This is a genomic window from Nitrospira sp. SG-bin1, from assembly GCA_002083365.1.
In the GTDB taxonomy this organism is placed as follows: domain Bacteria; phylum Nitrospirota; class Nitrospiria; order Nitrospirales; family Nitrospiraceae; genus Nitrospira_D.
In genome coordinates this window covers 1-57,379 of sequence record LVWS01000026.1, presented here as the reverse complement: position 1 = coordinate 57,379, position 57,379 = coordinate 1, and the positions used below count along the sequence as shown (strand labels likewise).

The 57,379-nt window shown below is 56.2% G+C and carries 60 protein-coding genes and 1 pseudogene (1 of these 61 cut by a window edge); 26 read left to right on the top strand and 35 right to left on the bottom strand.

Going from position 1 to position 57,379, the window contains the following annotated elements:
- On the top strand, positions 1-281 hold the 3' portion of the coding sequence (locus A4E19_02190) for a hypothetical protein (GenBank protein OQW34292.1). 25 nt of this gene lie to the left of the window's left edge; only the last 281 of its 306 coding nucleotides appear in the window; its start codon lies off the left edge, out of view; its stop codon occupies positions 279-281.
- Entirely contained in the window at positions 281-697 is a 417-nt protein-coding gene (locus A4E19_02185; GenBank protein OQW34291.1) for a hypothetical protein, read from the top strand. The genes A4E19_02190 and A4E19_02185 overlap by 1 nt, the downstream gene beginning before the upstream one ends.
- A 3-nt stretch (positions 698-700) precedes the next feature.
- Here the strand turns inward: A4E19_02185 and A4E19_02180 are convergent, their stop codons facing one another.
- Entirely contained in the window at positions 701-1,075 is a 375-nt protein-coding gene (locus A4E19_02180) for a hypothetical protein (GenBank protein OQW34290.1), read from the bottom strand.
- A 279-nt stretch (positions 1,076-1,354) separates the two neighbouring features.
- Here A4E19_02180 and A4E19_02175 point away from each other — a divergent pair, with 279 nt between their 5' ends.
- Together A4E19_02175 and A4E19_02170 are read left to right on the top strand one after the other, a co-directional pair.
- Positions 1,355-1,594, top strand: a complete 240-nt coding sequence (locus tag A4E19_02175) for a hypothetical protein (protein ID OQW34289.1) — start codon at positions 1,355-1,357, stop codon at positions 1,592-1,594.
- Positions 1,581-1,964 (top strand): hypothetical protein, encoded by a 384-nt coding sequence (locus A4E19_02170; GenBank protein ID OQW34288.1) that lies wholly within the window; start codon positions 1,581-1,583, stop codon positions 1,962-1,964. The genes A4E19_02175 and A4E19_02170 overlap by 14 nt, the downstream gene beginning before the upstream one ends.
- A 12-nt stretch (positions 1,965-1,976) precedes the next feature.
- Here the strand turns inward: A4E19_02170 and A4E19_02165 are convergent, their stop codons facing one another.
- Positions 1,977-2,978, bottom strand: coding sequence for a transcriptional regulator (locus A4E19_02165; GenBank protein OQW34287.1), 1,002 nt, complete (start codon positions 2,976-2,978; stop codon positions 1,977-1,979).
- Between the two features lie 299 nt (positions 2,979-3,277).
- On the opposite strand from A4E19_02165, the gene A4E19_02160 reads away from it, so the two are divergent.
- Positions 3,278-3,694 (top strand): hypothetical protein, encoded by a 417-nt coding sequence (locus tag A4E19_02160; GenBank protein OQW34286.1) that lies wholly within the window; start codon positions 3,278-3,280, stop codon positions 3,692-3,694.
- Positions 3,695-3,992: 298 nt separating this feature from the next.
- Here A4E19_02160 and A4E19_02155 read toward each other — a convergent pair whose 3' ends face one another.
- On the bottom strand, positions 3,993-4,442 hold the full coding sequence (locus A4E19_02155) for a hypothetical protein (protein ID OQW34285.1): 450 nt from the start codon (positions 4,440-4,442) through the stop codon (positions 3,993-3,995).
- Between the two features lie 156 nt (positions 4,443-4,598).
- Between A4E19_02155 and A4E19_02150 the strand changes: the two genes are divergently transcribed.
- The 3 genes from A4E19_02150 to A4E19_02140 all read left to right on the top strand — a co-directional run bounded on the left by A4E19_02150 (position 4,599) and on the right by A4E19_02140 (position 7,964).
- A complete protein-coding gene (locus tag A4E19_02150; GenBank protein OQW34284.1) occupies positions 4,599-5,999 on the top strand; it encodes an NAD(P)(+) transhydrogenase in 1,401 nt (466 codons plus the stop codon).
- Between the two features lie 262 nt (positions 6,000-6,261).
- Complete coding sequence (locus A4E19_02145; protein OQW34283.1) at positions 6,262-6,744, top strand: hypothetical protein; 483 nt, start codon at positions 6,262-6,264, stop codon at positions 6,742-6,744.
- A 212-nt stretch (positions 6,745-6,956) separates the two neighbouring features.
- The gene (locus tag A4E19_02140; protein OQW34282.1) at positions 6,957-7,964 is read left to right on the top strand and encodes a hypothetical protein; all 1,008 of its coding nucleotides are present in this window, start codon (positions 6,957-6,959) and stop codon (positions 7,962-7,964) included.
- A 44-nt stretch (positions 7,965-8,008) separates the two neighbouring features.
- On the opposite strand, the gene A4E19_02135 is transcribed toward A4E19_02140, so the two are convergent.
- The 3 genes from A4E19_02135 to A4E19_02125 form a co-directional block, all read right to left on the bottom strand.
- Positions 8,009-8,221, bottom strand: a complete 213-nt coding sequence (locus tag A4E19_02135) for a hypothetical protein (protein ID OQW34281.1) — start codon at positions 8,219-8,221, stop codon at positions 8,009-8,011.
- Complete coding sequence (locus tag A4E19_02130) at positions 8,205-8,384, bottom strand: hypothetical protein (GenBank protein OQW34280.1); 180 nt, start codon at positions 8,382-8,384, stop codon at positions 8,205-8,207. The genes A4E19_02135 and A4E19_02130 overlap by 17 nt, the downstream gene beginning before the upstream one ends.
- An 845-nt stretch (positions 8,385-9,229) precedes the next feature.
- Positions 9,230-9,883 carry a hypothetical protein gene (locus tag A4E19_02125; protein OQW34279.1) on the bottom strand — a complete coding sequence of 218 codons (654 nt, stop codon included), beginning with the start codon at positions 9,881-9,883 and terminating at the stop codon, positions 9,230-9,232.
- An 881-nt stretch (positions 9,884-10,764) separates the two neighbouring features.
- On the opposite strand from A4E19_02125, the gene A4E19_02120 reads away from it, so the two are divergent.
- Positions 10,765-11,607, top strand: coding sequence for a hypothetical protein (locus A4E19_02120; GenBank protein OQW34278.1), 843 nt, complete (start codon positions 10,765-10,767; stop codon positions 11,605-11,607).
- Complete coding sequence (locus tag A4E19_02115; GenBank protein ID OQW34277.1) at positions 11,594-12,196, top strand: urea carboxylase-associated protein; 603 nt, start codon at positions 11,594-11,596, stop codon at positions 12,194-12,196. The genes A4E19_02120 and A4E19_02115 overlap by 14 nt, the downstream gene beginning before the upstream one ends.
- Before the next feature lie 665 nt (positions 12,197-12,861).
- Here the strand turns inward: A4E19_02115 and A4E19_02110 are convergent.
- The 3 genes from A4E19_02110 to A4E19_02100 all read right to left on the bottom strand — a co-directional run bounded on the left by A4E19_02110 (position 12,862) and on the right by A4E19_02100 (position 16,270).
- Entirely contained in the window at positions 12,862-13,695 is an 834-nt protein-coding gene (locus A4E19_02110; protein ID OQW34276.1) for a hypothetical protein, read from the bottom strand.
- A gap of 309 nt (positions 13,696-14,004) precedes the next feature.
- On the bottom strand, positions 14,005-14,838 hold the full coding sequence (locus A4E19_02105; protein OQW34275.1) for a hypothetical protein: 834 nt from the start codon (positions 14,836-14,838) through the stop codon (positions 14,005-14,007).
- A gap of 256 nt (positions 14,839-15,094) precedes the next feature.
- Positions 15,095-16,270 carry a hypothetical protein gene (locus tag A4E19_02100; GenBank protein ID OQW34274.1) on the bottom strand — a complete coding sequence of 392 codons (1,176 nt, stop codon included), beginning with the start codon at positions 16,268-16,270 and terminating at the stop codon, positions 15,095-15,097.
- Positions 16,271-16,428: 158 nt separating this feature from the next.
- On the opposite strand from A4E19_02100, the gene A4E19_02095 reads away from it, so the two are divergent.
- From A4E19_02095 to A4E19_02075, 5 genes are all read left to right on the top strand, one after another.
- A complete protein-coding gene (locus A4E19_02095; protein OQW34273.1) occupies positions 16,429-18,090 on the top strand; it encodes a preprotein translocase subunit Tim44 in 1,662 nt (553 codons plus the stop codon).
- Between the two features lie 235 nt (positions 18,091-18,325).
- On the top strand, positions 18,326-19,570 hold the full coding sequence (locus A4E19_02090; protein OQW34272.1) for a glycosyl transferase: 1,245 nt from the start codon (positions 18,326-18,328) through the stop codon (positions 19,568-19,570).
- Positions 19,567-20,892, top strand: coding sequence for a glycosyl transferase family 2 (locus A4E19_02085; GenBank protein OQW34271.1), 1,326 nt, complete (start codon positions 19,567-19,569; stop codon positions 20,890-20,892). Before A4E19_02090 ends, A4E19_02085 begins: the two co-directional genes overlap by 4 nt.
- Positions 20,889-21,596: a hypothetical protein gene (locus A4E19_02080; GenBank protein OQW34270.1), complete on the top strand. Its 708-nt coding sequence runs from the start codon at positions 20,889-20,891 to the stop codon at positions 21,594-21,596. Before A4E19_02085 ends, A4E19_02080 begins: the two co-directional genes overlap by 4 nt.
- Before the next feature lie 4 nt (positions 21,597-21,600).
- Positions 21,601-22,476, top strand: coding sequence for a hypothetical protein (locus A4E19_02075; protein ID OQW34269.1), 876 nt, complete (start codon positions 21,601-21,603; stop codon positions 22,474-22,476).
- A gap of 28 nt (positions 22,477-22,504) precedes the next feature.
- Here the strand turns inward: A4E19_02075 and A4E19_02070 are convergent, their stop codons facing one another.
- The 6 genes from A4E19_02070 to A4E19_02045 are packed head-to-tail and all read right to left on the bottom strand — an operon-like array spanning position 22,505 to position 27,112.
- Positions 22,505-22,948: a hypothetical protein gene (locus A4E19_02070; GenBank protein ID OQW34268.1), complete on the bottom strand. Its 444-nt coding sequence runs from the start codon at positions 22,946-22,948 to the stop codon at positions 22,505-22,507.
- Positions 22,949-22,952: 4 nt separating this feature from the next.
- A complete protein-coding gene (locus tag A4E19_02065; GenBank protein OQW34267.1) occupies positions 22,953-23,222 on the bottom strand; it encodes a hypothetical protein in 270 nt (89 codons plus the stop codon).
- A gap of 32 nt (positions 23,223-23,254) precedes the next feature.
- Positions 23,255-24,394 carry a hypothetical protein gene (locus tag A4E19_02060; GenBank protein ID OQW34266.1) on the bottom strand — a complete coding sequence of 380 codons (1,140 nt, stop codon included), beginning with the start codon at positions 24,392-24,394 and terminating at the stop codon, positions 23,255-23,257.
- Positions 24,391-25,839, bottom strand: a complete 1,449-nt coding sequence (locus tag A4E19_02055) for a hypothetical protein (protein OQW34265.1) — start codon at positions 25,837-25,839, stop codon at positions 24,391-24,393. Before A4E19_02055 ends, A4E19_02060 begins: the two co-directional genes overlap by 4 nt.
- 54 nt (positions 25,840-25,893) lie before the next feature.
- Positions 25,894-26,508: a penicillin-binding protein activator LpoB gene (locus A4E19_02050; GenBank protein OQW34319.1), complete on the bottom strand. Its 615-nt coding sequence runs from the start codon at positions 26,506-26,508 to the stop codon at positions 25,894-25,896.
- Between the two features lie 40 nt (positions 26,509-26,548).
- Positions 26,549-27,112 carry a hypothetical protein gene (locus A4E19_02045; GenBank protein ID OQW34264.1) on the bottom strand — a complete coding sequence of 188 codons (564 nt, stop codon included), beginning with the start codon at positions 27,110-27,112 and terminating at the stop codon, positions 26,549-26,551.
- 74 nt (positions 27,113-27,186) lie between these two features.
- On the opposite strand from A4E19_02045, the gene A4E19_02040 reads away from it, so the two are divergent.
- Positions 27,187-27,423, top strand: a complete 237-nt coding sequence (locus A4E19_02040) for a hypothetical protein (protein OQW34263.1) — start codon at positions 27,187-27,189, stop codon at positions 27,421-27,423.
- Here the strand turns inward: A4E19_02040 and A4E19_02035 are convergent.
- The gene (locus tag A4E19_02035) at positions 27,420-28,751 is read right to left on the bottom strand and encodes a hypothetical protein (GenBank protein OQW34262.1); all 1,332 of its coding nucleotides are present in this window, start codon (positions 28,749-28,751) and stop codon (positions 27,420-27,422) included. The two genes, A4E19_02040 and A4E19_02035, sit on opposite strands and share 4 nt — an antisense overlap.
- Between A4E19_02035 and A4E19_02030 the strand changes: the two genes are divergently transcribed.
- The 5 genes and pseudogenes from A4E19_02030 to A4E19_02010 all read left to right on the top strand — a co-directional run bounded on the left by A4E19_02030 (position 28,729) and on the right by A4E19_02010 (position 31,663).
- Positions 28,729-28,938 (top strand): hypothetical protein, encoded by a 210-nt coding sequence (locus A4E19_02030; GenBank protein OQW34261.1) that lies wholly within the window; start codon positions 28,729-28,731, stop codon positions 28,936-28,938. The two genes, A4E19_02035 and A4E19_02030, sit on opposite strands and share 23 nt — an antisense overlap.
- Before the next feature lie 45 nt (positions 28,939-28,983).
- A complete protein-coding gene (locus tag A4E19_02025) occupies positions 28,984-30,873 on the top strand; it encodes an acetyl-coenzyme A synthetase (protein ID OQW34260.1) in 1,890 nt (629 codons plus the stop codon).
- Complete coding sequence (locus A4E19_02020; protein ID OQW34259.1) at positions 30,870-31,103, top strand: hypothetical protein; 234 nt, start codon at positions 30,870-30,872, stop codon at positions 31,101-31,103. The genes A4E19_02025 and A4E19_02020 overlap by 4 nt, the downstream gene beginning before the upstream one ends.
- A gap of 31 nt (positions 31,104-31,134) precedes the next feature.
- Positions 31,135-31,383, top strand: coding sequence for a hypothetical protein (locus A4E19_02015; protein OQW34258.1), 249 nt, complete (start codon positions 31,135-31,137; stop codon positions 31,381-31,383).
- Positions 31,384-31,663 (top strand): annotated as a pseudogene (locus A4E19_02010) (addiction module antitoxin RelB). It abuts the gene before it with no gap.
- 93 nt (positions 31,664-31,756) lie between these two features.
- On the opposite strand, the gene A4E19_02005 reads toward A4E19_02010, so the two are convergent.
- From A4E19_02005 to A4E19_01995, 3 genes are all read right to left on the bottom strand, one after another.
- Positions 31,757-32,119: a hypothetical protein gene (locus A4E19_02005; GenBank protein ID OQW34257.1), complete on the bottom strand. Its 363-nt coding sequence runs from the start codon at positions 32,117-32,119 to the stop codon at positions 31,757-31,759.
- 2 nt (positions 32,120-32,121) lie between these two features.
- Complete coding sequence (locus tag A4E19_02000) at positions 32,122-32,550, bottom strand: hypothetical protein (GenBank protein OQW34256.1); 429 nt, start codon at positions 32,548-32,550, stop codon at positions 32,122-32,124.
- Positions 32,551-32,820: 270 nt separating this feature from the next.
- Complete coding sequence (locus A4E19_01995) at positions 32,821-33,015, bottom strand: hypothetical protein (GenBank protein OQW34255.1); 195 nt, start codon at positions 33,013-33,015, stop codon at positions 32,821-32,823.
- A 203-nt stretch (positions 33,016-33,218) separates the two neighbouring features.
- Between A4E19_01995 and A4E19_01990 the strand changes: the two genes are divergently transcribed.
- Positions 33,219-33,407 carry a hypothetical protein gene (locus A4E19_01990; GenBank protein ID OQW34254.1) on the top strand — a complete coding sequence of 63 codons (189 nt, stop codon included), beginning with the start codon at positions 33,219-33,221 and terminating at the stop codon, positions 33,405-33,407.
- Here A4E19_01990 and A4E19_01985 read toward each other — a convergent pair.
- The 15 genes from A4E19_01985 to A4E19_01915 form a co-directional block, all read right to left on the bottom strand.
- Positions 33,391-33,885: a hypothetical protein gene (locus tag A4E19_01985; protein OQW34253.1), complete on the bottom strand. Its 495-nt coding sequence runs from the start codon at positions 33,883-33,885 to the stop codon at positions 33,391-33,393. The two genes, A4E19_01990 and A4E19_01985, sit on opposite strands and share 17 nt — an antisense overlap.
- A gap of 297 nt (positions 33,886-34,182) precedes the next feature.
- Entirely contained in the window at positions 34,183-34,401 is a 219-nt protein-coding gene (locus A4E19_01980; protein OQW34252.1) for a hypothetical protein, read from the bottom strand.
- Complete coding sequence (locus A4E19_01975; protein OQW34251.1) at positions 34,391-34,693, bottom strand: XRE family transcriptional regulator; 303 nt, start codon at positions 34,691-34,693, stop codon at positions 34,391-34,393. The genes A4E19_01980 and A4E19_01975 overlap by 11 nt, the downstream gene beginning before the upstream one ends.
- 8 nt (positions 34,694-34,701) lie before the next feature.
- Positions 34,702-34,980: an excinuclease ABC subunit A gene (locus A4E19_01970; protein ID OQW34250.1), complete on the bottom strand. Its 279-nt coding sequence runs from the start codon at positions 34,978-34,980 to the stop codon at positions 34,702-34,704.
- Between the two features lie 122 nt (positions 34,981-35,102).
- Entirely contained in the window at positions 35,103-35,759 is a 657-nt protein-coding gene (locus A4E19_01965) for a riboflavin synthase subunit alpha (protein ID OQW34249.1), read from the bottom strand.
- A 159-nt stretch (positions 35,760-35,918) separates the two neighbouring features.
- Positions 35,919-37,088, bottom strand: coding sequence for a hypothetical protein (locus A4E19_01960; protein ID OQW34248.1), 1,170 nt, complete (start codon positions 37,086-37,088; stop codon positions 35,919-35,921).
- Entirely contained in the window at positions 37,085-37,897 is an 813-nt protein-coding gene (locus tag A4E19_01955; protein ID OQW34247.1) for a hypothetical protein, read from the bottom strand. Before A4E19_01955 ends, A4E19_01960 begins: the two co-directional genes overlap by 4 nt.
- Entirely contained in the window at positions 37,894-39,183 is a 1,290-nt protein-coding gene (locus tag A4E19_01950; GenBank protein OQW34246.1) for a hypothetical protein, read from the bottom strand. Before A4E19_01950 ends, A4E19_01955 begins: the two co-directional genes overlap by 4 nt.
- Positions 39,180-40,268 carry a riboflavin biosynthesis protein RibD gene (locus A4E19_01945; GenBank protein ID OQW34245.1) on the bottom strand — a complete coding sequence of 363 codons (1,089 nt, stop codon included), beginning with the start codon at positions 40,266-40,268 and terminating at the stop codon, positions 39,180-39,182. The genes A4E19_01950 and A4E19_01945 overlap by 4 nt, the downstream gene beginning before the upstream one ends.
- 26 nt (positions 40,269-40,294) lie before the next feature.
- The gene (locus A4E19_01940) at positions 40,295-43,126 is read right to left on the bottom strand and encodes a pyruvate, phosphate dikinase (protein OQW34244.1); all 2,832 of its coding nucleotides are present in this window, start codon (positions 43,124-43,126) and stop codon (positions 40,295-40,297) included.
- Between the two features lie 29 nt (positions 43,127-43,155).
- Entirely contained in the window at positions 43,156-43,647 is a 492-nt protein-coding gene (locus A4E19_01935; GenBank protein ID OQW34243.1) for a hypothetical protein, read from the bottom strand.
- A 58-nt stretch (positions 43,648-43,705) separates the two neighbouring features.
- On the bottom strand, positions 43,706-45,892 hold the full coding sequence (locus tag A4E19_01930; GenBank protein OQW34242.1) for a hypothetical protein: 2,187 nt from the start codon (positions 45,890-45,892) through the stop codon (positions 43,706-43,708).
- Between the two features lie 6 nt (positions 45,893-45,898).
- Positions 45,899-46,834 carry a glycine--tRNA ligase subunit alpha gene (locus A4E19_01925; protein OQW34241.1) on the bottom strand — a complete coding sequence of 312 codons (936 nt, stop codon included), beginning with the start codon at positions 46,832-46,834 and terminating at the stop codon, positions 45,899-45,901.
- A gap of 1,064 nt (positions 46,835-47,898) precedes the next feature.
- A complete protein-coding gene (locus A4E19_01920) occupies positions 47,899-49,518 on the bottom strand; it encodes a hypothetical protein (GenBank protein ID OQW34240.1) in 1,620 nt (539 codons plus the stop codon).
- Between the two features lie 602 nt (positions 49,519-50,120).
- Positions 50,121-52,532, bottom strand: a complete 2,412-nt coding sequence (locus tag A4E19_01915; protein ID OQW34239.1) for a hypothetical protein — start codon at positions 52,530-52,532, stop codon at positions 50,121-50,123.
- Between the two features lie 214 nt (positions 52,533-52,746).
- On the opposite strand from A4E19_01915, the gene A4E19_01910 reads away from it, so the two are divergent.
- From A4E19_01910 to A4E19_01895, 4 genes are all read left to right on the top strand, one after another.
- On the top strand, positions 52,747-53,760 hold the full coding sequence (locus A4E19_01910; GenBank protein ID OQW34238.1) for a type I glyceraldehyde-3-phosphate dehydrogenase: 1,014 nt from the start codon (positions 52,747-52,749) through the stop codon (positions 53,758-53,760).
- Positions 53,761-53,857: 97 nt separating this feature from the next.
- Positions 53,858-55,051 (top strand): phosphoglycerate kinase, encoded by a 1,194-nt coding sequence (gene pgk, locus A4E19_01905; GenBank protein ID OQW34318.1) that lies wholly within the window; start codon positions 53,858-53,860, stop codon positions 55,049-55,051.
- Positions 55,052-55,090: 39 nt separating this feature from the next.
- Entirely contained in the window at positions 55,091-55,873 is a 783-nt protein-coding gene (gene tpiA / locus A4E19_01900; GenBank protein ID OQW34317.1) for a triose-phosphate isomerase, read from the top strand.
- Positions 55,874-55,881: 8 nt separating this feature from the next.
- Positions 55,882-56,235 carry a hypothetical protein gene (locus tag A4E19_01895; GenBank protein OQW34316.1) on the top strand — a complete coding sequence of 118 codons (354 nt, stop codon included), beginning with the start codon at positions 55,882-55,884 and terminating at the stop codon, positions 56,233-56,235.
- A gap of 98 nt (positions 56,236-56,333) precedes the next feature.
- Here the strand turns inward: A4E19_01895 and A4E19_01890 are convergent, their stop codons facing one another.
- Positions 56,334-57,248, bottom strand: coding sequence for a branched chain amino acid aminotransferase (locus A4E19_01890; protein ID OQW34237.1), 915 nt, complete (start codon positions 57,246-57,248; stop codon positions 56,334-56,336).
- Between the last annotated feature and the right edge of the window lie 131 nt (positions 57,249-57,379).

Genomic DNA, 57,379 nt, shown 5'->3' with positions numbered 1-57,379 from the left:
AGTCGGAGGCCCTCATGAAACTCTCGATCAGTGAAGCGCGCAAGCAGTTGCCGGCGTTGGTCCGCAAGGTTCGGCGAGATGCGGGCGCCCGTGTGGAGATTACGGTTCACGACGAGGTCGTCGCGGAGCTTCGCGCTGTGCAACCTGAACCGGAGCGGGGAGCCGCCGCTCAGGCGCTGCTTCGCCTGATGACAGGGCTGCCGAAGCCGCGCGGTCGAAAGCGTCCGATCTCCTCCCACGTGAAAACCCATCTCTATGGAAAGCGTGGCGCAATCCGCTGATGGCCTTCCCCAATTTGGTGTTTTGCGACACGTCATTCTTCTATGCCTGCCTTGATCCGAACGACACCAACCATGCACGTGCCCGCGCGCTGGTTACGGACTCGGCCTCCATCGGCGCGACGTGGTGCACCACCTGGGATATCATCAGCGAAACGGTGACCTTGCTGCGGTACCGGCGCAGCTATCGGGCGACCCTCGCCTTTCTCACGGATGTGAAGCCCGGGCTTCATCTCGTCGCCTACGGCGACCGCGTGAGGGAGGAGGCCGAACAGATGTTTCGCACGTACGCTCGCGATCATCGTTTGTCGTTCTGCGACGCCATTTCCTTCGTCGTCGTGACGACTCTGCTCGATCATGCCCCCTGCCTCACCTTTGATGACGACTTCCGTAGACTCGGGTTGATTGTGTTGCCCTGACAATCATCGACGTTTGTGGCTTCGTGACGGACCCTCCAACGGCGCGAACGGCACACCGGATTTGTATTCGTTCGCCGGATTCAATGGATTGTCCGGATGATAGCGATTCACCGGATTGAAGGGATTGTTCGAGTTGTTATGATTGATCGGGTTCGCCGGATTGCCGGGATCATACTTATTCACCGGATTGAAGGGGCTGTTCAGGTCGTACTTGTTCGCCGGATTGAGCGGATTGTCCGACGCATACTTGTTCATAGGATGGAAGATGTTGTAGTCCCGCTCGTAGCGCGGGTCGAAGCCCGGATCGGCATCACTCACCGCGACCCGCATGCACAGCATCGTCCCAATCGGCAGACTGTATCTCATGGACACCTCCATATGAGGTACATTCATCGGCTGCGGCCATGATACGCAACGACTGTGACATCGGAGGTCCCGTCCTGGAACATTTCCTTGTCGCGCGTGTTCCTCGGCTCGGATAGAGGGTTTCGACCGTCGTAGCGGTTCCTGTTCCGAGCCGGTCGTGACATCCAAGGTCTCTGCTAATGCCTCTGTGCCGCCCCATCGGGTCCGACCAAGGCCGAAATTTCCAGACGGAACGATTGACATCTGCCTACTCGATGCATACGATACCGGCATATCAGGGAGTGGTGATGCATGCGTACGACTTTGGATCTCAATGAGAAACTCATTCGGGAACTCATGGACGTGACCTCAGCCAAAACCAAGACGGATGCGATCCATCAGGCGGCCTCGGAATTGATTCGGCGAAAAAAACTGGATAGGCTCAAGTCCTTGAGCGGCAAGATCCATCTCGACCTGGATTGGAAAAAACTGGAACAGAACGAGATCCGCCGTCAAGTCTCCCTGAAACGCCGCCGACATGGTCATCGCTGATACGTCCGTCTGGATTCCATTCTTTAACCGGCCTGATTCGCCTGAAAAAGCCGCGCTCGACCTACTCATTGACGCCGACGAGGTCGTCCTTGTCGGAGTGGTACTGGCTGAATTACTCCAGGGTTGCCGCACATCATCCGAACGGGATACCCTTTCTGATGCCTTGCTGGCCTTGCCATACCGTGAAGTGACTCAGTCCACTTGGTCACGGGCTGGTGACGTTTCGGCACAGCTGCTTCGCAGAGGCGTGACCTTGCCGCTGTCGGATCTGATCATCGCGGCCTTGGCAATCGAGCATAACTGCCATGTGTACAGTTTGGACACCCACTTCAGAAAGATTCCGGGTGTGCGTCTTCATCCGCCCGCATGACGCTCATCGTTCTCATAGCGTTGAGCCGGAGTTCCTTCGGAGGATGGAGCCGGCCTCTTCCACAACAGCCGCTCGCAGAGTGTTGGGGCGAATGACCCGTATGCCGCTCCCAAAACTAAGGATCCAGCCGACGAGCTCGCGGCTGTCGGCGACGGTCACGGCCATGCGCAATCTGCCGCCCGGCAGCCGTGCGAGCTGTTGACTCGGGTGCCAGACACGATCTTTCGCCCAGGCCGCCGTCGGTTTATCGAGTTCCAACTCAACTTCGACACGGGGCCCGCGCATGACGGTGAGCGAGTCCTCGACAAAGGCATCGAAGTCGAAGTGCAGCGGAATCTGATACGGCGAGTCGGTGGGTGTGACGGATTTGATGCGCTCGACAGCGAACATGCACGGCTCTTTTCGCAAATGACAATAGCCGATGAGATACAGTCCGCCGGAGGCATACCAGAGGCGGTAGGGATCGACTTCCCGTCTAGTCACGCGTCCTCGCGAGGCGGAATCGTAACGCATCTGGATACGCTTCTTGTCGGCAATGGCACGGGTGACGCGCTCGACGATGTCACGGTGATGTTTGTAGCGTTTGTGCGGGCCGAGTCCGACGGAAAACGTGTCTTCAAGTTGCTGGACCAGCGCCAACCCCTCCGGCGGCAACGCCGCGGACGCCTTGCCCAAAGCCGACTGGAGAGAGGTATGGACCACAGTGCCTTCGAGCGGAGCAATGAGTCGGCGACTCAGGGTGAGGGCCATCAGCTCGGTGGGCGACAGGCGTAACGCGGGCGCTTGCCGCACTCCGTCGAGCAGTTTCCACCGTGTCCGCCCATCGACCCGTTCAGTCAACAGCGGATAACCAGCCGATTCGATAGCGTCCAGATCCCGACGGAGAGTCCGTGGATGGCGGATGGACGAGGGATCAAGGCCTTCAGCGAGTTGTTCCAGGGTGAGACCATGCCGTGACGATTCGAGCTTTTTGAGGACAATGAGCTGTCGAATAGCCTGGTCGTTGCGCGGCATTGAACGGACTCTGCGGATTCACTGCGCCGGCACCTGTCTGGCGGGCAGCTTGTACGCTGCTGCGTGGATCTAAGCAACCCCCTCGTTCGTACAGCTACAATTGCGCCTATTTTAAGGTGAGGCCTGAGAGACTGTTGGTCACGACGTAGCCTCGGTCTTCAAAGAACAACAGACCGAGTGCATCGGTTTACCAAAACTGGTCGGTAGGGGGGTTGTTTTTTCTTGTTCAGGCGTACAAAATATCGCCGCGTTGTCCCTGCTGGCCTAACCGTCAACCACCATTATAGAGAGGCATAACCGTGAGTCTGCGAAATCTTCTACGGCTTGTTCTTGCAGTAGGTCTCTGGGGTATCGGAGGCCAAGCTTGGGCCTATGACGCAAGTCCCAATATCAGTAGCGGCTATGACGCCTGTACCGACGTGATTTTTTCGGCCTTTACACCGGCCCCCTTCTCACAGGATAAGAATAATGTGGAAGTGGCGCCGAAATCGGAATTTTCGTTTCTTGCATCAAAAACCGCTAATCCCCAGCGTATTACCGTGAAGATCAAGGAAGAAAAGGTGCCGGTTACCGTCACCACCATCAATAACGGGTTTCTGGTGAAGGGCAAACTACCCGTCGGCATAAGCGGCAGCTTCATCCGCGTCGACATTTACGCCAAAGGGCCGAACGACTGCGATAAGGCTGATGGGTGGCTGCTCAAGGTCGGCAAATAACCGTGCATGAGTCGACATGGGTAGGAAGTCTCCTACCCATGTCGCGATCCCCAATACTTTGCTCGCTCCCCTCAAGGCTCTTCTTCTTCGACAGACTCGATCGCATCTTGCAGACCTGCGACAAAGGCTTCCGGCTGAGCCAGGGCACTCTCCGTCAATTGGAATTCACTGACGAGCACACCGTCTTTATCGACCAGCAACAAACGATAGCCTTGGTTCACTGCACTCTCCAATCTTCATAGCCTTGCAAAGAAATTGGCGTAGACACGTCGGGCGGAATGGTCGGTATGAGACGAGATCAAAAGGGGAAACGGACGCCCAGCTGGACTTCGTTCGGAATCAGCTGTGGCCCGAACAAATTCTTCAGCCCACCATTGAAGGAGCCGGAAACTACGGATTGCCCTGCATTGAGCGAACGATCAAGGTCCGTCGCATAGCCGCCGCCGAACCCTGCTCCGATATAGGGAACGAGCGTCGTCCCTCCCACTGAAATCGGCTTCGACACGGTCGGCATGGTCCGCAACACCAATCCCTGCTCCACCGGCACAGCCGCGGGGAGCATCGGCCCCGCAATCGCTTCCGTTGCGTGGGGAATCGACATTGTGTCGGACGTGGCGGGACCAAGGGCGGCAGGTTGCTCTTTGGTCGTGCCGGCATGGGAGAGCGACCAGCCCACACTCAAGGCAATCGCGAGACTCAGTCCTATCGACCATCTGGCAGGACAACCCTGAAGCATGATCTTTACCATACAACTCATCCGTTTCCTATTCAAGTACTCCCGGCCGCATCACGAAGTCCGCCTTCACGGACCCGGCTCCAGACTTCCTCTATTTTCTTGGTGAGTGGAACACACCGCGATATCGTAGACACGACGCACCGATGAGATTGTTACGCGAAAAGCTCCATGCGATCCTATGACCTAGTAGTGGTCGGCAGCGGACCAGCCGGCCAGAAAGCGGCAGTCCAAGCGGCAAAGCTGTCCAAGCGGGTGGCCCTCGTCGAGAAAGCCCCTCAACTTGGAGGAACCTCCCTTAATACCGGAACCCTCCCCAGCAAAACACTCAAGGACACGATCGAGTACATTCATGGATTGGGACGGCGAGGATTGCGCCAGTTGGGCGCCGAACTCACCAAGCAACTGACGCTTCCCGACCTGATGGCACGCAAGGATCAGGTCATCGAGACCGAAGTCGCTGTAATCACCAATCAGTTGCAACGTAACCACATCGAAATTCTTCACGGCACAGCCGGCTTCATCGATCCGCATACCTTGCGTGTGGCGCGGGCGGATGGGCAGATCGATCATGTCCGGGCCTCGACCATCATCTTGGCCACCGGATCACGGCCACGACGTCCCGCGGAGATTCCCTTCGACGACCTGATCATTTGTGATTCCGACTCGTTCCTCCGCACCACCAAGAATCCGGCCAGCATCATCGTCATCGGCGGGGGCGTTATCGGCACCGAGTATGCCTCGATGTTGGCCGCCTTCGGGATCCGAGTAATCCTCATCGATCGGCGGACGCAGATGTTGCGGTTCTTGGACCAGGAAATCGCACAAGCCCTTGACGCTCAGATGCAGCACAACGGTGTCACGATGCGGCTCGGACAGGAACATCTGAGCATCACCGTGAACGACGCAGGGCGGCCGGCGGTCCAACTCCAAGACGGGAAATCGGTGACAGCCGACATGATCCTCTACACTATGGGACGGATCGGCAATACGGAGGCATTGAATCTCGCTGCAATTGGTCTGGCCGCCGATCAACAGGGGCAGCTCACGGTCAACGCACACCACCAAACCACCATTCCACACATCTATGCGACGGGCGATGTCATCGGCTTTCCCGCGCTCGCCGCGACGGCGATGGAGCAAGGCCGCCTGGCCGCCTGCCATGCCTTTCACGTCTCCGATGCGCACGACATCAAGGTGATCCCCTACGGCATCTACAGCATTCCCGAAGTCTCGATGGTGGGCAAGACCGAAGAGGAACTCGTTGCCGCCGGCATTCCACACGCCACGGGGAGGGCCTTTTTCCGGGAAATGGCGCGTGGCCACATCAGCGGCGACCTTCACGGTCTCTTAAAGGTGATCTTTCACCGCGAGACGCACGCGCTGCTGGGTGTCCATATCATCGGACCGGGCGCCACCGAGTTGATTCACATCGGCCAATCCGTTCTGACCTATGGCGGAACGGTGGAGTATTTCGTCCACAATGTCTTCAACTACCCCACCATGGCCGAGTGCTATCGTACCGCCGCCCTCGACGGACTGAATCGACTGCCCCTCCATCCACCGCGTTGAGCCGGCACCGGCCCGTCAACACACCGCATTCACGGTCAGGTAACCGACGCTGGAGAAACGCTCGGCGGAGTTCGCACAATAGGATTTGCTCAGACCGTGAAAAGGAATATACTCAACTCATGCCGCCGTCATCATGAACGACGTGGAGTCGTAGTCATGAGTATCATCCCGGCCAGCAATCTTTCGTCTCCCTTCAGTCCCCGGTCCGTATCACCCAGCGACGAGTTCCATCCGGAGATCGTCCGCCCTAGGAGGTAGGCTTATGCCCATTCCACAGACCCTCAAGACCCGTCTCGATCGCGAGCACGTGCATTACGATGTCTTGCCGCACTCAGAGACATTCCGCGCCGCAGCAGTCGCACAAACTCTCCACGTAGCAGAGCAGGACATGGCGAAGGTCGTCATCGTGAAAGTGAAAGAGCAATTCGTCACGATGGTATTGCCGGCGACGGCAAAAGTAGACGTTCAGCGGCTGCGCAAGCTTTTCGGAACCCACCGTGTGCGGCTCGCAACGGAGGAAGAAATGACAGGGCTCTTCCCGGACTGCGAGGTGGGGGCCATGCCGCCCCTCGGCACGCTCTACGGGCTTCCCGTGTATGTGGATCGGTCACTCACCGGTGATGAAGAGATCGTCTTCGAGGGAGGCACCCACTCGGAGGCGATCCGCATGCGCTATTGGGATTTCGCTGCGCTGGTGTTTCCCGTCGTGGCCGAATTCCACCGCCCCCGCGTGGCGACCTGTTGAGTTGGGTCGTTCGTGATTCCGTTCAGGATACAGCGGCTTTGTCGGCGATGAGCGTCGCGATTTATTATCGCTAAGCCGGGAAATCGGCACGACCGATACCGCTCCCACCAGACCGTCCACCCATCCGTCGCCCACGAATGTCAGGTTTTCTTGATTCAAAGCTGTTAGGATGAGCCGGTCAAAGAGTGCCACCCTGTTGCGAAAGGAATCAAATGGTCATGAGATCAAAACTCATCGTGGTCTGTATCATCGCTTCACTCATCGGCCTTCCGACGCTCTCCTTTGCAAAGGCACGAGGGGGAGGAGGCTTTTCGAGCGGGGCTCGCGGCGGGAACTCATCCATGGGGATCGGCAGCCGTGGATCACGGACCTATCAGGACAACGGCGCGAAGCCGATTGAACAATCCACCACCGCCAAGCCGGCGACGACCGCGCCGCCTAGTCACGCGAACAGCCCAATGGCCCAGCCCGCGCCGGCCACGTCGCCGTCCTGGTTGCAGCGCAATCCCCTCCTCGCCGGGATCGCCGGTGGGCTAGCCGGAACCTGGATCGGGCACATGCTCTTCGGCGCGACAGAAAGCAACGCCAAGACGACGGATACCGAAGAGCCGGCTTCGTCATCCAACTCATTCGGACTGATCCTTCTGCTCATGTTGGTCGGGGCCGGTGCGCTCTATTATTTTAGAAGATCCAGGCCGACACCCGAGCCGGTGTTCACCGGACTCTCACGCGGCACGTCCGGGAGGGGAAGCCTTCTCGATATCTCGGTTAACGGCACCACGTCCAAGCCGACTGCCGATGTCTATACCGTGACCAGCGAAGATAAGGCAGCCTTTCAGCAACTGCTGATCGACATTCAATCTGCTTGGAGTGCGCAGGATGTGGCGGCGTTGCGACGCTGCCTGACGCCGGAACTGTTGAGCTATTTCAGCACCGCCTTGGCCGAAGACAGCAGCCGGGGAGTCCAGAATCATGTGGAGGGAGTGGAGCTGCTCAAGGGCGATGTGCGCGAAGCCTGGTCCGAAGACAGCACGGACTATGCGACCGTGGACCTACGCTGGAACGCCCGTGACTATACCGTCTCCACGACAATCCCACGCGGAGCACCGGGTTATCTGGTCGAGGGCAGTGAAGAAACGGAAACAGAATCCCACGAGGTCTGGACGTTCATGCGCGTGCAGGGTGGCCGGTGGCTCCTGTCGGCCATACAGCAGCAATAACTCACCAAGACGGCGGCTGACTCTGTACGTCAGCCGCCGACCCTTCACCAGAGCCAGGGGATGAGCACATAGGCGGCGGCGGAAAGCAATACTCCAATCACCACTCCGAGCAGTCCGGACACGTAGAGTCCAGCGAACGGCGCCGCAAACACAAATAGGATCATGAACATAGTCAGCGACCGATGGTCTTCGTAGAACTTCCGGCGCGCCTCAGCCGAAAAGAGACCGTCTCGAGAAGAGTCAGGGCGATCCGACATGCCCGGAGTATAGACGAATCTTCCCGGTCTTGTCTGTCAGGGATTCGGGAGAACGAACATTTTCTGCAGCCAGTCCGTGAAAGACGGACCCCTGCCCGGTTTTCCCTTCGTCATGCCGCAGCACTTCTTGAACTTTTCCCGCTGCCGCACGGACAGCGGTCATTCCGTCCGATTCTTGTGGGACTTGAGGGGTCTACGTCGAAGTCGCACTTTTCGAGCCGCGCTTGATAGATCGACCGTCCCGGATGCATATTCCCGCATGGCCTCAGGGAGGAACTCCATCACAGACTTGGCAAGCTGGTCGAGCGTGGTCTTTTTATTTCCTTCCAGGTAATAGGCTTCGGCGAGTGTCGGCGGGTAAAAAACGGAAGCGTCATCAGCAACGCGCCGAGATTCTCATCGAGTTCATCAGGTGCTTTGAGCGCTGCTGACTGAGAGGATCTATCGGCTTGCGAGCTTCCGTGAGTCGAGACTCCGCCCGGTCATCGGACCTTCGACGCTCGCGAGGTAGGCCTTGGCCACAGACGCCAGATCAACCTGCAGCGCACCTCTGGTCCGCCCGACAGCCGCTACCTCATGGCCGGACCGACAGAGCTGCGACTACGGCTGACCCAATCGTCCCCATTCCCCCGACTACGATCACTCGCATTGCGCTTCCTCCAAGGATCCAATTTTGAGAATGCGTTTATCCTAGAGAGTCATGCGCTCTGGTTGCAAGATCGAGAATGACTCTCAACCCTGTCTCCCACACGTCCTAAGCAGCACAGCGAGCGTCTGGCTTCACCGACTATCTATTTGTTTTAGAGGTCCATCGAGACGTGAATGACAGGATAGCTGCCCGCCACAACACCTACCCGATGAAACACTTTAGATACCGCGTCTCTGGCGGGATGGGATGGTTGGAGCTCTGACCCTGTTGCTGAATCAATCTAACATCATGCTTGGCATACCGGGAGGCAATGGCGAGTATGGTTCCAGAGATCGGTCTCGAAGACCTGTTGGTAGCAACTACAGGGGACCAGAAACGCCCCCGGTTTGAGCGACTTCAGGTCCAACAGAACCATGGCGCACCCAATGGTAGAGCTGTCGGGGAAGCTTGAGTTTTGAAAGCGGCGACTTCCGCACAAATTGAACCACATAACAGCGGAACAAGGCTTTTTTCGTCAGGCGATATCCCATGCCTTGCGCAACGACGTTGACACAAGGTTTGCACATCCCGCAAGGCTTGCCGTTGATCGGTTCATGGCAAAACCAGGACATTTCCAGGATCTCAAGAAACCCATGTTGCTTCGCAGCCTCTTTCATTGTCACTTTTGTATATTCACGGATAGGGAACTCAAATCGAGCGAATAGCTCCGCACCACCTGCTGCACCTTGCTTCACTCTAAAGGATCCGCATGGAGTCTGCTCAACATTCGCTTTCAGCAATAAACTGACGTCGATACCGTCTTGTTTTTCAAATGTATCTCTCTCAATGCTGAGTTCCAAGGCAGTCAAGTTTTTTGATTTGGCGTAGCGCGCCAACCAGTCATATTGCCTCGCCAAAACCATTTTCTGTTTTAGTTGTTTCCAGAGGTCTGTTATTTCCGCATCCTGAGGAATCTCGCTTCCAGACGTTATCTGGAGGTTCGCGATTCGATCATGGGCTTCCTTGTTACGCATCCTCAGTGCATCTCTTATCCTTGATATCGCTCGTAATTCATGGAGACTTGATCGCCGTCCTGTATCAATGATGTAGTGTGGTTCGACTCTCTTGCCGTCAACCCACGCCGCATATAGGACTCTGAAGGTGGAGTCCCACCCTCCTGTCCATAGGGTTTGGACGCATCCGTCGCTCGGCTCATGTTTCATATCCACAGCACCCATATCGATAAACTACTCCCCCGCTTATCCCGGCAACGATCGTCCCTCCTGGCGGAGACGTCCCATCGTCCAGGGAAGCTTACATATGATTTTCATGCCCTGGTTTAGAAAAAAATGCAAATACTTATACACAAATTGACTTATAGATTCCATGGTTTTTGCAGGCGGGTGTCACCCACTTCGAGTTTCGCTTGCCCCATCTTCCAGCTTGTCTAACCACATATTCTCCTGAGTGAGCTCTTCTGTGATCCACCATCTAGACAATGGAGCCTTTAACCAGATGCCGTCGCGCGCTCAGTAGACTTCGTACCGCTCTAGGAGAAATGTTGTTGGTGTTTCCTTCCTGTCTCGCCAGGACGACAGAGCGCATGGGGTGACGACCGTTGACTATTGGATGGCCGATCATGTTGCTTTGCGAAGACGAGTGAAAGCGGCAGAACAAACGGTTGAAATCGAATCCATATAGTTCAAAAGAGGGGTTTCTTATTGGTTGCATACAAATGCATACTTTGGGCTCACTAAAGGTCGCATGGTTTATCCATCCGCGCATCGTCGAGGATCACGCTGTTTAGGCTTCCAATCGTGAGGGGCATTCACACGAGTCACTCGAAGGCCAGGGAATTCCCGTTTTATTGCCAGTGACCGCTACTCTTGACTAGAGATATCCGTGGCATTTCATTATGCAATTACATTTTCGTATCATGCCACTCACTGAGAACAGCGGCATTGCCGGAGATGATATGCGCCCGTGGAACCCCTTATCAGTAGATCCTGTGGCAAACCGGTTTTCGAGCTATGCCGCATTCAAGAACGAAGCGATCACGAGACCGCTCGTGCCTGATGCCCCCGTAGATACCGAACTGGCTGATGCGCATAGCCAACTAAGGCAACAAGTCTTGGAGCAGTTTTACCCCTGCACCGGCGCCATCTCGTCGTTCAGACAAAAAACCTATCGCTTCGGATTGTATCCGGAACTAGCTTGCGACAGTGCCGTACAGGCCGTGTGTTACGACCTGTACGAATTTTGCCATGAATTCCAAACGACCGACGACCATTTTGTTACCTTCATCGCGATGTTCCGCGAACCAACCATCCAGTCGGAACAGCACTTCGAAGGTCTATTGTGGAATCAACTTCAAGCTATGCACTCTCTTGATTCCAATTTCTTTGCTTGGGACAAAAGCGTCGATTCCAACCCTCAGAGTCACCACTTTTCGTTCAGCATCGGAGGGCGTGCGATGTATGTCATCGGCATGCATCCCCAGGCCTCCCGTCTTGCACGAACCCGCCCGTATCCGACCATGGTGTTCAACTTGCACGAGCAGTTTGATCGCCTTCGCGCGCGCGGAAAATTTGAAACCATGAAGCAGACCATCCGGACACGCGACGTGGCATTCCAGGGTTCGATTAACCCAATGCTAGCCAGCTTTGGAGAGAACTCAGAAGCGCGTCAGTATTCCGGCCGGGCTGTTTCGGATGCGTGGGTTTGTCCCTTTCATCCACGAAAAAATGACAAAGCATGAGCAGCTCCACTTAACCCGCATTCCTCCACAGAGCGGCCGTTCATTTAAAATCAAGCGGGGGCAGGTCTTACGAGTGATCGACCCATTGGGAGAACAGGTATCTGACCTGTTTGCATTCGGCGAGCACGATCATGATTGCCGCCTATCCTCAGGTCGTTCGTTGGATTACGCGAGCCGGATTTATCTCACGACGGGTGACATTCTCTACGCAAACAACAGCAAGCCGATGTTCACGATTATAGAAGATACGGTTGGCCTTCATGATTTCCTACTGACTCCCTGTAGCCAAGAGATGTTTGAGATCCTGTACCAGCACAAGGGACACCATCCAAGCTGCTTCGAGAATCTTCTGCACTCTTTGCAGGGGCATGGCATTCCAGGAGCCGACATTTCCACTACGTTCAATATATTCATGAACGTGAAGATCGATTCACAGGGAAGATTGACCGTTGGTGTACCCCTGTCTCAGGCTGGTGCCCACATCGACCTACGAGCCGAGATGGACATGGTATGTGCCCTCACAGCCTGCTCCGCCGAAGGGTCAAACAACGGACATTTCAAACCGATTGACTTTTCGATCATTGGCTGACGAGCCAACAATTATTCACATCCTCTCCTTTCCATTGCTACGCTACATGGTTCCGCTTGCATTCCCGCTAGAACCTCTTAGAGGCATCGAGGCAACAAAGACTCATCTGTTTAAAGATTCGCCGCCTTTACAGGCGATGAATCTCAGAATTCAAGCTGCGCTGTCCCGCATCCTCCTTCCCTTGCCCGAGCAACGTACCACCTGAGGATCTTTTCAGGTCGTGGACACAACGTAGCCCGTTGATCAGATGCCGCGGCGCCCCCATACACCTTTACCCAGACCCGAAGCTTTTCCACCCTCCAACTCGTGTTCTTCTTGATCATCCCCACGGCCAAAACTCACGCCGTATTTTGATGGGATCACCGTGGAGCCCGATCTCGGTGAGTGGTAGACAGGATGGTATTTCCGCACTTCCTGTGCTGAGATGGGCCTCACAGGAGGGGCCATGACACGGAAACGGCACACGGAGAACAGATCATTGCAGTAACTCAAGGATGCTCAGGCGGGGATCGGAATCCCAGAGCTCTGTCGCAACGGGGGAAGGTCACCCTCGACAAGGATCTTGCAGCGATATCTGGTCACCCACACGATGTGGGTTCGAAAATCGCGTGGGCCGATTTGTGCAGTTTCACGCCGCAGTCCACCGGAAGCCACGGGACTTTGGTTCACACCCCTGCCTTTACTGGTGGTGACTTCGTTGAATGCGAGCTATGGCGTACCCAATGGTAGAGTTGTCGGGGCAGGTTGAGTTTGGAAAGCGGCGACTTCCGCACAAATTGAACCACATAACAACAGAACAAGGCTTTTTTCGTCAGTCGATATCCCATGCCTTGGTTAACGACGCTGACGCAAGGATTACACATCCCACAAGGCCGACCGTTGATCGGTTCATGGCAGAACCAGGACTGTTCCAGGATCTCCAGAAACCCTCGTTGCCTCGCAATCTCTCTCATTTTTACTTTAGTGTGGTCCAGGATAGGGAACTCAAATCGCGCGAACAGCTCGCCCCCGGTCGCGGCCTCGCGCTTTAACCGATAGGTCCCGGAGGGAGTCCGGTCAACGTTCTCTCTTAGGAATGAATGTACCCCGTCATCTCTGCCATCCGTCTCAACGCCGAGTTCCAAGGCGGTTAAGTTTCTGGATTTGGCGTAGCGTGCCAACCAGTCATATTGCCTCGCCAATTCCATTGTCTGTCTGAGTCGCTTCCAGGCATCCGTGATGTCCCTATCTTCGGGTATCTCGTTTCTCAGCGTTATTTGCAGGGGAGAAAGCCGTTCGTACGCCTCAGGATAGGATGTCCTAAGCGCACGCCTTATGTCAGATATCGCTCGGAGCTCTTGCAGGCTTGATGGGCGACCGGTATCGACGATGTAGTGCGGCTCGACTCTCTTGCCGTCAACCACTGTTGCGTACAGGATTCTGAAGGTCGAGTCCCATCCTCCCGTCCACAGGATTTTGGCGTACCCGTTACTGGCGTGTTCCATATCTTGAGCGGTCATCTAAAACGAACAACTCCCAGAAGTCCCGGCAGACTCATCACGCGATATCTGCCTCGGCATGGCATGTCCCCATTACCCGTTTACAGGTTTACTCTCTCGCTTTATAAAACAATCTCGGACCTATCTAGAATAACGCCAGAAGCTGGTCCTAATAATTAGGCGTTCCTATACAGTTACAATACTGAACATTGGAGCATTCTGATACCCTGCCTCCGCATGCTGGCAAAATTGGGATGATCGGCACTTGGTCTCTTGCTCCAAGTCGATGTCTCACTCGGCGCCGGCTCTTTAAACCGTGGCGTACAAACTCTAGGTTGGCCGTAGGGCCTTTACCTTTGAAAGCGACTTCCTCGCGGACCGAAACGGAGTCCGGATGGCGTCTCTGATCGCTTTGCCGTAGCGGCGTGCGTGAAATCGGAACAATGATTCTCTTGGAAACCTATAACTCATGCCCTCTTCAATTGTGTAGATACAAGGTTTGCACATGCCGCAGGGCACCCCGTGTCTGGGCTCGTGACAGAACCAAGATTTCTCCAGGATTTCAAGAAACCCGCACTGTCTCGCGATGTCTCTCATTTCAGTCTTTGAGTATTCAAGGATTGGAAATGCAAATCGGGTGAATATGTTTTCATCGCCGGTTACGTGTTCCTTCAGTCTGTAGCTCCCGAGCGGAGTTTGCTCCACATTTCCTTTTAAGAACGAATAGGCTTTGTCATCGATGTGCACACTGAGCTCTAAGTCGGTCAAGTGTTTAGATTTTGCATAGCGTGCTAACCAGTCATATTGGGACCCCAGATGGGCTCTCTGCTTTAATCGTTTCCAAGAACTGGTTATTTCTTCGTCTTCCGGTATTTCATTGGCCGTCGTAATGTGTAAGCTGGAGATTCTTTCAAAAGCTTTCTTGTCGGATATCCTGAGCAAGTCCTTTATTTCGGATATCGCTTGCAGTTCTCGTAGGCTGGATGGTCTGTCCGTATGGATGACGTAGTGCGGCTCTATCCTCTTGCCCTCCACTAAAGTCACGTACAAGACTCTGAACGTGGAGTCCCACCCTCCTGTCCAAAGTATCTTGACACATTGCTCACTCGAAGAATCGAGTGAGCTTTCATCTACGCTTGCCTGCTGTCTCCTCTCAATAATCACTGCCGCTTCGCCAAATCTCGTTCTTCGTCATATGGGCCCACTTCGTCCTGCGCCGACTCAGTCCTGCTGGGAATTCACCATGTTGTTCGTACTTCATTAACGAGACACCCGACTACTAGGGAAACCACTAGAAAGACTTCCTCGAATTACCAGGAGCGCTTCAGAATCATGTGCAGCGTGCTGATTAGGACGTTCGTCTAAGCAAGCATCGAAATGAGCCGGTGCTCGAAATCCGGATAAACTTACTTGAAGCCTTCTACAACACCTGCACGATGAAACATTTCAGATAGCGCGTCTCCGGCATGCTGGCGAGGATGGGATGGTCGGCGCTCTGGCCCCGTTGTTCGATCAGTCGGATGTCTCGCTTCGCATCGCGCGCCGCGAGCCGGATGCTGTTCCAAAGATCCGTCTCTGAGACCGGATGCGAGCAACTACATGTCACCAAAAACCCTTCCGGCTTCAGCAGTTTCAACCCCAACAGATTAATGTCTTTGTATCCAGTCAACGCACCAGGCAAGACTTGTTTGGTCCGTGCAAAGGCCGGTGGATCGAGGATCACGAGATCATAACGTCGCCCGCTCTTCACGAGGTGCCGCATTTCCTCGAACGCATCGGCTTGGCGATACGTGCAGCGGTTTTCCACCTTATTCATCGCCGCATGTCGGCGAGCCGTCTCTAATGTATCGTGACTGACGTCGAGACTTTCCACGGACCGCGCCCCGGCCAGAGCCGCATGAATACCGAAAGCGCCGGTATGGCAGAACACTTCCAACACCTCGGCTCCTGCTGCAAACTTGGCCGCAGCCAGCCGATTCTCTCTTTGATCACAAAACCAGCCGGTTTTTTGCCCTCTCTCGACATCCACGACAAATCTCGCAGGTCCTTCTTGAATCTCAACCTGCGTTGAGCCGCTGCCACGGAGAAACCCTCGCTCGAGCGGCAAACCCTCCAGTTGCCGGCTCTTGGCATCGTTTCGGAGATAGATGCCGACAACGTTTAACTCCTTCATCAGGAGATCAGCCAACAGCTCTTTCCGGCGATCCATGCCAACCGAGAGGGTCTGCATGACGAGCAACTGATCATAGAGATCGACGATCAACCCGGGCAGCCGATCCCCTTCTCCATAAATCATGCGATAGGCATTCGATTGGGTGGCCACTCGTCGGCGCAAGCGGATCGCTTCCTGAATTCTCCCCTGCCAGAAGGTCTCATCGATCAGCTCGTCTCGGAATGTCAGCAGACGAACTCTGATTTTCGAGGCAGGACTGTAGAGACCACGACCATAGAAACGACCATCTGCGGTGAGGACGTCGACTACGTCGCCGGCAACCGGTTCGCCGGCCGCCGATCCCAGATGGCCGGCATAGAGCCAGAGATGGTGCCCCTCAGGGGCGCGGAGTAAATTGAGGCGAACCTGTGCGTTTGGAATCATGGTTGCCCATCCTGACAGGTTTTGACGGACAGTGCGAGCGAAAGGTCGCGCATCCGGCATAGAGGCAACCCTCGCTCATCGTGCGGTCATTGCTTGACGAACCGCCCTCAGTATGTTTTCCTGAAGTCAGCACATTCCATCACGATCGAACGCCCTACATGAGTGACAACGCAACGATCGGGTCATCCGTCTTGAGCCGCCTGCATCGGCTGGGTGTCCGTCATATTTTTGGTATTCCGGGAGACTACGTCCTCTCTCTCTATCAGCTGATCGAAACCTCGCCGATCAGGCATATCGGGACGACCAGGGAAGATTGCGCCGGGTTTGCGGCAGACGCCTATGCGCGTATCAACGGCATCGGAGCCGTATGCGTGACGTATTGTGTCGGCGGGCTCAACACCGTCAATGCCATTGCCTGCGCCTATGCCGAGCGGTCGCCGGTGGTTCTCTTGACTGGCTCGCCAGGTCTCTCGGAACGCACTCGCACGCCCTATTTGCATCACATGGTTCGAGACTTCGGGACGCAACGAGAAGTCTTCGAACGAATGACCGTTGCCGCAGTCACGCTGGATGATCCGTTGACCGCCGAGCGTGAGATGGATCGTGCCTTTGCCGCCCTGCTGCGCTACCGCCGCCCCATCTATATCGAAATCCCCAGAGACATGGTCCACTGTCCGCTGACAGGCGGCATGCGGCCGTTTTGCATCGAAGACCAGCCGAGTGACCCGGCCGCGTTGGAAGAGGCACTCAGTGAAGTGCGGATCATGCTCGCGTCGGCCAAACGACCGGCCATGCTGGTTGGAGCGGAAGTCGGGCGGTTCGGGCTGCAAGACGATCTGGCTCGCTTGGTCGAGCGGCTCAACATTCCTATCGCATCGACATTGCTCGGGAAATCGATCATTCGAGAGGACCATCCGCTCTATGTCGGCGTCTATGGGGGGCTGATCGGACGCGAGCAAGTACAGCAGTTCATCAACGATTCCGACTGCCTGTTGATCCTGGGGTCCATTCTGTCGGACGTGGAAGATCTGGATGCCACATCACCGTTACTGTCCGAAGGTCGCACCATCCATGCCACAGCCGACCGGGTTGCCATCAAACACCATCGGTATGAGTCGATCAAGTTCCAGGATTTCGTCCAAGGCCTGGTGCGGTCCCCGCTCCCCTCCTTTTCGCATTCCCAGCGCGCACTCCCAAGCCGAGCAGTGACGGTGCCATCGACGCCGGACTTGAATGCACCGGTGACCCTCGAAGGGCTGTTCCGCCATCTCGATACGGTGCTGACCGAGAAGACAGTCGTGATTGCGGACGTGGGTGAATCCCTCTTCGCCGCAGCGGACCTGCATGTGCGTCATCGATTCGAGTTCCTCTCGCCCGCCTATTACACATCCATGGGATTCGCCGTCCCAGCGGCGTTAGGCGCCTCATTCGCCGATCCCAGCCTGCGGCCGATCGTCCTGGTGGGAGACGGCGCCTTCCAAATGACGGGAACCGAATTGGCGAGCTGCGTCCGTTACGGTCAGTCCCCGATTGTGATTCTTCTCAATAACCGAGGCTATTCGACGGAACGAGAAATCTTGGAGGGCCCCTTCAACGATGTCCATGAATGGCAATATGACAAAGTGTGCGATCTGATAGGAGGGGGACGGGGTTCGCGGGTCAGCACACAACGGGAGTTCGAACAGAACCTGGCCATCGCCTTCGCCGATCAAAGCCAGCTTCACCTCCTCAATGTCCTGTTGAGCCCAAGCGATCGATCTCCGGGAATGGTCCGATTGGCAAGGCGCTTGGGCAAGAAGCTTTCCACGGACAAACCATAGGGGAATCCCTCCACCCCTGCCTGTTTTTCCCTACATCTCCCTAGCAGACTCTCTCTGACTACCGGATAAATCGGCAGGAAGCGATGAGACTCTAGGGTTTCCGCCAATGGTCAGCGATGGTATACTCCCTGCACTCTCCCTCTTTGGCATGGCCGGGAAATAATCCGACTCTTCTCATCTATCTGACTTTACGCGGGACCGGCTTTCAGCAATAATCAGCGATCCAGAGGTCACTGTGTCGGATTTTTATCAAAATGGGGTCGTGACCGTTCTACACCGTCTCGGCCAATCCAATACCGAGCAGCTCGAGCAGGAACTCGAACGGTACGCGAAGACGACTCCCATCGCACTGGTTCTCCCATCGCTCTATGCGGAACTGGAGCGGCCTGCGCTCAAACGCATCGTCGGAATCTTGAGTGACGTTCGCTACATCAACGAAATCGTCGTCTCACTGGATCAAGCGTCAGCATTGGAATTCAGGTTGGCCAAACAGTTCTTTTCCCAGCTCCCTCAAAGAGTTCGCGTCATCTGGAACGACGGCGCTCGGATCCAAGCCATCTTGAATGTGTTGGTCTCGCATGAAATCGACATCGGACATCAAGGCAAGGGACGTGGATGTTGGACGGCCTATGGCTATGTCTTAGCCCGCGGCCAGAGTCAGGTGATCGCCCTGCACGATTGCGACATTGTGAGTTACGACCGCCAATACCTGGCTCGCCTCTGTTACCCCGTCGCGAATCCGAACCTCGCGTACGAATTCTGTAAAGGATACTACAGCCGCGTGACGGACCGGATGCATGGGCGTGTGACGCGTCTCTTCATTACGCCGCTGATTCGCAGCCTGCAGCTGCTGGTCGGACCGCATTCCCTTCTCTCGTTTCTGGACAGTTTTCGATACCCTCTTGCCGGTGAATTCGCGATGGTGCGGGATCTGGCTTGGATCAACCGCATTCCCGGGGATTGGGGGTTGGAAGTCGGCATGCTGGCCGAGGTGTACCGTAACTGCGCGCTCCGGCGGATCTGTCAAGCGGATATCGCCGATGCCTATGAGCACAAGCATCAAACCTTGTCGACACACAATCCGGATGCAGGATTGTTGAAAATGTGTGTGGACATCACAAAATCGCTGTTCCGCAACCTAGCGAGCGAGGGGCTGGTCCTCTCGGAAAGCACGCTCAAGACGTTGCGGGCCACATACCTGCAGGCCGCCCAAGAAGCCATCAGTCGGTATGAAAATGATGCGGCGATCAACAGTTTGCGCTTCGACCGCCATGAAGAGCGGCGGGCCGTCGAAGTGTTTCTGCGTGGCATGACATTGGCCACCGACAGTTTTCTCGAGGACCCGTTGGGCGTCCCCATGATTTCGAATTGGAGCCGCGTCACCCATGCCGTACCCGACATCTTTCATCGGCTGATGGATGCCGTCGAGCAAGACCATGCTTGGGACCCCGCGGCGGAAACGAGGCAACCTGTCTCATGAACACCGGCCTGATCCCGCTCACACCTGAAACCGAAGAGCTGCTCGGAGCGGTCCGCAGCGCCGACATTCTGGTGGGCATCCCCAGCTTCAATAATGCCGGGACCATCGGGCATGTCGTCCGTGCCGTCGGTGCCGGCCTGGCAAAGTACTTTCACGGTCAGCGAGCCGTCCTGGTGAATGCCGACGGGGGGTCCTCCGACAACACCCCGGCCATCGTCGCCCATACGATGGTCGATCTCGAACCGCTGTTTATCAGCGATCGGCAGAGCACATTGCACCGCATTATCACACCTTACCATGGCATTCCGGGCAAGGGCAGTGCATTTCGCACGATTTTCGAGATCGCTCGTCGGCTCAAGGTCAAAGCCTGTGCCGTCGTCGATTCGGACGTCCGCAGTATCACGCCCGAGTGGATGGAATTGCTTCTTCATCCGATCATCAAGGAAGGCTACGATTATGTGGCTCCGTTCTATCGGCGCCATAAGTACGACGGAACCATCACCAACAGTATCGCCTATCCCCTCACCCGAGCCCTCTATGGTCAGGAGGTCCGTCAGCCGATCGGCGGCGATTTCGGATTCACCGGAGACCTGGCCCAGCACTATCTCGAAAAGCACGTCTGGGAGTCGGATGTCGCGCGCTTCGGAATCGACATTTGGATGACGACCGAAGCCATTACGAGCGGAGCCAGGGTCTGTCAGAGTTTTCTCGGGGCCAAGATTCACGATCCCAAGGACCCTGCCGCCGACCTGTCCTCCATGCTGAGACAGGTTGTGGGCGCCTTGTTCGCCTTGATGGAAGCCCATGCCCCCACTTGGCTCTCCATCACTGACTCGCGGAAAGTGCCGCTCTTCGGCTTTCAGTATGAAGTGGGCGTGGAGCCGGTAAATGTGAACGTCGAACGGATGGTGGACCTGTTTCATCTCGGACTGACGGACCTCCACGATATTTGGGCGCGCATTCTCTCTGAAGACGCACTGGATCAGCTGTCCCGCCTTCGGGACAGCCCCATCCGCGATTTCCGCATTCCCGATTCGTTGTGGGCCCAAATCATTTATGACGCCGCCCTGGCTCATCATCGGAGCGTGCTCCCGCAAGAACATCTCCTGAAAGCGCTGACCCCTCTCTACTTGGGGAAGACTGCGTCATTCGTGCTGGACAGTCAGGGATTGACGACCGCGGAAGCGGAACATCTCATCGAAACGCTGTGCCGAACTTTCGAGAAACAGAAGGACTATCTTGTGACTCGTTGGCCTCAGTCTCATGATGCGCGGGACGTCATCACCGCCACCCCCGCGAGGCCTGAAAGGAGCCAGCCATGACTTCAACCTGGGAACACACGTTACTTGGACCCGTCGCTGCTCTCGGTGAACGCGTCTTCGCCATTCTTCCTAATATCCTGGCCATGATGATTCTTTTGTTGGTCGGCCTGGGCGTCGCCTGGGGCATGGGACATTTGATGGAACGCCTGCTTCGCGTCATCGGTCTGGATCGGCTCTGTGATCGGATCGGGATCGCGTCGGCCCTGCTGAGGGGTGGCATCAAATCCGACCCCTCCTATATCATCGGCAGGATTACCTACTGGTTGATCGTCATCTTTGCCACCACGGCATCGCTGGGCGCGCTCGACGTCGCCCCGATCAATGAAGCGGCTCACTCACTGTTGTCCTACATCCCGCACTTGGTCACAGCGGCCGTGATCGGGATCATCGGCTATCTCATCTCGAATTTTGTATCTCAGGCGGTCCTCATCGCGGCCGTGAACGCCGGGTTGCCGCCGGCCCGCTGGATCGCAGCCGGGACACGTTGGGGCATTCAGCTCCTCACGGTTGCCATGGCGCTCGAGCAGTTGGGAATCGCCCAGCACATCGTCGTCGTCGGATTCGGCATTACCTGGGGAGGACTTGTTCTTGCCGCCGCGCTGGCGCTGGGGCTGGGCGGTAAGGATCTGGCTAAGGATTTTCTGGAGCGACGTCTGGCCGGACATTCCCGGTCGCACATCAACGAGGACTTACGACATCTCTAAAACCATGTCACGCTATATCTTATTTTCAGACCTTGATGGCTGTCTCCTGGACAACGACACCTATTCCTTTGACGAGGCGAGGCCGGCATTGAGCGCGCTCCGCTCGGAGAACGTTCCGATCATTCTCGTCTCCGGAAAGACCCGCGCGGAAATCGAACCGCTGCGAGAGCGTCTCGATCACCACAATCCCTTCATCGTCGAGAACGGCGCGGCGGTGTTCGTGCCTTTCGATACGTTCGACTTTCCCCTCGAACGGTCGCGGCGCCGTTCCGGCTATCAAGTCATCGAACTCGGGACCCCTTACGCGCTGCTGCGTGATGTACTCCGGCAGATCGAAGAAGCGGTGGGCACACCGCTTCGAGGCTTCGGCGATCTGTCGGTCGACGAAGTCATGGCCACCACAGGACTCTCCCGGGAAGATGCGCTGCGGGCTATGCTGCGGGAATTCGATGAGCCGTTCTTGGTGAACGGCCCCCCTAAGTTGATCGAAGAAGTCTGCCGCCAGGTCGTGACACGTGGCTTGAATTGGACTCGAGGCGGACGTTTCTTTCACTTGACGGGAAACAACGACAAGGGTCGGGCCGCCGACATTCTGCTCCGCTGCTACAAACGGCAACGGCGACTGGCCGACCCATCGGACGAGGTCGAAACCATCGGCATCGGCGACAGTCTGAACGATCTCCCGCTCCTCTTGACGGTTGATCATCCGGTGCTGGTACAGAAACCGGACGGCTCCTACGATCCTGATATCAATCTGCCCAACTTGATTCGCGCACCAGGCATCGGTCCTGCCGGTTGGAATCGAGCGGTTCTGGACTTGCTGAAACAGGCGTCGGAGGAAACCTCCAGCGGTCGCTCACTCAATATCCGCGCCACATGACCGTATTCGTGAGAATGGTTCGGCGATGCTAGTCTTCCGCCAGATTGACAATGTGCAATCCCGCGGTCTTTGACGCCGCCAAAAGCTGGGTATCCGCGCTGACGACGGTCAATCGTAACGGCTTCAACTCCAACGCCAGCGCAAGATGCATCACCTGCGGTGAACGAAGGAACGGATACTCCAGAACCAACTCTTTCGTCGCCAAGTAGGTCTCCGTCGTGGGTGCGATAAACTGATAGAGCCCCTGCTTGGATTCGATTTCGAACTTATAGAGCACCGAATAACAATCGTCCCGCGTAATCTGCCCTTCATGGGCGCGTGCGCAGAGAATCGAATAGAAGTCCGTCACCGTCCAGGTCGGGACAATCGCGACCTTCCCACGTTTCACCATCAGCTTATTGACGATTCTCGTGCCCCGCTCCATGCTGTAGCGCTTGATGAGTGCGGTGGAGTCAAAGTAGTAGTATGGCATCCCGTTACACCCTCCCCTTCAAAATGAGTTCCGCGAGCGGACCCTCGAGCTTCGAGAGCCGGTCTTGCAGTTCATCGAGCGGTACCTCTTCGTAGCCTTCTTTTCTCAAAGTATCGGCTAGATTACCTTTATTGAAAGACACCGTGTCTTCCTTCAGTCGCTCGTTCAATCGCCGCTTGGCCAGACGGCTTGAGATCTTTTGTCCGGTCTTGGTCAACCCACGCCCCCTGCTGCGCGGGGCACGACTGACGGATAGTTCATCTGATTTTTTCACGATCGCTGCCTCCCCTCATGAAAGAATATCGTTCACCGCCTCATCCCTGACGCTTCTCGCGGGCAACTTGCCGGCATCGTCGCCGCCTCTGGCAACGCGCTCTCGCCGAAGATATGCGCGGCAATCGCCTTCGCGACATCCGACGACAACTCTTGCCGCATCACACGAAGCGTCTTCGCCGTCGCTTCACGCTCCGTCAAGTGCCCTTCTTTACCGCCACGGGCGACGGCCCCGACGACCCGGCGCGTCCCCGGCTCCACGATCTCGAAATCGCTGCACCATCGAACGTATTTGAAATTCGGGTCATGGACCTCGACAGGAAAGAGACGGACCGTGCCTCGAATGATCACTTCCGTCGGATCCGCCTCTTCATGTCCCATCTGGATGGTCACGCGAAGTCCCTCCCGAATAAGTCCTTCCGCCAGTGCGCGCCCTGCCGGCTCCGCCTGGTCACCGGACACTTGTACCGCAAGCACCAGATTCGAGGCAAGAAATTGCTCTAACTCACCTGACAGTTCGTTTACCTGATAAGAGGATGGGATTCCGAGCCCCGTGTGGCGGATCACGCGGAGATCCGTATTGTACACCTCGCGCAGAACGAGATTTCTCCCGGCCCGTCGAAGGGTGCGGATCTTGGCCAGTTTGTCGGCCACATGCCGTGACTCGGTGACATCTGCTTCGATGGCGCGATCCAACGCCGAAAGCTTCTCCATCAACGAAGCTTCAGCCTGGGAACGACTCATCACGGCTAACGCGTAGTGCACCCGACTGTCCGGGTCGTACCAGGCATCCGCGATTCTGACATTCTCAAGCACCTTGTCGGTCGAGACCTTCGTCACATTGTCGATCGTGAGCCGTCGCTCGGCGTTCGAGACACCGCGGTTCTCGACAACCAAGTACGACTCCCAGTCCTTCGCCTGCGCCGCCACTTCAGCCTTAAAAATACGCGCCACGGCCGCATAGGCCTGATCCTCTGCGTTGTTTCGACTGTCCGCTTGTCCCACTCCGGTTAAGTATTGAGCCAATGGATATTCCAAGCTCCGACCATCGACCCACCCCGGCTTTTCTTTTCCAGTGAACCATGCACAGCCCGCCGATACCGACACGATCAGCCAGAGGCAGACGAAGAACGCCGACGCTTGTTTGATGGGCGAACCACGGGCGTGCATCATTGCATCACACGTTGGATGATGAACATCGTCTGGCCTGCCTCCAGTGCGACCATCTGCCCATCTTTGGCCGACGTTACCCCTTGTCCTGAAGGTTGAATGGCCACGCGATACTCACCGCGTGGAACCCATGCCCGCGCCACATGAATCTCGTCGGGTAAGGTTTGCCAACTCCGTTTGTCGGCTTCCTCAGATGCCACAGCCAACCCATGAGTCACAAGCCCGACCAACAGTCCGACCCACGGCGCGGCATCTCTCCCCGCAGCCTGTTGCGCTCCTATCATGGCTCCTTCAGCCATCGCGAACTTCGTCGCAGATCGAGCCAACGCTTTCACCGTGATCGCCGGCAAACGCTCCGAAAGACTTTTTTCCGCCAGTGCCGTGACATTGTGTGCTAATTCAGATCGTACCGTGACCGCACGGCCGGTCGAATCGGTCAGCGTCATGTTTTCAGATGGCACTTGTGTTTTTTGCGGAACCAACCGCGGGAGTGCAACGCGGACCACCCGCCCATTGAGTCCGTACAGAACACTGTCCGCGACACGATCTCGCGGATAGGGCGACTGGAAAATTCCTCTATTCAGTAGGACCAACTGTACGGCATCAAGACTAATCGGTAAGTCCAAGAAGAGATCCTCTTTTCGTGGGGCGCGCCCATTATAACTGATCATCACGACTTGGGCGAATTGCTCTTGGTCTGAGAACGGCTGCAAAGCGACATCGGGAAATGCCTGCCGATATCCCTCGAACTCCGCCGCTAAATGGAGGGCCTCGGCCGTGCGCAGGAGATCCGCGCGCAACGATGGCGGAGGGGGCGTCCTCGACCATCCGCGCATGCTTTCATACGCTTCATACGCGTTGCGATAGGCGATGAACGCATTATTGAGATCACCGGAGGCCTCGTACAGCACTCCGCTCACATATCGGGCGAACCCGTCGGTCCGGTACTTCTGGGTATCCTTCACCCGGTCGCCGAGCACATTCAACCGATGATCGATCCGTCGCACCTCGACCAGAGCGTCCAGAAGTTGTCCTTGAGCCGCATAGTTCAAAGCCTTGATCACGTTGATCATGACATGCTCGTAGGCATCGCCTTCGTACGGCAGGACGTTGTCGTTGGTGAGGAATGCGGCGGTTTCCGCGCGAATGGTCCTCGTATAGAGCCGCTCGACCTCCTCTTCCGCCCGCTCCAATGCCGCATTGCTCAGCTGATAGTGACCCGCCAGCTGCAGCACCAATCCTCGATCCATTTCGTACAGCAAGCGGCCCTTCGCGCCATATTCTTTCTTGGTCTGCTCGATGATCGCCGCCGCGCGTTCCGGATCACCGGCGACGAGGCTTTGTTCGACAAGGAGGTAGCGATTGACGGCAGGGCCGCATCCGGTCAAAAACAGGAGAACGGCAAGAAACGGGAGTAACGAGATCGGGGTGACAACGCCCCACCGCACAGGATCCCCGTGGGCAAAGCGTGGGAAGATTGCGTTCAACAGTGTCCGTGGAACTTAAAAGACGGTGCGTTTCTTTTCAACCACCTTCTTGATCTTCTTCTGCCCGTACCACACCTTCGCATTGTTCTCCAGATCGATCATCTGAAGATCCACTTGATAGAAGACCGCTTTGGTTCCGTCGGCTTCATCAAGAATGGTGGCGATCGTCCCCTTCATCATGAAATCGGCGCCTGTCTCTTTTCCGGGAGCTTTCTGAGTGTCCTCGCGCGCGTAAATGGCCTGCTCTTTCCGTTCGGTCCGAATCTCATCCCGCTCACCTTTGCCGGCCACGAACGTGACTTTCTGGGAATGGGTGAGTTCTCGTTCCAAATCCGTGATGAAGGTTTGCACGCTGATATGTTCATGACTGCTATTCAAGACCGTCCCCACCACGACGACAGGTTGACGTTGGTTCGCTTTTTCAAAATTCCCGAGCCATGGATATTGCAGCGCATCCTTGACCATCGCTTCGGCGACCATCCGGGAATCCGTGTCGTTCCACCGACCGCTCAAGTCGGTGACGAGCCCGGTATCGACCCGAGTCACCTTGGTTTCGTGTCCGCACCCGGACAACGCCAGAACTACGCTCGCCGTGACGACAAGCGAAGGACGAAATGTCTTGGTCACCATGAACCTCCGGGAAGAAAAAAGCGTCTCATGCTCCATGGATTTAGCGAACGCCTCGCTTTTCTTCTTCCTGCTCCAACCGTTCGAACAGGCGGTCGGCGTTCCTCCGGACGAAGTCCCGTACTTGTGAATTTAGCTCTTTGGCCTGCTCCAAGTTGTTTTTCATATCTTCCAGACTCAACTTGGTCAGGACGTAATAAGTGTTGGTCTTGGGATCCATGTACTGATCGATTTTCCGGACTCCGCTAAGTGTGGTCGTCGTAATGGTCTTGATGGCGCGCTCCACATTCTGCTCTTCCGTATTCCTGGTAAAATCTCCGGCCGTCGTCGAGGCCGCATAGTCTCTCATCAGGTACCCGGTGTAGGTTTCGAATGTTTTGGCGATCTCCGCCCTCCCGCGATTCTCGGCCGTATCCCAGGCAAGCGGCGCATTACGGACCCCCGCGACCGCCCCTACCCCATAAAAAGCTTTGCTGTCTTTTTCGTTATAGGCTCCAGACCCCTTCTCGACCCATTTCGGAGGACCGCCACAAGCCGCCAATCCAATGATGAGGATCGCAAGACCAGGACCGACCAGCTTTGATTGAATCGCGTGTGACCGGATCATACAATCCTCCTTGAGATATAAGTACTCATTCCTAGGATTAACGTCCCGGGAAAAAACGTTGGAGTCATGCTAACATGGGTCCTGATATCAGTCAACGCAACGCCGTGCTTCGAGCGGTTACATCATGGAAGGGGGGATCTGTGGCAGACATTCAGATTGACGACGGGGTCATTAGAATTCTTAACCTTGAGATCCAGGATCCCAAAGCGGCGGCGGTGCTTTCGGCTTACCCCCAAGCACGCTGGGCGGAAATCACCCGTCGAGCGGTCAAGATCGGTCTCGGATACCTGAAAGGCGGTGAAAAGGATTAAGGCACCATCGTGCCGGTTTCATGAACGGCAGCACGGGCACGAGCATGCGTACCTCCCAGTTCCAAGTACCGGCGAAACGCTTCCATCGACTTGGGATGATCATTCAGATGATCGGCATACAGTGTTCCCAACGCGAAGTAGACGTCCTGATAGTCATTGTTCACGCGCAATGCTTGCCGGAAAGCCGATTCCGCCTCTGCAAATTTGCCGTGCTTTTCGTAGATCAAACCCAGCGTGTAAAACGAATCCGGGTTCCCCGGCGCATATTTCACCGCAAGGAGGCCGATCGCCAAGGCTTCGTCTAGGTTCGGCACCACTTCCAGTCGAACATAGCTTTTCAGAACGTAGGCGTCTCCGTAGGTGGGATCGTAACCGATCGCACGGTCCAGTCGCTCCAACGCCTCTTCTGCGGACCTGCCTTCCCGTAACAACGCAAAGGCCCGTTCGTACTGAGCCTTGGCCTCCCGTTGCCGTTCAGCAAGAGTCTGAGGTGCGACACCAAGCGTAAACGCCGACCTGGGTCCTTCGACCAACACTGCGTCTCCATCGCCGTCGATGCGTAGACTGGACGGATGTTGGATTCCGTTGGAGGCCGTCTCAATCTGTCGCGACAGATAGGTTCCCAACTCGGAAGCCATGAGCCAGCCGTTTCCATCCAGATCGGCGGAGCCTGAAAGTCCATCCAGCAAGGCTTCGACAAAACGACTCCCCTTCTCGGAGCGAACGGCAGTCTCTCCTTTCCCTGCCGCACTAATCACGTGGACTGCACGCCGCTCCGTATCGGATTCCGGGGCCAGCCGTCCTTCCAACGAAAGCCCGGGAGGCTCGGTGGTCTCCCATCCGAACATCGACGCATCGAAAATCAAGACGATGTGCTTGGAAGCCGAGCGCCTCGTGAATTCTTTCAAGTGGTCGACCGTGATTGACTTCGTCACGTTATTGACCTGTGCATCAAACGGCACCAGATACCCACGGTCTTGTCCTTCGGCATCCTGGCTAAAGCCGGCATGGCCCGCGTAGAAAATCACGAGCCGGTCCATGCGCCCAACTTTTCTCGGCAACATGTCGTTGAGAAGCTGGTGGAGACGCCGTGAACTGGCATCTTTGTCGTAGAGCTCGACCACTTCCTCGAACCCCAAGCGCCGAAACGCCTCGGCAACCTGCTTGGCATCGCTGATCGCCCCTGGAATGGGAGGAGCTAAAACGTAGTGCTCGATGCCGATGATGATAGCCCAAGACTTGTAATACAGACCTTCCGGCTTCCCCAACTGGGCCTCTGCAGTCGAGAAACTGATCAATGGGGCAATGCCGAGGAGATACGCACCCACTAAGAGTGGGCTAAAGAAAATCACCAAGAAGTTCCTCGCAACATATCTGGCGCTGATCATCGAATTAGCCTATCTCTCGCTCAGACGGGGTGTCAAGAAACTGAGTCGAGAGGAATTCGCCAACGCCATCGCCGTAATGGTTTCGGCGCAACTGCATGGTTGCAGGCGCCCGCGACTTTCTCCATAATTGCGCGTCGGCGATAGACTGTGCTGAAGAAGGAGACGCTATCCCATGAGCGAACAGATCGAGACCTTGTTGAAGGAAAGTCGGACGTACCAGCCGACCGCCAAGACAATCGCCGCAGCCTATATCAAAGACTACGAGACCGAATACAAGAAATCCATCGCAGACCCTGAAGCGTTTTGGAACCGTGAAGCCAAGGAGCTGGAGTGGTTCACTCCTTGGGAGAAGGTGCTGGAGTGGAATTATCCCTGGGCGAAATGGTTCGTCGGCGCACGATGCAACATTGCCTACAACTGCCTGGATCGTCACCTCAAGACCTGGCGAAAGAACAAAGTCGCATTGATCTGGGTGGGCGAACAGGATCAAGAACGCATCTTCACCTATGCGGAACTGTACCGGCAGGTGAACCGCTGCGCCAACGCCCTGAAAAAGCTGGGTCTCCGACAAGGCGATCGTGTCACCATCTATTTGCCCAAAATACCTGAACAAGTCATCGCCATGCTGGCGTGCGCCAGAATCGGCGTGATTCACAGTGTCGTCTATTCAGGGTTCAGCGCCCCAGCCCTGGCCAGCCGTATCAACGATGCGGAGGCCAAGCTTGTGATTACGGCGGATGTCGGGTTCGACCGCGGCAAGACCATCCCATTGAAATCGGTCGTGGACGAGGCCCTTAAAACCTGTCCGACGATCGACCATGTGGTGGTCGTACGCCGCCTGATCACCGACTCTCCCCTTGCCGCTCCGAAGGAAATCGACTGGAAGGAGTGGGTCGAGCATGAACGACCGGTTTGCGAAGCAGAACAGCTGGATGCCGAAGCACCGCTGTATATTCTCTATACCTCCGGCACGACCGGCCGGCCGAAGGGTGTGGTCCATGTCCATGGAGGGTACATGGTCGGCACCTATACGACGACGAAGTATGTGTTCGACCTGAAAGATGAGGACGTGTATTTCTGCGTAGCTGATCCAGGCTGGGTCACAGGCCACAGCTATATCGTCTATGGTCCTCTTCTTAATGGGGCCACGATTCTGACCGCGGAAGGGAAACCGGATCATCCAAATCCTGGGCGCTGGTGGGATCTCATCGAACGGTACGGGGTCTCGATTTTCTATACGACCCCGACCGCCATTCGCCTGCTCATGCGCTACGGCGAAGACTGGCCGAAGAAATTCGATCTCTCGACGCTTCGTATTCTTGGAAGTGTCGGAGAACCGATCAACCCTGAAGCGTGGGAATGGTACCACCGCGTGACGGGCGGGGACAAACCGATCATGGACACCTGGTGGCAGACGGAAACGGGGGCAATCCTTATTTCCCCGCTTCCCACCGTGCCGCTGAAACCCGGCTCGGCCACGCGCGCCTTTTTGGGGATTGAAGCCGACGTCGTCGATCGCGAGGGAAACAGTCTCCCTGCCAACGCCGGCGGCTTCGCCGTCATCAAAAAACCGTGGCCCTCCATGATGCGTACGATTTACAAAGATCCGGAGCGGTACAGGGCTTACTGGAATACGATCCCTAATTGTTATACGGCCGGCGATGTCTGTCACAAAGACTCAGACGGCTACATGTGGTTCATGGGACGTGCGGATGACGTGATCAAAGTCGCGGGCAACCGGCTTGGAACCGCCGAAGTCGAAAGCGCCTTAGTCAGCCACCCTGCCGTCGCGGAGGCAGCGGTCATCGGCAAGCCGCATAAGACAGTCGGTGAATCAATCAAGGCCTTCATCATTTTGAAACAAGGAGAGCAGGAAAGCCCGGCCCTCATCAAATCGATCAAGGATCAAGTTCTGAAAGAATTGGGCAAGATCGGCGTCCCGTCTGAAATCGACATCGTGTCGTCACTGCCGAAGACTCGCTCCGGAAAAATCATGCGGCGCGTGTTGAAGGCGAAAGAACTGGGACAAGACCCGGGCGATATTTCCACGATCGAGGAGTGACGACATTGGGAAGGGGCGGGAGAAAGCCAGGGGAGCCGATCTATTTGCGACGGCATATGATCGCGCTTGTCCTGGCGGTTGTCCTCCCCCTGATCCTTTTGCAGCTGTATAAAATTTATGTTGGGCCACTGAGCTTCGATTTTCAGCTTGGCGTCGGGATCATTTTCTCCGTGATCTTAGGTTTGGCTCTTCACGTTGCCTACCGTTCGTCTGCTCGTAATGAGCCGTAAAGAGTCCCATACTCTGTAGAAAGGACTTTTAATGGCATCCACAAATCACCGCGTGAATGTCGTCCTGGAAGAACCGATTTACGAGGAGCTCCGGCATTGGGCGAAGCGGGATGGCGTGTCACTTTCGCTGAAGGTGCGGGATCTCGTCAAAGACGCACTGGAAGCCGAAGAAGATCGAGCACTGGCAGGTCTGGCCAAAGATCGAGAGCAGACGTTCGACAGAAAGAAAGCCTTAACACATGCTCAGACCTGGGCACCGCTCAAACGATTGAGACGATAAGTGTCCTTCGCACTTCGGTACCACCCTGCCGTCGCGGACGAAGATACCCCCCCTTATTCCTCAAAATCTCCACGTCCGGATTGCTGGAACCATTGAGTCGCGCTTGACTCGTGCTCCGCACCAATACGGCACACCTCTTTGCAAGACATTGAGAGGCTACTGGAAGCTCCGTGTCGGGGACTATCGCGTCGTGTATAAGATCGAAGGAGAAGAAGTGTGGGTCCTAGGAATTCAACATCGCAAGACGGTGTATGAGGATATCGTACAGAGAATTCCATAGACCGCGTTAACATCCACGTGCACGATTCAAGATCCGACCCCAACCTAGAAGCGCTCAGCTGCGCCGCTTTGTGGCCTCGACTGGAGCGTGAGGTTAGTCCTCGTCCTTTATTTCGATTGTTCGAACATCGCCGAGCGCTTGAGCAAATTTGCTCCCGACGCCGCCGACACCAACCACGACAATGGGTTTTCCTAGAGCAGATGCCATACCCGCTTCGTAACTAACCCATTGTGATTGAGCGCTATTGGGGGACGTTATGATTACAACTGTGCTTGATGCCGCTATCTCGTTTTTAAGAATCGCGCGAATATTATCTCCAGCTTGAATGCCCTTCTGAGGATCAAAGAACTCCACCTCTGGCGAAGTGACGATTCCATGTTTTCGCAGGTAACCCTCAATCCGTTCTGCAATCTTGCGGTCCTGCTGTGCGTATGAAAGAAAAATCTTTTCGGCCATTGCTACTTCCCCTTGTTTAGGAGGTTGCGTATATCCTCCACGATGCGCTTCCAGTCATGCGCCGAATTGCACTGACTGGACAGAAGCAGTGGAGGAACGCCGCGTTCCTTCGCTTTGAGTTCTTCGTACTCCAAATGGTGTAAAAGCACAAAAGTGGGCACGTCGAATGCGTCGGAATAGGCCAATTCCATCCATTGAGTCGCTCCACCATCAAGAGTAGTTGGTGAAACCAAGAAAATAGTGGCGACCGATTCACGGACCCGTTGCTTTAAGCTGTTTGCAATTTCTTTCTCCGAACGAACCTGATCTCGTTGGAATGTCCAGGCGACCACTCCCTCACGATTGAGCAGGGTCTCGATCGCATATTGCAGCAGGCTCGTCTCAAATGAATCATGCCCAGAATACGAGATAAATACCTGTGGTGCTGTCATTGGCTGAAAACCGTTTCAGTAGGGCTCACGGGGAGTGAGCGTCAAACGACCATCGCTGACACCGCGTTCACCTATTCCAACCGATTGTTGAACCGCTCCTTGCTCACGGGAGTCCCAAGGTTCCCTTCATGAGGCTCATGAGAAGCTGCTTCATGACATCGAGTGTGATGTTCCCGCCCTTCTCGGCCACAATGCCCACGGCCTTCTTCCAGCGCCTCTCATCTCGTGCCGCCTCGGTGAACTCATGGCCTTCCCACGTGAGGCTTGTGATCATGCCTTAGGTGCCTGGTTCCCCATAGTGCTAACATCGCTGCCCCGAGCAAGCTCGGCGCCGATCATCAGATGTGCATGATATCCGATCTGTACGTCCGAGTAGCCATCGATCTTGATGTCAGGCGCCCATCCAGAAGGGGAATCCTCGATTGCCAGCAGCATCTTCCGGATCAGGTCCAAGTCCCGCCTCATCTGACGCTCTCCTCGATGTCGGTCTAACGCACTGCACCCCACCCGTGACGGGGCCCCCAAGCCGTACACCACCGCTCTGCCCCGGTCCGCCGCAGGGTGTGGTTAGCCGGTTCCTTCGTTCCTCAGAGGGTCTGCGCGAAGGCCATGATCCAATTGCGGACGATGCTTCGAGCCTCCTCCAACTCCCCGCTGCTGGCGACTCGATGGCCGCTAATGTTTTTGCCGCGATGCCGCCCTTGTTGCAGGGGTTCAACGTTTGCGAGGACGCCAAGGCGCTGCCATTCGGCACGATTGATGTTCAAGGTAGCACGAACCTTCTGCTCGCCGCCGTAATGTTGGGAAAGGGCATCCCGGATCTCGTAAAGGTGGACGAGCTCATTGTTTGGATCTGATATGGACCGAGAATAGCTCGTGAACAGCCGATGCAGTACAGTCGATCGGGTCAGCTTGGGCGTGATGGATTCCAATAGAGGTGTACGCGGCGATGCGTTCGGCTCTCGTGTCCCGCATAATGTTACCAGACTGGTCTCGAAGAATAATGTCGGGTTGACCAACGGATTCCGCACTCAGCACAGAGCTAACACGGATGGCCACGTTTCTCTGCCCTCTCTCATGCTGGTAGACGCGCGGCCCTTGAAGCGTGTACGTGCGATGCACCTGAAGCTGTCTTACCAGGAAAATTGAGGTAACATGCGCCTCAATCTGTCCCTCAAGGTCTTCGGCAACAGGATTTTGAGGGACGGTCAGAGTCGCAACGACTCGGCCATCCTCAATGACTAGCTCATACTCAGTGTTGGCAGAGCGGTGCACCGCCTCAAAGAGGTCTGCTGGCTGGTACATCCACTCCAACTCGGTGCAGTCTGGCGTCATTGTCTCTCTGCCTGGCTAACTATGTTTAGGCCGGTCCGCATAACACCCGTCCCATGAATGGGTTCACATGCTGATCAACCGGCTGCAGACACCTGTTGGTCCACGGTGAAGCACATGGGTGTAAGTCATCGTCATACTGACGTCCTTGTGCCCGAGTAATTTCTGGATCGTGAGGAACCGGCACCAGCGCAGCATATTCTCGGCCGATCTATTGGCTCCGTCAAGTCTCACCTAGCCAGGCTCCTAAGAATTGATTACATTTAGCGGTAGGGTTGATTTCGAGGGAGCCGAGAGGTTTTAACTCAGCGGTGGGCGAACAGCACTTCCCCAGCTAAGTTGAGCACTGTTCCTGCAGGTATCTTTATCAATGCTGACGGTGGGTTTGGGAAGCTGGCCACGCTCTTGGAGCAGGCTCTCGACGTACTTGCCGATGAGGTCTGATTCGAGATTGACCGTATCATTCACCTGCTTGAGACCAAGTGTCGTCACTTTTGAACATGCGATCTCACGCAACATATTGCTGGATATGCCTCTCGATTTCTGACCCTATCGTACGTTTGGCGACTCGTAGGTCAAACTCCCCCTGGAGTCCGATCCAGAGATCCGACGACGTTCCCAAATACCGGCTGAGCCGGAGCGCGGTATCGGCTGTGATAGCACGCTTTCCATTAACGATGGCGCTGATCCGGCCCGGCGAGACATGAATCTCACGGGCAAGCCGATTAATGCTGATGTTCATTGGCTTCATGAACTCTTCAAACAAAATTTCACCCGGATGTATCGGCTCCAGCAAGCGTTTTCGCGCCATAGTGCACCTCAATGGTAGTCCACAATCTCGACATCACGGGCATCGCCCTGAGCCCACACAAAACAAATCCTCCACTGATCGTTAATACGAATGCTGTACTGTCCCTTTCGAGTTCCACGCAAGGCTTCTAAACGGTTTCCTGGCGGAACGCGCAGATCATCCAGCGACTTCGCCCGATGGAGCAGCAATAGCTTTCGTCTGGCCATCCTCTCAAATGCGCGAAAGCGGGGCACCTCTTCATCGGCAAACAGTGACTCGGTCGCCTTCGACCGGAATGACCGTATCATCAGATGTCAGTCTATTCCGCTACGCGGTATAGGTCAAGCATCCGCTATTGCTCAGATGAGATGTATAAGAAGAGATGCGGCTGAGCACGGTGGCAGCCAGAAACGCGTCCCATTCGCAGCGATCAGATCAATCCTCGCTTCTGAAGATAGTCTTTGTCGATAACAGGTGCCGGTTTCGGCGAAACCTGCCCACGCTCTTGGAGCAGGCGCTCGACGTATTTGCCGATGAGATCGGACTCCAGATTCACGGTATCTTTGACCTGTTTCAGACCTAACGTCGTCACTTTGGCGGTGTGCGGAATGATGGTGACGGAGAACCCATTGTCGCTCACGTCATTGATGGTCAAGCTGATCCCATCGACCGTGATGGAACCTTTTACCACGCAGTATCGCAGGATGTTTTGCGGCGCTTCGATGGTGAGGATGATCGCATTGGCGTCTTGATGTCGGGTACGAATGACACCCACACCATCCACATGACCGGCCACCAGATGCCCGCCGATGCGCTCGTTGAGCTTCATGGCTCGTTCTAGATTGACCGGCATGCCTACGGCGAAACTGCCGAGCGTCGTCACCGAGAGCGTTTCAGGCGAGACTTCCACGGAAAAGTCACGCTCGCTCCTCGAGACGACCGTCAGACAAATTCCATTCACGCTGACGCTGTCACCCACTTTGAGGTCGCCCATCACGGTCGAGGCCAAAATCGTGAGCTTGGCTCCCGCCAGCGTTTTTCTCAGGACGGTAATCCCGCCCATTTCTTCAACGATGCCAGAGAACATCAGTCTTTCCTCACGAGGATTTGTTTCACCACATAGACGAACAGCACAATCAGCACCACAACGCCCAGACCGGCCAGCACGCCGATCACAAGATTCTCGGTCGCGATCTCCCTCATCACGCCGCCCATTATATCGCAGCAGTTATCGGGATGGCAGCGTCTACATTCGCTTCATCGTCACCCAGAATACCCCCGCCGCCAGCAGCTGCACCCCGGCGATGACGCCGAAGGCCATGGGATAACTCAGACTTGCAATCAGCAGACCGGCCAGAAGGGGACCGCTGGCATGCCCGATGTCCATGATCGTTCCTTGCATCCCCATGCCGGCTCCCAGCGTTTTAAATTCCGAGCTGTCTGCCACGAGAGCTGAAGAAGAAGACGACACGACCGCCTCGCCGAACCCGAATCCCGCAGACAGCAGGAGCAAAACGGGAAACATCGACACGTGCGGGATACAGACAAAGGTTCCGGCGCAAATGGAGAGCCCCAGAAGGATCAGCGGCTGGCGACCCATGCGGTCTGATACTCGTCCCATAATCGGCTTCGAAAAGAACGACGTACACGCTTGTACGGTAAACAACAGGCCGACTTCACCGGGGTTCAATCCCGCCGACACTCCGTACAACGGCAAAAACGCCATTAACGCTCCGTTGGCGATCATTTTGGCGGCGTCGGTCACACTGGTGATCAGCACCTTGGTATTCTTGGCGACGACCGAAAACCCTTTCCACATTTCGGACAGCACAGCGGCCGTTCCCTGTTCCTTCCGCTGCGGCACGGAAACGTCGAGATGCAGGCTATAGAACAACACCATCGCCACGCAGCCGAACACACCGGCTGTGACAAACGCCGTCGAGAACCCCGCCGCATGGATGAGATAGCCTCCAAGAAAGGGACCCAAGAGCGAGCCGGATTGCGTGCAGGCCGTATAGGTCCCGAGCGCCGCACCACGCCGTTCCCGATAGAGCTCCGCGACAGTGGCAAGGGCACTTGGTGCAAAGATGGCGGTTGCCAAGCCATGCAGAAATCGCAGCGCCGTCAGCGCGTCCAGACTTGTAATGAAGGGATAGAGAAACGGCGGCAGCCCGAACGCCACCACGCCGATCCGCAGGAGGAACCGCCGGCCATAGATATCGGAGAGGGCGCCGGAAGGCAGTTTGAGCAAGACACCTGTTAAGGTCGAAACGGACACGATCAACCCGATCCGTTCCGGGCCTGCCCCGAGCGATTCGGCGAACAAGGAGAGGGCGGGCATCCGCACCATGTTGTAGCTGATGAAACAAAAGATGCCGACCGTGCAGATCAGGACGAAGCTGCGCGATGTGGTCATGGAGTCATTCTGTCGCGTGAGATTGCCTTGTCGGCATTGTTCTTTCTCAACGCCTCTTTCAAAAACGCTACGTGCTGTTCCGCCACCGACGGCGGCTTCATCGCTTCGAGCAACACCCGTTGGGGGTCTTGGTTCATGGTCATCCCCAATCGATTCACCGTCTCCACTCCTTTTTGTAACCGGCTCGTGACAAGCCTGGAGACAAGCGGATGGAGAAGGGACACCAAGCCCGAAAGGAACCGATTATCCAACTTGGTGTACGCGACCAATGTACTGTCCATCGCTTCGTTCCCATTCGCGTCGCGCACAACACCCATCCTGAGGAAGACGACCGCTTTTCCCGACACGTGAGGAAGCAAGCGGCTCTCATGGGTTCCTTCAAGAAAGTAAATACGGGACTCGGGATCCTCGTACACCAGTTCAACCATGCCCTTCGTGCCCTCCGCATCATCACCCCAGAAACGGCCTGGGCCACGCACTTCCGACTGGTAGAGACCAAGGCGCAGGCGCCGGATCAACACCGCGGTCATCGGAGGGTGATCCAGCAAATGCCGATACAGCGATTCAGAGAGAGCGGTTCGGATGGGCCCTACTTTGCTCTCAGTCGTATGGTTTTGGATGACGGCTTGCAATCGACAGGTCCACCCGGGATCTACCCTGTCGACCGGAAATATGAGCCCGCCATGACCTTGAGACAACGTGCACGCGTCTGACCGGCCATGCCCGGCCGACACAAGAATCCCCATGCCCATGCAAACAACAAGCATGTGTGTCACAGGGCCGGGCCGAAACCGCCATGAGGTAATCATGACGCCGGCTTCGCAAGGTCAATCGTGAGGTGAACGGGGAAGAGTCGCTCGGGATCATGTCGGAGTCTGGCTTGTCTCAGCAAGGTTTCGACGGACGGTATAACGACGCCTTCGAACGAGAGACGGCCGTTCGTCACCACCGTAAGCGGCTTGGAGAAATCGATCAACTGCGCGTTCAGAAATAAACTATACCGTTGGACGTGCTCGGCCTTCACCTCGATGCGATTATGTCCAACCATCGATGCGTCCAGTCTGGCATACACCCGACGTTTGATTCGCTCGTCGCGCTTGTCCACCAGATCGTCCGAAAATGCCGCAATCGGATCGGTCGAATCCAGGCGCACCCAGTTGAACGCTTGAAAATGGCTGCCGTCACGCACAATGGTCAGCCTTGCCGGCAGCGGCTCACGGCGTTGATGACCGAACCAGTCGACAAGGTCCGGCAATTCCTCCTTGGGAAAATAATGTCCGCCTGCAATTGGGTGCTCACGTTGATGCTCACGATACACATGGGGATACCCGAGCAGGTCCAGCTCTCGGACGATCGAGCGGCTCAGGTCCACCGGCATCACCTGATCTTTCGTTCCATGAATGATATAGACGGGTGTGTTTCGGAGATTCGCCAGAAACGGCATCAGCACATTGTCCAGGCCGCTCGCCATGGGGGCAAGGCCGGCAAACAACGGCGCATGGTGCATCCCGATCAGCCACGCTCCGATCCCGCCGTTCGACATGCCCGTAAGAAACACCCGGTCGGGATCGACATGATACCGGCGTTTCGCTTGCCGGATCGTCTCCAACACCAAATCTTCAGCACGCCTGGTAAACCAGGCCCCAGAGGGATAGGTGGGACAGGCCAAGAGATAGTCCTCACCCAACCGTGTCCGCCACCGTTCCAAATATTCTTCGCCGGTAAAACCATATCCATGTAGGCATACGACAAGTGCATAGGCCTTCGAAGTTCGGTATGTCGGCGGGATGAACAGCGACAGCCCATAGGTCTGTCCCCGGCTCACGATCTGTTCATCAGGAAGATGCCCAAGGGGTTGGCTTTGATAGATTCGTTCCGCCTTTATGGTCTGGGAGACGGTTTCGACGGATGCACTCCTGTCGGAGAGGATGCCTTGTAGGAGTCGTTCGGCTTCATCTCCGTCAGAAGCATCGAGGTACTGTAAGATGCGCGAAGCAACGTCGGTGACAGGCGGTGTCGAGTCTTCCGCGAAACTTGGAATCATATTACCGGAAAGACACACCAACAGGCTGATACTCCAGATCAAGGCGGTCACAGATCTCCTTCCACCACCACATCATTGCCGACGAACCTGGTTATCACATGCCGTAACGCGATCGCACCGCCAAGCCGTGCCGGACTTTCTCCTCCGATCACACCCTTGGCATTCTGCCCGCCAAGCAGCAGCGGCGCCACGTAGAGACGAATGTGATCGACCAGTTTGGCCTTCAGCATCGCCGCATTGATCTCACTCCCCCCCTCCAGGAGGAGAGACGTGATACCGCGCCGACCGAGTTCTTGAAGCAATGCGGACAACGAGACACGACGCCGATCTACAGGAAGCGTGAGTAATTCGATAACCTTTTTCTGAAACTGCGATCGCCGCACCGCAGGAGCCGCGGGAGTGGTGGCGATAATCGTTTTAGCCTTGTCCTGTTGTGTCAGAATATGTGCCTTCAAAGGAGTGCGCAGGAGGCTATCGACTACGATGCGAAGAGGCTGCCGTGACGCCAATTTATCCAATCCTGTTCCGGTTCTCGCGGTCAGCGCAGGATCGTCGATCAACACTGTGCCGACTCCGACTAGAACCGCATCCATACTACCGCGGAGCTGATGGACTTCTCTCCTGGACAACTCCCCGGTAATCCACCGAGATTCACCAGAGGCCGTGGCCACCTTGCCATCAAGCGTCATGCCCGCCTTGAGCGTCACATAAGGACGACCTGTTTGTATCCAATGACAATAGGCCTTGTTCAATTCCTCCGCCTTCGAGCGGGCCACTCCGACCGTGACCGAGAGTCCGGCCCGCCGAAGCGCTGCAATTCCTTTTCCCCTTACGGATGGATTCGGATCCTGCATCGCAATCACCACACGGCGGACACGAGCGCGGAGGATCTCCGGGACACAAGGAGGGGTTCGTTTCTTGAGATGGCAGCAGGGCTCAAGGGTCACGTACAATGTGGCGCCTTGAGTCTGCTTCCCTGCCTGCCGGAGCGCGGGAATTTCTGCGTGAGGAGTCCCGGGTCGGAGGTGAAAACCCCGTCCGACGATCTTGTCTTGGCGAACCACGACGGCTCCAACCATCGGATTCGGACTGGTCGTTCCCTGGCCCTTCTCGGCGAGACGAAGCGCCAGGGTCATATAGTGGAGATCTCGTGTGCGGTCCGTCACCGTTTCTTGCGGCTGCCTGAAGGCGTCTTGAGCGCCGGCTTGGCCCGCCTCGAAGACTTTGACACCTCCGCGGACTTCACCGTCTTGGCGCGCGCCATCGCGGTTTTCTTGGATGCTGACGGCTTGGCGTCCGCTTCGGCGATCGCAGCCTGTGCCGCCGCCAGCCGCGCAATGGCCACTCGGAACGGCGAACAACTCACATAGTCCAACCCGAGCCGATGGCAAAACTCGACGGAGCTGGGATCGCCGCCATGTTCACCGCAGATGCCCAACTTGATGCCGGCCCTCGTCTTGCGCCCGCCTTCGATCGCCTGTTTCATCAGTGAACCGACGCCTTCGCGGTCGAGCACGGCGAAGGGATCCGAATCCATGATCTTCTCGGCCCTATAGAAATCGATGAACTTGGCCGCATCGTCGCGCGAGAAGCCAAACGTCGTCTGCGTCAGGTCGTTCGTCCCAAACGAGAAGAATTCCGCCTCCCGCGCGATCCGATCGGCCGTCACTGCCGCGCGCGGCAACTCGATCATCGTGCCGACCAAGTAATTCAATTTCACGCCGTACCGTTTCATCGTCTCCTGTGCGACCTCTCTCACCAAATCTTTCTGGGATTTCATTTCGGAGACCATGCCCACGAGGGGAATCATGATCTCCGGCACGATCTTCTTGCCTTCCTTCGCCAACTCGCAGGCCGCTTCCATGATCCCCCTCGCCTGCATGCGGGTGATTTCCGGCATCGTGATTCCCAGCCGACATCCCCGCAGACCGAGCATGGGGTTGAATTCATGGAGTTCCTCCACTCGGGTCAGCAATCGGCGTTTCTCCTCGAGCTTGGACCCGTCATTCCCCGTCAACTCAAGTTGCGCGATCTCAACCATGAGTTCCTCGCGCTTCGGCAAAAACTCGTGGAGCGGCGGATCGAGCAAACGGATTGTGACCGGGAAACCCTCCATCTCCCGATAGAGCCCGATAAAATCTTGTTTTTGCAACGGCAACAGTTGATCAAGAAATTTTTCACGTTCTTCCTTGGTCCGTGCCAAGATCATCTTTTGCATGATCGAAATACGGTCTTCTGCGAAGAACATGTGTTCGGTCCGGCACAATCCGATGCCTTCCGCTCCGAAGCCTCTCGCGATCCTGGCCTGGTCGGGCACGTCGGCGTTGGCCCGAACGCGCAACCGGCGTTGGTCGTCGGCCCACGAGAGCAACGTGGCGAACAGCTGGTACTTCGGCGACTTTTTGGCATCCAGCTTCCCTTGCACCACTTGAATGATTTCCGACTCCACCACCGGGACGTCGCCGTCGTAGACATTCCCGGTCGACCCGTTGACGGAGATATAATCCCCTTCGTGGAACACCTTCGACCCGATCCGCACCGATTGGACATCGACCACCTGGACCGCTTCACAGCCGGCCACGCACACTTTGCCCATCTGCCGCGCCACCACCGCCGCATGCGACGTCATCCCGCCGCGCGCGGTCAGGAATCCGGTCGCCGCGTTCATGCCGTGAATGTCGTCCGGGCTGGTTTCCTCTCGAACGAGCACGACCCGTTGACCGGCCGCCTTCATCTCGACTGCGCGGTCAGGGGTCAGCGCGATCTTCCCCGCCGCCGCACCGGGACCGGCCGGCAACCCCTTACCCAATGGGATCGAGCTGGATTCTACTTTCGAGTCAAAAATTGGATAGAGGTATTGCGCTAATTGATCGGGGCCGACCCGCTGCACCGCTTCACGCTTGGTAATCAATCCTTCCTTCACCATGTCGACGGCGATACGCACCGCCGAGATCCCGGTCCGCTTTCCGACACGCGTCTGCAGCATGTAGAGCTTGCCCTCCTGGATTGTGAATTCCAGGTCGAGCATGTCTCGGTAATGCTTTTCCAGTTTCTTATAGGTGTGTTCGAGGTCCTTGTAGGCAGCCGGAACATTTTTAGCGAGCGCGCTGACCGGCAGCGGCGTTCTGATGCCGGCCACGACGTCTTCGCCCTGCGCATTCATCAGGCATTCGCCGAAGAATTTATGTTCACCGGTGTTCGGATCGCGGGTGAATGCCACACCGGTCCCGCTGGTATCGCCCATGTTGCCAAACACCATCGCGACCACGTTGACGGCGGTACCCCAATGGTCCGGAATCCCGTTCAACCGCCGATAGGTAATGGCGCGTGCACCATTCCACGACGAGAAGACGGCATTGATCGCCATCCGGAGCTGTTCGATCGGATCATCCGGAAACTCCTTCCCGGTTTCTTCCTTCACCAACGACTTGAATCGCCCAACGAGATCCCGCAAGCCCCGCGCGTCCAATTGCGTCTCGTGGGTCACGCCCATTTCTTCTTTCTTATGGTTCAGAATCGCTTCAAAATGTTCGCGGGGCACCCCCATCACGATATTGCCGAACATCGTGACGAAGCGACGATAGCTGTCTTGGGCGAACCGCTCGTTCTTCGTCTTGGCGGCAAGCCCTTCCACCGTCTTCAGCGTAAGGCCCACATTGAGCACCGTGTCCATCATGCCCGGCATCGAGGCCCGGGCACCGGATCGCACGGACACTAGCAACGGCTTTTCGGGATTGCCGAATCCCATGCCCATCGATCGCTCCACACGCTTCAGGGCGGCCAACGTCGCCTCCCACATCCCTGGTGGATATTTCTTACCGTACTTATAGTATTCGATACAGGCTTCCGTCGTGATCGTGAAACCGGGCGGGACGGAGATACCGAGATTCGTCATCTCGGCCAATCCCGCACCCTTTCCACCGAGCAGCTCCTTCATGTTCGAGGTGCCCTCGGCTTTGCCGTCGCCGAAATAGTAGACGTATTTCTTTGCCACGTGACTTCTCCTTCCAGGAAGTGTGCGTATCAATGAGCGGGCGACGCGCGACGACCGTCCGCCGATTCCAGACGGAGCCGATAGCGGTTCACCAAGAACCATTTCGCTCGTACGCCACCGATGATAATAGCAGCGACAAACAGCATCAGCATCAACAACCGATAGTCAGCCCGAATACCTTGATCGACGTAGTACTGGCCGTCAAGCCCTTTCTTGAGCTTCATGTCGGGCTGGAGATAATGGGGTGTTCCGCTCGGGTCGGAGAGGTTAAGCCATTCGGAACAGAGCCGAACCGGTTCATTGGTTCCCGGCACCGACTGCCACGTGAGACGAAGACACACATCCTGCTTGGCATTGAAAAAATCGGGCGTCTTGACCAAGTCATCCAGATTGATGCCGCTGAGCGCAAGCCCGCCGAGAAGAATGGCATTGCACAGCACCACCAGGATCAGCGAGACCACAAGAGAAAATCGTCGGATCTTGTCCGCCCGACGGGATTCGTCCGTCATCGGCTGATCCATGACCACTCCCGTTGTGTCCGATCCGCTCTAGAGCAGTCCGTTGTCCGCCCGATTCAACCTACCGCCCTTGTACCACAATCCGGGAAAAGTCCGCGAATGACATGAACAGATCATCGACCTTTTTGAGCAGCGACAGCCGATTGCCGCGGATCGCCTTATCTTCTGCGTTGACCATCACGGCTTCAAAAAATGCATCAATACTGGGCCTAAGCCCTACCAAGACATTCAATGCCTCATGATAGTCGCCGGCCGTCAGGTCCAATCCCATCTTCTCTCCGTCTACGTTGAGTACATTGTAAAGCGCCGATTCTGAGGCATCCTGAAATTTCGCCGGATCAACCGGCAGGTGTTCCCACTGTTCTTTTTCTACCAGGCGGTGAGCCCGCTTGAAACCGACGATCAAGGGATCGAACTCCGGTTTGCTCGTCACGGCTTCGAGCGCCTTCATCTTCTGCACCAGATCGACGAGGTCCAGCGGTTTGTCACGAACGGGCTGGAGAACCGCATCAATGACGTCATCTCTCAAGAGGTGTACCACTCGGCTGTAATGCCGAACCCGCTCCAAGATAAAGTCCGTGATCCGACTGACGCCGTGCCGCTCTGAATCCTGAAGTCCTTTGAAACCGTCATCTGAAACGAGACTTCGCGCGTGATGAATGTATCTCGCCACATCCGTACGGAGATTACCTTCGAGAATAATCCGCACAATCGCTGTCGCGTGCCGCCGGAGTGCAAAGGGATCTTCCGAACCGGTGGGCACGATCCCGACATGGAAAAACGCGGCAATGGAGTCCAGTCGATCGGCCAGAGAAAGAAACTGTCCCGACAATGTCTTGGGCAACTCCCCTTCGATCGCCTTGGGAAGATACTGCTCACGAATGGCTTGAGCCACCGCGGGAGATTCTCCATCGTGCAGGGCATACTCGCCACCCATGATGCCTTGCAACTCCGGAAACTCACCCACTATGCCGGTCACGAGATCGGCTTTGCACAACGACGCCGCTCGATCGCAAACCTGACGAAGCTCATCTTGCTCGGAATATAGGTGACCGACCATGAAGCCGGCTAGTTTTTTGACCCGCTCCTGCTTCTGCGCCATCGTGCCGAGCTTGTGATGGAACGTGACCCCGCTCAACTTTTTCGTCCGCTCTTCAAGAGACACCTTTCGATCTTCGTCGAAAAAGAATTTGGCATCTGCTAATCGCGCCGCCAATACCCGCTCGTTGCCTTCGCGAATGAGCGTCATGTTCTTGACGGGATTGTTGGCCACGGCAATGAAATGCGCCGCCAGTTTCCCGGTGCTCTTTTGCCGTAACGAAAAAAATCCTTGGTGCTCCTTCATCGAGGTGATGAGAATCTCCTCCGGCACGTCCAGATAAGCGTCCTTGAATGACCCGATGACCGAGACCGGATGCTCCGTCGAGTACACCGCCTGGTCGAGCAAGGCTTCGTCTTCGTTCAATTGAAAGCCGGTCTTGCGGCAAATGGCGGCGATCTGTTCCTCAATCAGTTTGCGGCGGCGCTGGGGATCGACGATGACGCCTTGACGCTCCAATGCACCAATGTAGGAAGCGGCATCTCGAACGGATACCCATTTCCCTGCACCCAAGACCCGATGGCCCTTCGTCCGATTCGATGCCGTGATCCCGGCCGCTTCGATAGGAAGCACCGAGCCTCCTAAGAGTGCCACGATCCATCGGACCGGACGGGCGAAGCGTACACCGGTTTCATTCCATTTCATCGCCTTGGGAAACGCAAGATCCGACACCAGTTGCGGCAGCGTTTCGGTCAGCACCGCCGCAACCGGACGGCCTTCTTCACGCTTCACCGCGAACAAATACTCGCCTTTCGGGGTCCGGCGTATCTGCAGATCCTGGACGGCGACACCTTGACCCGAGGCGAATCCTGTGGCTGCCCTGGTCGGCTGGCCGGTTTGGTCGAACGCGACGGCCTTCGAGGGTCCCATCGCCTCTTTCGTCATGGAGGTCTGCTTCGTCGCCAGACCATCCACCACGATCGTGAGTCGACGCGGTGTGCCCATGGTGCGGACAGATTGAAAAGTGAGCCGCAGATCGTTCAATGAACGTTCGACTGATTCCTTGAGGGACGCCAGCGCGGGGACAATGAATTGATAGGGCAGTTCCTCCACACCGATCTCCAGCAGCAATTCAGCCACGGAAGGTGCGGATGTCCCTCCGCCTTTCCTGGGCGCGCTCCGATGTCCTGCTTTCTTTTTCGTCGGCATAACAGACTACGTTCGACCCGCTCCGGCTTTTGAGCGGGCTTTGACGGACTTCACGGCTTTACTCTCACGAGTCAACAACGGATGGCCCATCGCCGCCCGCTCTTCGATATAGCGCTCGGCACAGTGCCTGGCCAGCGCCCGTACTCTGGCGATGTAGCCGGTCCGTTCCGCGACACTGATGGCACCACGTGCATCCAGGAGGTTGAACGCATGGGACGACTTGATGCAGTAGTCGTAGGCCGGCAGAGTCAACCGCTTGTCGGTCTGCACCAGCAGCCGCTTGCACTCCGCCTCATACGACTGAAACATCTGCATCAGCATCGGCACGTCGCCCTCTTCGAAGTTGTAGCGCGACCCCTGCACCTCGGTTTCATGATGAATGTCACCGTATTTGATCGAATCCGTCCAGGCCAGATCAAATACGTTGTTCACCTGCTGCAAATACATGGCGATCCGCTCGGTCCCATACGTGATTTCACCCGTGATCGGGCTGAGCTCGATCCCGCCGATTTCTTGAAAGTAGGTGAATTGGGTGATCTCCATCCCATCCAACCGCACTTCCCAGCCGAGCCCCCACGCTCCCAACGTCGGCGATTCCCAATCATCCTGGATGAAGCGGATGTCGTGTTGCTTCGGATCGATTCCCAGCCGGGCCAGACTCTCCAGATACAGCTCCTGGATGTTGTCGGGCGCCGGTTTTAGGACAACCTGATACTGATAATAATGCTGCATGCGGTTGGGATTTTCCCCATAGCGGCCGTCCGTCGGACGACGGCAGGGCTGTGCATAGGCCGCCCGCCACGGTTCCGGTCCGAGTGATCGCAAAAAGGTGGCCGGATGAAACGTCCCCGCACCCATTTCCATGTCATAGGGTTGATGGACGACACAACCGTGATCGGCCCAGAATCGATGGAGGGCAAGGATAAGTTCTTGGAATGTCACTGAACCTACAGCCTGGTCGGGAGAGGTGATTCGATGCTTTCTTTAGTGGTGCAAAGCTAGCAAGAATGCTTTTCCTCTGTCAAGGAATGCTCTCTGGATCAATCACTTGCAAATGAAGCGATCCGGCATGGATGCCTGTCGTGATTTAAACGACATCGGTCGTCACACCGAGATAACGTTCGAGCGAACCTCCATTGTTATATGTGCGACTGATCACGATATTTGTTCAGCCGTTCTCAGCCAAACCAATATGTAACTCGGAACATCGACTCGCCCTTCACACCGGTCATCAAGCTGCTCCACTGAACTGAACGATCAGCGCGAAGCGGTCAACCACGGAACTTTTCCCGCTTAGCATTCCTTCAAACCTCTTGCGAGACCACCCTTCAACACCACGGTCTTCGCCAACAGATCCGTGTAGAGAAGTTTCAGGAAATCGTTCTCATACTGCAGCTCTCTGAGGCGTTTCGCATCGGACGATCTTCGATTTTGCTCTTCAATTGATTTGAACCTGTACATAACGACCTCCTATTCGAGATGACCGTTGAAAAACACCTGCGTATCGCTTTGCATCACATCTACGTCGATTTTCACTTCTACAGACGAGACACTTGATAACCTGCAAGGTCGATTCCACATCAACCCCGACTTCAAGAGGATAGAAACCCCATCACCTTCGTTAGGTATATGGATCATGTGATTCGAAAAAAAATGAGGGACTCGCCAAACTGTTGGATATGAAGGCGTATCTATTCAGATACTGAAGTGATCGGAAACCATACCGTCAGGAAACGATTCACGAGATGCGCACGAGGAGGAACTACGATAATAAGAGGTTAGAGGATAATTATTCTGAGGCCTTTTCAGACCTTCACCGCAACTTCACCACCGTCACGCCATCCCCTCCCTCGGCTCGATCACCCGCACGAAACTCTGCCACAGAGGGCGACTCGTTCAGATACTCGCGCAGGGCGGATTTGAGCCGTCTGATTCCCCAGTCAACGTAGCCATTAAGGACTGACAGTCTGATCACACACCGCAAACCGTTCGCTGCCCCTACCGCACTACCAATTCACCGGCTTCAGATCTGGCCCGACGATGTGCCCGTGCAGCGCCGGGCCCTCGTGATTTACGTCATGCGTAAAATGCCCGCCGTACCAGATCACGACATCGTGATTGTTGATCGCTTCACCATTGACCCAGCGGTCAATATCAGCTTCATACGGCGGCCCTACGGCAACCACACCGTCGTCGATCTCACTGCCGTGATAGCGCAAGACCCAAACATCGCCCCGGCCGAACGGCGAGTCAGGCATGGCTGTGGCCATCCCATCACCGGCATTCGGCACGATCTCATAGCCCTCGCCCGTAAGGGTGTTCTCAACACGCCATTTGCGCTTGCGTGCGAAGTCACGAGGGCGGCGGATTTCGAAGCGTTTGTCGTGCCACTTACTGGCGCCGATGAGCGGCGGATCGTTGAACTCGCGCACGCGATTGTTGCCGGCGGTGCGAATATCAAAGTCGAGCCGCCAGTAGACATGGTGGTGGTGGACGTTGCACACACAGGTACTCTCGACCGCGGCAAACGCGAACCGTGGGCGAATTGTGCCGTTGGCATGCAGCCGCCACTGACTGATGTACCGATACCAGCCGGCCTCCATTTCGCTTACAAACACAACCTCGTTAAACAGGACATAGATACCGACACCAAGGAAGTTACCGGTATCCGATCCGGTGTCGATGATAGTCCGGGCTGGTGCTGGGCAGAAAAGAAAACCCGGCGCCACGTCAGTGCCGGTCGCCTGGATCATGCCTTCTTGGTACTGCCAGTCGCGATAAGGCCCACAGGCATTGCCATCGTACTTGACGTTCAAAATCGGCACGTGCGCGCGGTAAAGAACCCGTTTACCTTTGTAGTCGACATAACGCAGCTCGATTCCGGAGCCGTTGGTTCCACTCGAAGCAGCCGGCCGCACCGCTAGAAAGCGCCATAGCGTCTGCCCTCCTTGCGTTACCGTCACCCAGACCTGCCCGGCGGTACCTTTCGAGGCCGTGGCCTGGTTGGCGTCGTGCGGCACACCGCACAAGCCCCGGTTGCGGGGCCGGACATTCGGCGGTACACGTTCTTCGTAGCGCATGATCTGCCGACGCGCCAGGTCAACCGCCACAATCTCGTGCTGCGCGTCTCCGCCGCGGGGCAGCAACCCGATCGCAATACACCGCTCGATACGGCCATCCGGCAATTCATTCAACGCAAGGGCGGGAATAGGCTGATAAGTCTCGATTTGGCGCGCATCAAGCGCCGCGGCAAACGTCGGATCGCCACGGAGAATTCTCACGGCGGCGGTAAACTCCTCGCCCGACGGGTGCGGCGGCAGCGCCGATTCGGTGATATCCACGCGCCGCGCATCGCGCAAGCCGCCGTCGACGAAGATCGTGCGGTGGTTTGTGCTGTCATACAGCGTAGCCCGAAATCGTTTGGGCGGCTGAGGCTTTTTCCCCTTATCACCATCATCATCAAGCGCTTCAACGTACAGCAATCGCGTCTTGCTTCGACCGATGTACTTGCGTACCTGTTCCAGTGTCAGCACACGTTCCCCGATCGCCTGTAGTTCTTCACGGGTCGGACCGAATGGCGAGACCGTCACCTTGAGATCAGCATTGGGCTTTCCCTTCCTCGGCATTGGTGATCTCCTTTCTCAGTAGCACAGGCACGAGACTCTGGCTGATCAACGGACAGCCAAACTCACCGGTGAGTGAAGCCTCGGTCGCTTAACAAACCCTTGCGCTTCTGGTCAGTCCGTCCTTCAACGACGAGAACTTCTGCAGCAGATCGGCGTACAGAAGCTTGAGCAGGCCGTTCTCTTGCTCCAATTCTCTTAGGCGCTTCATCTTCGGTGCCTTCCGACCCTTCGTTTCACAGAATGTTGTTTTGCGCATGATGACCCTCTTGGTTAGACATAGTTCCTACGTGAACGTTCTTCAAAGGCTGATCGATGACAAGACCCTGAAAATTTAGACTCGTGATAAACAGTTCCTGTACAAACCTGAGGCATGCAACGACAAAGCAAACTTGATACCATGCAAAAACTACATATGACGAGTTACTCAAAATCACCACAAGAGCAGTCAGTTACACCACCAAGGGAACCACATAGGGTATGGAGCGGATTGATGGCTGAATCAGATGCGGTATCGAGTTAGATACTGGGTGGATCAAAAACTATACAGGGGAGCATCGAAATATGTTGAAGCCCCCTGCCACATGAAAAACACACGAAAACACTCACCGCAATTTTGCGACGGTCACGCCATCTCCGCCCTCGGCTTTGTCACCTGGGCGAAAGTTGGCCACATAGGGCGAATCTTTCAGATAGTCGCGCAAGACGGATTTGAGTCGACCGGTCCCATGGCCATGAATAATCCGGAGATACGGAGCTCCGTCGAGAGTTGCCCGATCCAAGGCTGCCACGACTTGATCCAGCGCTTCATCGGCCGCTTGCCCTCGCACATCCACCACCGTCTGTTCATCCAGCCCCAGTCTACTACTCGTTGGAACCGGGCGAGGACGTGACGGGGATGATGTCATTCGTTCTATCGTCGCGTCTTGTTCCTGCTCGATGCCGACGAGGTTCGACACGCTGGCCAAAATTTCACCCTCCCCGACCTTGACGCGGACACGTTTTTTCCCTTGTGGCGTTTCCAACAGACTCCCCACCATGCCCAAGCCGGTGATTTCCACGACGTCGCCGATACCGAGTTGCTCCAGTGGGATCGATCCGCCGGCCGGCACAAGTTCCTGCCTGACTTTCGTCTCCAACTCATGCAACCGCTCTTTCGTCTCCTTGGCCTTGATGAGTTTCTGCTCACGCTTCAAGGAATCGACGGTGGCCTGGACTTCAGCCCGTGCCCGTTGAAATTGTTCGCCGAGTTTTTTCTTGAGCCCCCGTCGAGCTTCCTGCTCTGCTTCCTGGAGTTGAATTCGAAGCGCTTCCGCGTCACGAGCCGCCTGTTCGGCTTCTTGTCTGGCCAGTCGGGCCCTCTCACCATCTTCCGCCAATTGGCGTTGTTGGCGCTGTAAATCTGCCATTAATTCGTCGAGGCGTCGGTCTTCGCGACGCAACCGCTTCCTCGCATCGTCCAAAATATCTTGATCCATGCCGAGCCGACCGGCGATCTCCAGAGCAGACGACCCGCCTGGAATTCCGATGAACAATCGATAGGTCGGCGCCAGACGTTCGACATCGAATTCCACGCTGGCGTTGGCGAACCCGCGCGTCGTCTGCGCCAATTCTTTCAGTCCGCCATAGTGTGTGGTCGCCACGACTTTCATGTTCATCTCGGACAAACGGCGCAGGAGTGCTTCCGCCAATGCCGCCCCTTCTTGAGGATCGGTCGAGGTCACCGGCTCATCAAGCAGCACCAGGAAGCGCGGCGCGGAACGTTCCGTCGACATTGGCACGGCAGGACTCTCGGAAAGAAGTCGGATCATGTGCGTCATGTGAGCGGAAAAACTGGATAGATCGCGGCTCAAATCCTGCGCATCGCCGATATCGGCATAGAGATCGGTAAACAGGGCCATCTCAGACTCCGGCGCACAGGGGAGATGCAACCCCGCCCGCACCATGAGCGCAAACAACCCGACGATCTTAAGGGTGACGGTCTTCCCTCCCGTATTCGGCCCGGAGATGACGAGCACGCGGATCGTTTCGTCCATGTAGATGTCGTTCGCCACGACCTGATCTTTTGCGATGAGCAACAGCGGATGCCGGGCCTGCTTGAGCATCACCCGACCATCTTCATTCAATGCGACGGGGTTGCACTTCAGTCGGCGGCCCATCTCGGCTTTCGCTCTGATCACATCCCATTCAGCCAGTACTTCGATCCCTGGCTCGATCTCGGCAGCTTTTGACGCCACCAACGCGGAGAGTTCCCGGAGGATACGCTGAACCTCACGCTCAATTTCCAGATCCGCCACCTTGATGGAATTGTTGAGCTCAACCAACTCTCGGGGTTCCAGAAAAACGGTCGCTCCGCTGGCCGACACATCGTGCACAATCCCGGGAATTCTCCCGCGCATGTCCGCCTTCACCGGCACCACATACCGTCCCTCCCGTTGGGCAAAGTACGACTCTTGTAACACCTCCTCATAGCGCTTCGAATGAAGGATCTGCTCCAGATGCTGCCGCATGTCCTGCTTCAACCCCTGCGCTTGGTGCGTCAGGCGCCGCAGCTCCGGCGAAGCCGTATCTTTCATGGAACCGTCGGACTGAATCGCGACGTCAATGGCTTTCAGGACCACGTTCAACGTTTTTGTGGCATGAAGCGGTGCCAAGACCCGTTCCAGGGTCTCCATCTCGCCTTTGTGAGAGCCGGCATATCGTTCTACCTCCGCCATCAGAGCCAGCACGGCCACACAGTCTCGTAACTCACCGGCTTCAAGGACCCCACCCTTCTTGGATCGAGTCAGCTGTTCACGAATGTCGGGAAAGGTGAGGACCGGCATCGGATCACTCCCTTCCAGCAACCTCGCCATTTCGGTCGTCTCTTGTTGACGCCGCCAGGCATCCGAAAACTCATTCGCAAGGGAAAGCGTCCGGCATCTTGCGATCCCCACAGTGGACTGCGCCTGCTGGGCCAGGCATTCCAATACACGAGGCCACTCCAGTACCTGCATCGCATGATCTGATAAGGTCATACTCATGTCGAATGGAGAACACACCGGACCGAACCTGAAACTTTAACGGAGATCGTGCAAGATCGGCAACGCTTGGAACTACCAGATCTTTTTACCTTTTTCATCCCATCGACCTCCCCAAACCTTGACAAGAAGGAGAGGGCATCGATACTATCGCTTGTTCCACTGTAACGCCCGTTATACTGAACCCCATCATCACGTAGAGGATTACGCTATGGCCATTCGAATTGGAATCAATGGATTCGGACGCATCGGGCGCAACGTCTTGCGCGCTTCGATGGGCGACAAAGATCTGCAGATCGTCGCCATCAACGATCTCACGGACGCCAAAACGCTTGCTTATCTTCTCAAATACGACTCCGTGCACGGAACCCTGCCGGCCACGGTGGAGGCCAAGGAAAACCAGATTCTCGTCGATGGGACACCCATTCAAGTCCTCGCGATCAAAGATCCGAAGGAGTTGCCCTGGAAGGCACTGAACGTCGACGTGGTAATTGAATCGACCGGGCGATTCACCGATCGGGAAGCGGCCGGCAAACATCTCTCCGCCGGTGCCAAGCACGTGATTATTTCTGCTCCGGCGAAAGATCCCGATGTGACCATCGTCTTGGGTGTAAACGACAATAAGTTCGACCCGAAATCACATCATATTGTGTCCAATGCCTCTTGCACAACCAACTGCCTGGCTCCGGTCGCCAAAGTTCTGCTGGAAACGTTCGGCATCAAGCACGGAATCATGACGACGATCCATTCCTATACCAACGATCAGCAGTTGCTGGACCTGCCTCACAAAGACCTTCGACGTGCCCGCGCCGCCGGCATGTCGATGATTCCCACCAGCACCGGCGCGGCCAAAGCGCTGCACCTCGTGATTCCTGAACTCAAGGGCAAGTTGGATGGGCTCGCCATTCGGGTACCCACGCCGAACGTCTCACTGGTCGACCTGACGGTGGAAACCGAGAAGGATTGTGACGTCGCATCCGTCAATGCCGCCTTCAAGAAAGCCGCGGAGGGCCCCCTGAAGGGCATTCTCAAGTATTCCGAAGACCCTATCGTTTCGATCGACCAAAAAGGAGACGCTCACTCGGCCACCGTCGATGCCCCGTTGACCAACGTCGTGGACAAGCGCCTGGTCAAAGTCACGGCGTGGTACGACAACGAGTGGGGCTATTCCTGCCGCGTCCGCGACCTCGTCAAGGTTCTTGCCGGAAAATCGACGGCGGCCTAAAGGACTATGGCCGGAAAATGAGCGAAGCGGTTTTCACACCTATCCATCTCTCTCATTTCCACGCGTTCGGCGCCTAACTGAAGGAGCATCCGTGAACTTGCACAAACAAACCATCGACGATGTGCAACTTCGTGGCAAACGGGTCATCATCCGGGCCGATTTCAACGTTCCGCTCGATGAGTCACTGCAGATCACGGACGACACCCGCATTCGCTCGACCTTGCCCACGATCAATCGAGTGGTCGATGAGGGCGCTAAGGTCATCCTTTGCTCTCATCTCGGTCGCCCGAAGGGAGCCTTTGATCCAAAATACAGCCTCGCCCCGGTGGCCAAGCGTCTCGGACGACTGCTCGGAAAGGATGTCATTTTCGCACCGGACTGCATAGGTCCGGCCGTCGAAAAATTGGTCGCCAAGATGAAGGACGGGGATGTCCTCCTGCTGGAAAATCTCCGTTTTCATGCCGGCGAGGAAAAAAATGACGATGATTTTGCGAAGGCCCTCGCCTCGTTGGGTGACGTCTTCATCAATGACGCCTTTGGGGCGGCACACCGAGCCCATGCGTCGACGGTTGGAATCACCAAGCACATCAAGGATTCCGCGGCGGGAGCGCTGCTCAAGAAAGAAATCGAATATCTTGAAGGAGCCGTCGCCAATCCGGTCCGGCCGTTTGCCGCGATTCTCGGAGGAGCGAAGGTGTCGGGCAAGATCGGTGTGATTGAAAACCTGGGTAAGAAGGTCGATAAAGTCATCATCGGCGGCGGGATGGCCTTTACGTTCTTGAAGGCCAAAGGCATGGAGATCGGCAATTCTCTGTGCGAGATGGACATGCTGGACTTTGCCAGAGGTATCGAGGACCACGCCCTCTCACGCGGGGTCAAGTTCTACTTGCCCGTCGACTGTGTGGTCGCGGCCAGCCGAGAGGTGGGCGCAGAAACGAAAATCGTCCCGGTACAGGAAATTCCCAAAGGGTGGTATGCCCTCGATATCGGTCCGGCTTCCGTCAAACTTTTCAATGAGGCGGTCCAAAATGCCAAAACCATCCTATGGAACGGACCAATGGGGGTGTTTGAAATCGATGCGTATGCGAGAGGCACACTCGCCATGGCCCATGCCATCGCCGATGCCTACGCCCTGACGATCGTCGGCGGCGGCGAGACCGCCTTGGCCGTTCATCGGGCCGGTGTATCGGAGAATATGTCGTTTATCTCGACCGGTGGCGGCGCGGCCCTCGAATTGCTCGAAGGCAAAACGCTTCCGGGTCTCGCGGCCTTGCCTGACCGCCAAAACTGAACGACCATCTTCACACGCGAGAGACATCCAAGGATGACCGTGCGTCCTGTCCTGATCGTCGGCAATTGGAAAATGAACAAGACCGCGTCTGAAGCGGCCATTTTCATTCGCGAGTTGCTTACACGTCTTCCCGGTCCGTCCGCAACCGTTGAGCTCGTCGTCGCTCCTCCCTTTACCGCCTTGGAATCGGTGCGCAGGGCGCTGGGTGCTTCCGCTCCCATTCAACTTGGAGCGCAGGACATGTTCTGGGAAGATCACGGGGCCTATACCGGAGAGATTTCCGCGCCGATGCTGAAAGACCTGGGGTGTCGCTATGTGATTCTTGGCCATTCCGAACGGCGAACGCTCTTTGGCGAACAGGGCGACCTCATTCAAAAGAAAGTCCGAGCGGCACTCAAACACGGGCTCCGTCCGATTCTCTGCATCGGCGAGTCGCTCGCGCAACGAGAGAACGGTTCGACGGATGACGTCCTGACACGGCAATTGCGCGAGAGTCTGTCGGATCTGACCACGGAAGCGCTGGCTTCTGTCACCATCGCGTATGAACCGGTCTGGGCCATCGGCACCGGTAAGTCCGCGACGGTCGAGCAAGCGGTCGCCGCCCATCGCACCATTCGTGATGTCCTCGGCGCCATCCGAACTTCCTCGGTCGCAGACTGCACGAGGGTTCTTTATGGAGGAAGCGTCACACCCCAGAATATCGAATCGCTGCTGGCCTCGGATCAGATCGACGGCGCGCTCATCGGCGGTGCTTGTCTCCAAGTCGAGTCCTTTGCTACAATTGCCGCGGCCGCTTCAGCCGCTCGATCAATCGGAGTCTGAATCTCATGCTGTATACGTTGATTGTCATCGTCCATGTCTTCATCTGCTTTCTGATGATCGGAGCGATTCTTCTCCAATCGGGGAAAGGAGCGGAGATCGGTGCTGCTTTCGGAGGATCCAGTCAGACGGTGTTCGGCAGCCGTGGCCCGGCCAACTTTCTGAGCAAGCTGACCGTCGTCGTGGCAGCGGTATTCATGCTGACGTCCCTCAGCCTGGCCATTTTAGCCAAGCAACGAAACGTTTCTTCGACCGTCATCGATATGCAGCCCGCGAGTGAACCGGCTGCTCCCCAGGCTGCACCACCGGCTCAGTCTTCAGGCGAGTCGCATCCTTCTGGAGAGGCTCCCGCGTCGGGTCATTGATCCATACTTCGCCAACCGTCCTTGGTCGTTCGCCAGCCGAGAGAATCCGGTTCTATTACGCTCGATTGACAGTCGACGTGTATCGGATTGAAGCTTGCTTAGATACGCGTGAGCCAGGAGTCGTGCGTAGCATCTTCTCCGCGCACGATCGAAAAAAAGGCATCTTGGAGGCTGCGTGTAATCGGTCCAGGGGTACCAGTTCCGATGCGCCGGTTGTCGATTTCTCGGACCGGGGTCAACTCAGCCGCAGTTCCCGTCACGAAGACTTCGTCGGCGATATACATCTCATCGCGCGTAAACCGTTCTTCCACAACCTGGATGTCTCGCTCTTGAGCCAATTGGATGACGGAGTTTCGCGTGATTCCTTCGAGCACCGACGTCAACGGCGTCGTCTTGAGAACGCCCCGGCGAATGATGAACACGTTCTCTCCCGTTCCTTCGGCAACGTAGCCCTCGGGATCGAGAAGAATCGCCTCGTCATATCCGTCGGCCTTCGCCTGCCGTTTGGCCATGATGGAGTTCACATAATACCCGGAAATCTTTCCCCTGGTCATGGAGACATTCACATGGTGTCTCGTGAAGGACGATACACAGGCGCGCATCCCGTTGGCCAACGCGTCGTCACCCAAATAGGCTCCCCACCTCCAAGCGGCAATGCCCACGCGAATCGGATTGTCCCCTGGATGGACGCCCATCGCACCATATCCGATATAGACCAAGGGGCGAATGTAACAGGCATCGAGACGATTGATACGAACGGTCTCGATGATGGCATCGGCGATCTGCTTTTTGTCGTACGGCATGGCCATCATGCCGATATGAGCCGAATCAAACAGGCGATCGACATGTTCCTGAAGCCGAAAGATCGCGGACCCCGATTTCCCCTTGTAGCACCGAATCCCTTCAAACGCCGCAAGGCCGTAGTGCAGCGAATGGGTGAGAATATGAACATTGGCCTCTCCCCACTTCACAAACTGTCCGTCCATCCAAATCTTTTCAACCGGTTCCAACATCGAAGACAACTCCAGCAATGGATGATTGGCAGTTCCGAATCAATGGATGGAGGGACTATAGCCTGAGGTCACACGCGGGTCAAGCAAAGGGACCAGTGGGTGATGTCAAGCCGCGTGTGTAAATTGACGAA

Bases quoted from the DNA above. Each gene is read 5' to 3' on its own strand.
- A4E19_02045 (OQW34264.1), bottom strand. From the start codon at position 27,112: ATGATCCGGTCACACGCGATTCAATCAAAGCTGGTCGGTCCTGGTCTT.
- A4E19_02165 (OQW34287.1), bottom strand. From the start codon at position 2,978: ATGCCGCGCAACGACCAGGCTATTCGACAGCTCATTGTCCTCAAAAAG.
- A4E19_02075 (OQW34269.1), top strand. From the start codon at position 21,601: ATGTCACGCTATATCTTATTTTCAGACCTTGATGGCTGTCTCCTGGAC.
- A4E19_02150 (OQW34284.1), top strand. From the start codon at position 4,599: ATGCGATCCTATGACCTAGTAGTGGTCGGCAGCGGACCAGCCGGCCAG.
- A4E19_01930 (OQW34242.1), bottom strand. From the start codon at position 45,892: ATGCCGACGAAAAAGAAAGCAGGACATCGGAGCGCGCCCAGGAAAGGC.
- A4E19_02170 (OQW34288.1), top strand. From the start codon at position 1,581: ATGGTCATCGCTGATACGTCCGTCTGGATTCCATTCTTTAACCGGCCT.
- A4E19_02050 (OQW34319.1), bottom strand. From the start codon at position 26,508: ATGGTGACCAAGACATTTCGTCCTTCGCTTGTCGTCACGGCGAGCGTA.
- A4E19_02005 (OQW34257.1), bottom strand. From the start codon at position 32,119: ATGGCCGAAAAGATTTTTCTTTCATACGCACAGCAGGACCGCAAGATT.
- A4E19_02180 (OQW34290.1), bottom strand. From the start codon at position 1,075: ATGGAGGTGTCCATGAGATACAGTCTGCCGATTGGGACGATGCTGTGC.
- A4E19_01965 (OQW34249.1), bottom strand. From the start codon at position 35,759: ATGTTCTCTGGCATCGTTGAAGAAATGGGCGGGATTACCGTCCTGAGA.
- A4E19_01915 (OQW34239.1), bottom strand. From the start codon at position 52,532: ATGACCTTATCAGATCATGCGATGCAGGTACTGGAGTGGCCTCGTGTA.
- A4E19_01945 (OQW34245.1), bottom strand. From the start codon at position 40,268: ATGACCCTGGCGCTTCGTCTCGCCGAGAAGGGCCAGGGAACGACCAGT.
- A4E19_01960 (OQW34248.1), bottom strand. From the start codon at position 37,088: ATGACCACATCGCGCAGCTTCGTCCTGATCTGCACGGTCGGCATCTTT.
- A4E19_01890 (OQW34237.1), bottom strand. From the start codon at position 57,248: ATGTTGGAACCGGTTGAAAAGATTTGGATGGACGGACAGTTTGTGAAG.
- A4E19_02015 (OQW34258.1), top strand. From the start codon at position 31,135: ATGGCATCCACAAATCACCGCGTGAATGTCGTCCTGGAAGAACCGATT.
- A4E19_02095 (OQW34273.1), top strand. From the start codon at position 16,429: ATGAGTGACAACGCAACGATCGGGTCATCCGTCTTGAGCCGCCTGCAT.
- A4E19_01970 (OQW34250.1), bottom strand. From the start codon at position 34,980: ATGATACGGTCATTCCGGTCGAAGGCGACCGAGTCACTGTTTGCCGAT.
- A4E19_02110 (OQW34276.1), bottom strand. From the start codon at position 13,695: ATGACCGCTCAAGATATGGAACACGCCAGTAACGGGTACGCCAAAATC.
- A4E19_02080 (OQW34270.1), top strand. From the start codon at position 20,889: ATGACTTCAACCTGGGAACACACGTTACTTGGACCCGTCGCTGCTCTC.
- A4E19_01935 (OQW34243.1), bottom strand. From the start codon at position 43,647: ATGGATCAGCCGATGACGGACGAATCCCGTCGGGCGGACAAGATCCGA.
- A4E19_02070 (OQW34268.1), bottom strand. From the start codon at position 22,948: ATGCCATACTACTACTTTGACTCCACCGCACTCATCAAGCGCTACAGC.
- A4E19_02125 (OQW34279.1), bottom strand. From the start codon at position 9,883: ATGCGTAACAAGGAAGCCCATGATCGAATCGCGAACCTCCAGATAACG.
- A4E19_02040 (OQW34263.1), top strand. From the start codon at position 27,187: ATGGGTCCTGATATCAGTCAACGCAACGCCGTGCTTCGAGCGGTTACA.
- A4E19_02100 (OQW34274.1), bottom strand. From the start codon at position 16,270: ATGATTCCAAACGCACAGGTTCGCCTCAATTTACTCCGCGCCCCTGAG.
- A4E19_02155 (OQW34285.1), bottom strand. From the start codon at position 4,442: ATGGTAAAGATCATGCTTCAGGGTTGTCCTGCCAGATGGTCGATAGGA.
- A4E19_02135 (OQW34281.1), bottom strand. From the start codon at position 8,221: ATGTCGGATCGCCCTGACTCTTCTCGAGACGGTCTCTTTTCGGCTGAG.
- A4E19_02130 (OQW34280.1), bottom strand. From the start codon at position 8,384: ATGACCGCTGTCCGTGCGGCAGCGGGAAAAGTTCAAGAAGTGCTGCGG.
- A4E19_01985 (OQW34253.1), bottom strand. From the start codon at position 33,885: ATGACGCCAGACTGCACCGAGTTGGAGTGGATGTACCAGCCAGCAGAC.
- A4E19_02030 (OQW34261.1), top strand. From the start codon at position 28,729: ATGCCGAGGAGATACGCACCCACTAAGAGTGGGCTAAAGAAAATCACC.
- A4E19_01910 (OQW34238.1), top strand. From the start codon at position 52,747: ATGGCCATTCGAATTGGAATCAATGGATTCGGACGCATCGGGCGCAAC.
- A4E19_02085 (OQW34271.1), top strand. From the start codon at position 19,567: ATGAACACCGGCCTGATCCCGCTCACACCTGAAACCGAAGAGCTGCTC.
- A4E19_01980 (OQW34252.1), bottom strand. From the start codon at position 34,401: ATGTTGCGTGAGATCGCATGTTCAAAAGTGACGACACTTGGTCTCAAG.
- A4E19_02140 (OQW34282.1), top strand. From the start codon at position 6,957: ATGGTCATGAGATCAAAACTCATCGTGGTCTGTATCATCGCTTCACTC.
- A4E19_02115 (OQW34277.1), top strand. From the start codon at position 11,594: ATGACAAAGCATGAGCAGCTCCACTTAACCCGCATTCCTCCACAGAGC.
- A4E19_01995 (OQW34255.1), bottom strand. From the start codon at position 33,015: ATGAGGCGGGACTTGGACCTGATCCGGAAGATGCTGCTGGCAATCGAG.
- A4E19_02145 (OQW34283.1), top strand. From the start codon at position 6,262: ATGCCCATTCCACAGACCCTCAAGACCCGTCTCGATCGCGAGCACGTG.
- A4E19_02175 (OQW34289.1), top strand. From the start codon at position 1,355: ATGCGTACGACTTTGGATCTCAATGAGAAACTCATTCGGGAACTCATG.
- A4E19_01975 (OQW34251.1), bottom strand. From the start codon at position 34,693: ATGGCGCGAAAACGCTTGCTGGAGCCGATACATCCGGGTGAAATTTTG.
- A4E19_02060 (OQW34266.1), bottom strand. From the start codon at position 24,394: ATGATGCACGCCCGTGGTTCGCCCATCAAACAAGCGTCGGCGTTCTTC.
- A4E19_01990 (OQW34254.1), top strand. From the start codon at position 33,219: ATGGCCGCTAATGTTTTTGCCGCGATGCCGCCCTTGTTGCAGGGGTTC.
- A4E19_01955 (OQW34247.1), bottom strand. From the start codon at position 37,897: ATGATTACCTCATGGCGGTTTCGGCCCGGCCCTGTGACACACATGCTT.
- A4E19_02025 (OQW34260.1), top strand. From the start codon at position 28,984: ATGAGCGAACAGATCGAGACCTTGTTGAAGGAAAGTCGGACGTACCAG.
- A4E19_02185 (OQW34291.1), top strand. From the start codon at position 281: ATGGCCTTCCCCAATTTGGTGTTTTGCGACACGTCATTCTTCTATGCC.
- A4E19_01920 (OQW34240.1), bottom strand. From the start codon at position 49,518: ATGCCGAGGAAGGGAAAGCCCAATGCTGATCTCAAGGTGACGGTCTCG.
- A4E19_02120 (OQW34278.1), top strand. From the start codon at position 10,765: ATGCAATTACATTTTCGTATCATGCCACTCACTGAGAACAGCGGCATT.
- A4E19_02000 (OQW34256.1), bottom strand. From the start codon at position 32,550: ATGACAGCACCACAGGTATTTATCTCGTATTCTGGGCATGATTCATTT.